We start from the raw sequence: 57,671 nt of genomic DNA, 5'->3' as shown, positions 1-57,671 counted from the left end.
ATGTTTTATAAAAAATCCGCCTGCTGGCGAAGCTGCATATATACTTGCATCGGGGTGATACCCGCAATTAAAAACATCCTCATTTTTAGAGAAATAAAAAAATAGCTATTGAGCAATTAAACAATAGCCATAAATTAAATTTTAGTTGAAAAACGGTTTCTTCGTCAAGTACTATAAAACGATTATACGCATAAAACAAAAACAAATAAATCATTTCATATTTTTGTATCGGTTAACACCCTGTAACATGACGCGCAATTTCTGTTTCAGAACCACTGCAGCTACTTCGTTCCTACCAACAATCTCCCCATCAGACTGGATTTTCACTGACCCTTCATTCTTCATTTTTATCATTTTACCGGAAAAAGAATCAACATTTTTAATGTTCAGGTGACCGCCCCATAAAACGGTGATGAAGACGGTCAATAATTTCAACAAAGGAATATCATGGACCGCAATCACGTTCAACCTGCCATCATCCAGCTTCGACATCGGTGAAATTTTCATCCCGCCGCCAAAATAGGACTGGTTCGCAATAACGATGAACCAAACCTTTTTCAATATATGCCGGTCTCCATCAATGATCAATTCCATGCAGCTGGGCTTATAAGTCACTATCTTTTTTATAAAAATGAACAGATAAATTAATTTACCCGCTCTGACAAAATTAAACCATTTTTTCAGAGCGGAACGCTCCGCTTCATCGGAAATTTCAGCATCAATGCCCATTCCCAGGCTGTTCACGAAATACCCCATCTTACCATTCGTCTCGAACTGTCCGATATCAATGGCACTAAAGGCATTTTCCTGAAATAAAGAAAGAGCTTCTTCCACACTCCCGGTTTTTTGAATGCCCCTTACATAATCATTGCCTGATCCAGCCGCAAGGGAGCCGATGATGGCGTGGGGGAAAACCAATGGCGCCATTTATCATTTCATTGATCGTGCCATCTCCCCCGACAGCGATCATCCGGGTATCATGCTTCGTCCCTGATAGGATCTCCTTCGTCAATCTTAGCGCATGACCCTTTTCCCGTGTAAAAAACACCTCATGGGGAACAGCTTTTGATTGCAGGATTTTCTCGGCTTTTTTCCAAACCTTCAAACTCTCTCCATTTCCTGCCATTGGATTGACAATGAAATATACCGTTTCTTTAAGGTGCGGCATGCTGATTTCCATCCGTTTGGTTACACTCCGCTTCCCATTCAGGTCGCAGGCTGGATGTAGTTTGGCAATATTCAAGCAAAGCCTGTGCCCCTTTTAACTGCTGTGCCTTGAGCGGAGACGATATGGCCCGCATCCTTTCGAACCATTCCGGGAAGGTCCGTTTATCCAATATCGTAATATCATAAGGGGCTTCGGGATAATCGACATATCCATTCCGGGATAAAATCACCTTTTTAATCGGCATGTTCACTCCATACAGCTCAAATAACTGGGAGACGATGTTCGTCATCCGATTTGCACCAAGCATAGGATTGAGCACCTTTTTATCAGGATGCTTATGATGCCTGCGGACCCAGAATCGTTCACTTGACCCAATGAAAGCAGCGTCTTCTTCCGCTTCCAGAAACGTGATGCACCAAGCATCAACAGGGGTCAATAAAATGACTTCGACCTCAACAGGCGCATTTTTCAAAAGAAAGATAGGTTTATATAATACGAGAAACGTATCCGGAAAACGCTGCAGAAAAAAGCGGAGCCTCTCATCCAAAAAGAATGATTGGTCCACAAATGACTTTTCACGAAGCGTCGAACTCCCCCATTTCATTTGAAAACGAAGCAATTGATTTAAAAAGTTTTGCTTTAATTCATCGAGACTGGCCGGCTGGAACGGAAATCTTAATGAAAAAACATTAGAATCTTCAATGTGGTTCGTAATCGGCAGTTCTTCCGACTCTGAATCCTGTTTACCTGTCCGGAGGAATATGCCTTTCACCTTTTTAAACAGGCGCTTCGAATCTTCCTGAGGAGGATCAAATTTGACCTGTGTTTCACTTTCAGTATGTTCACTGTACAACCGATCTAGCTCGCCCGCATTATAAGCAGCCTTCAATTTATCCCATTGCTGTTTTTTCAACCGCGCAAATTGTGTAGGATAACGATAAATATCCTGCTCATACCGGGAAATATAATCCTGCATCTTTATGAGCTGTGCCATTCGACCACCACCCAACTCTCTATTTTTGAAGTTTTATCGTGAAAATCTGCTCGTATGAAGGGGAAGCTCCAAGATGTGTTTGATATAACGCAACCTGATCTGCTTCAAAATGCTTATCCTGCACATTCGCCAGCTGGCGAACGCCCTCCAACGAAAAGGGATTATCCCCCTCGAATTTTCTTGCCAGTGTAATATGAGGCTTAAACGGCTTTTTATCAAGTTCAAAACCTGCTTCGATACAGGAATTATAGACTTTCCTTTGAATGGCAAAAAGCCTTTCTTGCTGCTTGACGCCTGCCCATAGGATCCTTGGACTATCACTCTTGCCAAAACCGCCGATATCGTCCAGTTCCAAACCGAATGAGGCCTCATTGGCAAGCTCACTTCCCACACGCCCCAAAGCATCTTCTTTCAATGTATCGGGAGCATTGCCCAAAAATGCCATCGTAATATGATAATCGGCTGGATGCAGCCATTTCTTAAATGGAAAGTCTGGCTTTAGTTGTTCCGTAACAGCATTTAAATAGGCCTTAATATCGTCAGGCAATACTAAAGCAAAGAAAAAATGAGTATTCATGTTCATTTCCATTCCTTCCTGTTTTCCCTTTAATTTTACCATAATTCCCATTGCCTATACCTTTTCCCGGGCTTCCTAATAATTACTCCCTCCACAGGAATATCCCTAATCTACCATCCTATGAATGAAGCCCCTGACGGATCATGCGCAGGTCCGGAATGTAGTTTTCAGGCTTGGTCGATTAACGAAAAAACAGCAAAAAAGGACCGAAAATCGGTCCTTGCCTGCCATTTCCATGTTAGCTGAACAGTGTTTCATAAAGCAGGAACAAGTTCAGTCCAATGATTAGTACAGCTATAAGCCAAGCGATGCTTGAGGTGATTTTATGGTTGACCAGGCTGCCCATGATTTTTTTATTGCTTGTAAACATGATCAATGGCACTAAGGCAAACGCAATGCCAAACGAGAGGACCACTTGGCTCATCACAAGTGCTTTGGATGGATTCACTCCCCATAATATTATGAGCAGGGGCGGGACGGTAGTAATGACCCTTCTTAAATAAATCGGAATATGTCTTTTAATGAATCCTTGCATGACAACATCACCTGTCATTACACCAACGGATGAGCTCGATAAACCGGCAAATAATAATCCTATTCCGAAGAACATCGCGACTGATGGTCCAAGCATGGCCCCGAATTGTTGATAGGCAACATCCAAGTCCTCCACTAGTGCTCCATTCTTATGAAATAGGGCAGCTGAAACTATGACCATGGCGGCATTGATTGCACCTGCAATTAACATGGCGATGACAATGTCAATTAGCTCAAAACGATAAATCCTTTTTCTTTCCAAATCGTTTACTCCGACTATCCTTCTTTGAGTCAAAGAGGAATGAAGGTATATCGCATGTGGCATAACGGTGGCTCCAAGCATACCGGCCGATAGTAAAATGCTGTCCACTCCCTCGAATTTTGGAGTGAAGAGTCCTAAAACAACGGCCGAAGTGTCAGGTTTTGCATAAAAAACTTGAGCGCCAAAAGCTATCACAACGACAAATATCATGACCGTGATCAGGGCTTCGAATGTCCGGTAACCCCTCCGCTGGATTTCCAGAATGGCAAAGGAACCAATCGCTGCAATGATTGCAGATGTGATTAACGGTAAGTCAAATAGTAAATAAATCCCTAGTGCGGCTCCTATGAATTCAGCCAGGTCGGTAGCCATTATAACCGCTTCAGCCTGAATCCATAATAAGAAAGATGTTTTTTTCGAAAATTTTTCCCTGCATAGCTCAGGAAGGTTCTTTCCAGTGGCTATCCCCAATTTAGCTGATAGTGATTGGATTAGCACAGCCATTAAATTGGAGGCGAAGATAACCCATAATAGTGTATAGCCATATTTTGATCCGGCTGTAATATTGGTCGCATAATTCCCTGGATCAATATAGGCCACAGCTGCTATGAAGGCAGGCCCTAGATAGGGAAGCAGTTTTTTTATTCCTCTCGAAGAAGATTGATGCAACACATCGGACATATCTATGTCAACTCCTTTTTATACGCAACTTAAATTGTTGCAACAGGTAAACTTTTTAGGTTATTAGCAAGTATATTCCTGGTTTTTGAAAATGTCAAAAGAGAGGATTGCAAATCGATGTAATGAACAGATCGGGGGATTCGGGGAAGGCAATCTCGCTTCCGGCTAATCAGATAAAAAAACCCCTTGCCATTAGTGGCAAAGGGGCGTTTCTCTATTTAATGGAACCGCATTGCTTCTCGATTTCCTCGGAAAACAGTTTCTGCAGTCTTTGGGTTATCGGACCGGGTTCCCCGGCTGCAATCGATTGGCCATCGATATTAATGATGGGTGTCACTTCGACGCTAGTGCTTGTATAAAGAACTTCATCGGCTGCCATCATGTCCTCGACCGTGAAGGCCTCTTCGACATAGGGAATTCCATGATCTGTGCAAAGTTTCAGCATCACCTGACGGGTAATTCCATTAAGGATCAAGTTTGTGGCCGGATGCGTTTTAAGTTGGCCATCCACCACAATTGAGACATTTGACGAACTTCCCTCCGTCACCGTACCATCACGATGCTGGATCGCTTCATCACAGCCGGCTTCCACCGCTTGCTGTTTAGCCATTATATTACCCAGTAGATTTAAACTCTTGATATTACAGCGCAGCCAGCGTATATCGTCGGTGGTAACAGCATTGACCCCTGGCTTAATTTTACCTGTATAAGGCATTTCCTTTGTATAGGCGACAAAGACCGGTTCCACCTCTGCAATTGGAAAAGAGTGTGTACGCGCAGATACTCCTCTTGTCAGCTGCATATAGACGATACCGTCCTTCAGTTGATTTTCAGCGATCAGCTCTTTCATGCGGGTTTTGATTTCCGCTATGGTAAAGGGAACTTTCATCTGAATCAACTTCGCACTGTCGATCAACCTGTTCAAATGCATGTCCCCCGCAAATAGTTCACCATTATAAACCCGGATGACTTCATAGACGCCATCACCGAATTGATATCCCCGGTCTTCAATATCTACCTTTACTTCGGACCTGCTTTTAAGGTCGCCGTTTAAAATGATTTTTCCCATGTCTTTCTCCCTCTTTGCCTCTTATTTAGCCAATTCATGAATGGCACGTGCATAAATGGACGTTGCCTTAAGCATATCCTCAATATCAATATATTCATCTTTCTGATGCGCAATGTCTTCGCTGCCTGGGAAAAGCGGGCCAAATGCAACGCCTTCTTTCAATGAACGGGCATATGTGCCGCCGCCAATCGAAAGAAGCTCGGCTTTATCACCTGTCTCCGCTTCGTACACTTCCTGCAACGTCTTGATCAAGAAGCTTTCACTGTCCACATAATGTGGAGTTGAATGCGAATTGGTCTTCACTTTCAAATTATATGCCGCAAGCTTTTCCTCCAGCGCCGCCTTTTGCTGTTCCCACTCAAACGTGACCGGATAACGCATGCTGAAACCGATCGAGCTGTCGCCTTGTTTAGAATAATTGAAAACGCCGGCATTGATCGTCAATTCCCCTGTTTGCTCATCCGAATAAGCTACACCTAAATTATTTCCGCGGGAATCTTCGAACAAACGATCCTTGATGAAAGTGAAGTAGGCTTTCGCATGCGGATCAAGAGTGAGATCAGCTAAAAATACGGCTAAATGCAGACCTGCATTTCTCCCGTTGTTCGGTTCCATCGCGTGTGCCGAGACACCATTCATTTCAAGCAGCACTTGATTTTTTTGCGGAACGGCTTGGCCCCCCAATGAATACTTTTGCAAATAATCTTGATAGTTTGCCGCCACTTCAGCAGGTTTGTCCGTTTCCACAATAGCCGTCGCAAAATCCGGTACCATATTCGTCCTTCGACCTGAAGAAAACTCGATGACATTCACGTCTGAGTTCGTGCCATTTCCTGCATCGGCAGGATGGATAACCGAGAAATCCCAGATTCCTTTTTCCGCACTGATGATCGGGAAGTCAGCATCTGGTGCGAAGCCGATCGAAGGCATTTCCTCCACTTCAAAGTACCGGTCAACGCAGCGCCAGTTCGATTCTTCATCGGTTCCAATGATCATCCTCACACGTTTGTTCAAAGGTTCTCCCAGCTCCCGGACCAGCTTCATCGCATGATAGGCAGCCATCGTCGGCCCTTTATCATCGATTGCCCCACGGGCATATATGCGGCCATTGCGGATTTCAGCGCCAAACGGATCCGAACTCCAGCCATCGCCCTCGGGTACCACGTCGACATGGCATAATATCCCGATTAACTCGTCGCCTTCCCCCATTTCGATATGACCAGCGACATTATCGACATTTTTCACAGTAAAACCATCTTTTTCTCCTAATTGAAGCATGAAATCAAGCGCTTCCTTCACCCCTTTACCGAATGGTGCCTCCTCTGTCGGGTGTTCTTCATCAAGTACACTTTTTATTTTCAATAAGTTTTGTGTGTCCAGCAATAAGTCCATTTTCCGTTTTTCAACTTCTTCTCGCCAATTCAATTCACTCAAAATATGACAACTCCTCTTTTATATATATATTTTTCATTTTATCACTATTCCTACCACATTCGCCAAGCCTTGCTACCTATTCTTCGTATTCCCGCATTATTGCTAACATCAAACTACCGATAAAATTCCTTAAAAAATAAAAAAACACCCTCTTTTTTTAAAAAGAGGATGATTTCATCAGACTATCGTCATTCATTAACACTGTTATTTTTCTGTTCAGTCTTGGGATATATAATGCTAAAAACAAAGAACGTCCTAAACTGAAAGCCAGGAATGCAAGCCATAAACCATGATTGCCATGATTGCTGACCGCTGCAAATTGGACTATTAGAAAAGCCATTAATGCCAGAAGCATCGAGTTCCTTACTGGAACGGCTTCAGTCGCACCGGTGAACACTCCATAAAAAACGAGGCCGATAAAGGCACTGAATGGGAATAGGACTATCCAAAGTCCATATTCATGGGCCAATTCGATGACGCCGGGAATATCCGTGAATAGGAGAATGACCTCATCGCTGAAAAGATAGTAAGATGCGGCAAGTATGAACGAGACATACAAGCCCCACCGCGCCGATAGTGAGAGTGTTTTTTTATAAAGGTTTATATCTCTCGAACCAATCGCCTTCCCGACCAGAAGACTTGACGCGTTCGCGAAGCCATCAAAGCAATAGGCCATCAGATAATGGATTTGAATGAGTACGGCATTGGCCGCCAGGGTCTCTGTCCCGAAAGTCGCTCCCTTGGCCGTAAAAAGATTGAAAACCGTGATCAGGCAAATGGTCCTGATGAATAAATCCCTGTTGACCACCATCATTTTTTTCAAGGAAGCCCGATCGAACCCCTCCCGGAATGAAAAAGAATCCGGTACGTTAACCGCTTTCCGGATGACCCACAAGCCCAGTAAAAAAGCGGATATCTCTGATATCAGTGTAGCGGCAGCAACCCCTGATACAGACCATGAAAAGCCATTAACGAAAACGAGGCATAAAATTATATTCATCACGTTCATGAAAACTTGAATGAACAAAGATGTTTTTATCCTCGATTTCCCCATTAACCAGCCTAAGATGACATAATTCAATAGAGCAAATGGTGCGCCCCATATCCTGATGCCGAAATAATCTGCGGCAAAGGCGGAAACGTCCGATTCCGGGCCGATTGCGCCTAACGATACATTCAAAATGGGCTTTTGGATCACGATAAAAAGCAGACCGATGATCGCTGCAATGAAAAAAGGCCGAATCAAGGCCATCAGGGTTTGCTTTTCATCCCTTGCCCCTACCGCTTGTGCAGCGAAGGCAGATGTACTGACCCGGAGAAAACCAAAAAGCCAATACATCGTATTAAAAATTATCGTTCCGACAGCCACCCCGCCAATATAAGCGGGATCACTCAACTTTCCAACCACAGCCGTATCGACCGCACCAAGCAAGGGCGTACTCATCGTCGAAATCGTAAGCGGGATGGCCAAGGAAAGATATGCTCTGTTATTCATAAAATGATGACCTCCTATGTACATGAAAGTTCTGAAAAGTTAAAATTGGAATGCCGTTATAAAACTTTGATTAAGTGTACAAAAAGATAGCAGTATTCAATTTTAATCACTAGAATTGTTCTTATGGTGCCCCCCCAGCGAGATGCCTCTACAAGATTACTTGTGGATCGTTTTAAATAGAACGGGTAAAAGCCATTAGATATGAATAATTTACGTTTCAAAATTTGAAGATTGAAAGATTGATATCGCTTTCAACCCGCAGGAGTTATGGCGATTCCACTTTTCCCCAGCAAGAAACAGGCATTCCCAAGCCGGAAAATAAAATGCTTGACGGATTCTTGAAGGAGTTAAACTATTGCTCGTTGATCATATAACTTTTGAACTTCAAAAGGTGCCGTCCAAGGCTGCCGCAACACGACATGGCCGCATGGGCGTCCGTGTCAATGCCGTATTCCCTGGTATCATCGAAACACCGATGACTCAAAAATCAGAAGAATCAAAAGAGTTAGTGAACCAAATGATCTAGGCCACTCCATTACAACGTTTGGGTCAGCCGGCGGATATTGCAAATGCCGTGCTTTATCTAGCATCCAATGAAGCTTCATACGTAACTGGTACCGAGCTTGTCATCGACGGCGGATACTCCTCTCAATAATTAAAGCGGAAATGGAAAATCCCGTTTCCAATACTCAGAAACGGGATTTTCTGATTCAATAAAAAAATTTGGTAAGTTGTAATGAGTTAAGTTAACACACCGATGAAATAGCCAAAAGTCGTAAATACCAAACACCAGCTGAATGCCCCTGCTCCTGCAAAGATAAAATACTTTCGTTTCCCCATTCCATTCATACCGGAAATGTAACTGGCGAAGTGACGGACTCCTGGAATGAAATAGGCGATGATAATCGTCCATGGACCGTATTTATTGAACCATTTCTCCAATTTTTCCAACCTCGCGGGGGTCATTTTGATCCACTTACCATGCTTCCTCAAAAAAGGCTTCCCCACCTTTTTTCCGATGAAATAACTGACAAGCATCCCGGATATCGAGCCAAGGAAACTGACAAGGAATGCTCCCTGGACATTCAAAACGGAAATGGATGATAAATAGCCGACAAAAGTCATCATGAACTCATCGGGTACCGGCAAGCCAATAATCCCAATCGCCAACAATCCATATATCGCAAAATAACCATAGTTTGATATTAAATCTTTTACTATATCCATCTAAAGTACTCCATCTCAGCACCCTTTATTAAAGTAATCCATTTTCTTATGCGGGCCTGGGTAACGTGATTACTTCTTTTTAATAGGATAACCTAATTTAACCCAGATGAGTTGATTTTCAAAAAAAAAAATAGAAAAAAAAAGAAGAATGGACACGTTTTTTGTTGAAATACCTGTATGACAGTTTCCTCATTAAGGATGAAAATCGGCAACAATAAAAGCGGACTCGATACCTGAGTCCGCTTCTTCTTATTTCACAATCTTTATTTCATTGATCGGCCAATACACTAGATTCGCCTTGCCCACGATTTCATCGACGGAAATCGTGCCAATTTCACGGCTATCCAAACTATTTTGGCGATTGTCCCCCATAAGGAACAACTGGTCTTCCGGCACTGTCATGCTGCCTGTAATATCTTCGAGCTTGAAGGATTCAGTCAGCGGCACTCCTGATGTCATCTGATTCTTATATTTGTCCAAGTATGGTTCTTCATAAGCTTTCCCATTAATATAAAGCGTATCGTCTTTATATTCAATATGGTCACCTGGCAGACCGATAACCCTTTTTATATAATCTTTATCTACCGTTGCATGAAAAACGACAATATCAAACCGGTCTATATTATCGATATCCGTTCCAAACTTGGTAAGAACAATTCTTTCGTGGTCTTGCAGAGTCGGCATCATTGACTCACCGTCCACGACAATCGGTGCAAAAATATACGTTCGAATTAAAAAAGCTAGAATGACTGCAATCAATATCGCTTTTATCCATGAAAAAACTTCTTTTCTTTTTTCCAATCGAAGTCCCTCTCTCTGTTTTTTATTCATGCCATTATAACATAATCCATTCATGATCACGTCATACAAACACCCACATTTTACACAATATCATTTACTTCCATTTTTCATACTGGATTTCGATGCTTTCCATCTCTATTTCCCTGCGCTGCATTTTGGTTGGACAAATCGCATTATATGTACGGACTTTCTCATTTATTTCACCCATTCGTTTCATTAATTCAGATTCAGTTCCATTCATTTTTTTCAATCGAACCAATTCGGCTAGCTCTTCGCGAATTTCTTTTTGCCATTTTATCCAAAGCGGAAGGAAGCCGGCATCCTTGGCCTTCGTCAAGAAGTTGTCATATATATTTCCCGACAGCGCCGACTGCGGAAGCGGTTTACCAAAGCCCGGATTATTCTTCAGCCCGCCTTCTCTTTCATATTCTTTAAAAATCTGATCCATCCAGTTCACATGCCCGTGTTCTTTGCCCATAAACAATCCCCCTTCAGATCACTATCATTACATGTTTTTACAATTATAACATTTTTATCAATACCCACTCCACCCTTGAGGGCACTTTCTACTATTATATATGCCTATCTTTCAGACAAACACATTCAGACATCAAAAAAAGGATTCCCCTATTCAGGGAATCCTTGTTGGCCTTCTATTTAACGGTGATTTTCCTTTTTACTTCCGCCTTGTTCTTCGATTTATCCGTAACTGTGTAAGTCAATGTATAGGTGCCTTTTTTCTTCGTATTCACAGTCCCTGTTATTTTGATCTTACTTGTTAAGCTTCCATCAAGATTATCTTTTGCGGATACACCTGATTTAGGATTGAATGTCGAGTTATAGGCAATGGTTTTGCTCTTGGCACCGGAAATGACCGGCTTTGTGCTGTCTACCGTGATCTTTCTTGTGACTGTTGCAGTATTTTTCGATGAATCGGTGATTGTATACTTTTGCGAACAAAAATAAAATTCAATTAGCGAACGGTTTTTGATGTTCGTTTAAGTGTAAAAGCACTATATGAACACCTTTAATTTAACACACGAATTTTACAAATGTTTTTAAGTAACCTATATAAACAATAAAACCTTTTATAAAAATAAGTTTTATCTATTATCTATAATGTAGAAAAAGTGCGTATTTATCGTCACTAAGAGTAAATGATAAAACTTTAATTTTTATAACGTAGTTTATCTGTTTACTCACAAATATAAAATACGTTAATTTTGTATTTTGATTTATTTTATCTTATTAAAAACATATAAACTTTAAATACTTCTGCATATTGCATTTAATTATCTTAGATATAATAATTTCTTAAAAGGGAAGTAGAGGATGGAGTGGTATATGAAGAAATAAAATACCTCATTTGTCTACACTTTATATAGATGATAAAAGTTAAATCATTCAATAAATAATTTGATATTTACTTATCGAAAATATTATTGCTATTTTAAAATTCAAATTATTTATTATAAAAAGACATACATAAAAAAACAAATATCTAAATGGAAAGATATTTGTTTTTTCATATTATCTTAATGTATATATCTAATTATTTATTAAGGAAATTTTCATTCTTTAAATATACAAAATCTCTACCTTTAGGGAAAACATAAACACTATTCTCCCATGCCAAAGAATTCCCTCCTACTATTAATAAAATTGGTTCCGGACAATTATAGGAACGTAAGTTGGAAATAGAGGTCATTTGTTTGATATCTTGATAGCTCAAGTTTGAAGAACTGTTTGGATGATAGTGCCACTCGCCAATATAAAATTGTTTTTTTTCTTTCCATAATGCATCTAGTTTCCGTTTAACACCATGAATGCCTCGAAAAAACCATGTAGGACCACTTTTCGAATCAGATGGTGCTCTTAATATTTTAGTAATAACTGCAAGGTTACAATCTTCTGTATAATACCCTACCAAGATACCACCGGTCTCATTAGGTAATGCGCCTTGACATACTTTATAGATTTCGTCCATTAACTTTTTATCTATAGAAGTTTTGTATATATTTTCTTTATCTTTAAAAATTATTTCACCCATCAAGTTTCACTTCTTCAACTAGCTTTAGACCTTCGAACGTCCCATAACTTACTTGCTGCTCATAGACACTAAAAACAGGAATATTTTGTTCTTGATAAATTCTTTCAAGCTTCTTTACAGCAGTTGCAGCCATTATCCAAACATCGTCAGTTCTGGCTGGAAACAATGGATGCCAGCACCCCAAGCCTTCTCTAGGAAATATATACCCTTCGTACTGATCTTGTTCTTTCATTAACCATGGACGAATCATTTTCTTAAAAATTTCATTTGGGAAATTTAAACCTATACTAGTAAAAAAGAATAAGCGTTTTCCTCCAAATCCTAAAGAAATAGAAACAAATCTTTTTGGACATGACCATTTATAACTTTCTAAATAATCTAGTACATCATCATCACCTGTACAGTCCAGAATCAAATTATATTTTTCCAACTCTTCACTATTATAGTGTAGATTATATTCTATGGAGCTGTTAAATGATGTTACTTTACTATGCAGTGAAGATTGATTAAGCCTATCTCCCAATGATTGTGCTTTATATTTGCCTATATCATTAAGTAAAAGAGTATGCCTAGTGACATTACCCATTTCTAACGAATCAAAATCAATAATTCCTAATTTTTCTACCCCACCTCTCGTTAACAGTTCTCCAACAGAAGATCCAAGGGCGCCCGCCCCAATTTGTAGAACTTTTGAGGAAGTTAAGGTTTTAGGAAACATTCCACGACTCATAATCGATTCTTTAGACCAATTAAATGAATGCATCCAGTTAATTTTTCTATGTTTATTTATGTAATTCGTTGATTTATTAGTTATAACTTTCTTTCCTTTTAATTGAGTTCTCTTAAGCACTGCTTTAAGATCAAATAAAATAGGTATCTCTATACCTTTCCAAAATATTTCTGAATTCTTATCATTTAATTTATTTCTTATAGGAAATCCAATTAATAATATATGTGCTATTTTATTGCGATAATTATATTTGTTTTTTAAGAAATTTAATCTTTTTAGTAAATCAATTCCTTGATTAGCACAAACAGTCTCTAGTTCTTCCCATGTTGATGGGGCCTGCCATGGTTTTAAAAACGGAACTTCGTTTAAAAGAAGCCACGAACCTAAAACTCTGTCATGACTTTTAAATTGTGAAGCATACTGTCCCCAAGTAACTTTTCTAAAACACTGACCATTAGGTTTTTTGAAATGTCTAATTAAAAATGTACCAGGTAAAATTAACGAAAATTCCGCAATACCAAATTTAATATCAGTAGAATTCCAGTATCTAAATGATTGGTGATTTTCTGAAAAACCTATTTTAAATCCTGATGATTCAGGGAAATCAATTAACTCAAAAGGCTCATTATCAATTGTAAGTTCATCTAATGAAGCAGCTATTAACCAATGTATAGCTCTTTCTACATACCAATTTAAACGTTTATCTTCTTCAAAAGGCTCATTGTTTGTAATAAAACGACCAAGTGTTCTAACATTTGTATCAAGACATAACATTCCAGATCTCCAAGGAAACTCTTTATTACCTTCGCCATTATACATTTGATGTGGAAAAGTTTGAGTAAAACTGTTGACCTTTGCAGGAAAAAATCTAATATTCCCCTTGGGATACTCATTATCAATTAATATATACCACTCCGTCTTTTTAGGTAAAATAGCTGCTTCTATTTTATCTGAAAAAAGAGAACAATGGAGAATCCATTGTTCTATGGATTCATTCCATTGTAGGTCATTTAACAAAGTTATTCCTTCTATAAATTCTGTTGCTCTGCGCCCTCTTAGTAGTGATTCAGTGGGGACTACATTATTTATCATCCAAATCTCCCACCTGATACAGAAGGTGTAGGTCCCGTCCTTTGAGTAAAAGCGCCATTTTGTGATTTTATTAATTCTGATGGTGGCTCTGGAAACTTAGATCCAAACAGTTCCCTCCATAAGCTTATAGATTCTACTTTATCTTCACAATCCAATGCTTGTCTTGCTAATGAGGCAGCACCTGACACTAAATCGTAGAACTCCTGGTATTCTTCCTCAGTAATACGTTTAAACACGTCATGCTCAGGTACTCCATGATCCTTTAATTCTGGTTTTGTAGGATAGTTCGATACTATATTTTCTAAAGTTAAGGTTACTCCTTCTGCAACAGATGATATATTATCAGGACAACAACTACCTATAAGATGTTCTAATGGATAACCCTTTGGATATTTTGGATCAGGATTTAGTTTCTTCCACCATTTCAATGCTTTAACTACGTTAACATAATGACTATTACAAGCAGTATTTTTTTCCCAAGTCCACTTAATCTGAGCTAAAGGATCTGTCGGCTCCCAATTACCCTTCTCACGGTCAGGGATTAAAAGTGGTTCACTTTTCCAAGAAGGTTCTTCTTTAGAATTTTCGTTAGCAGCAGTCCAAGATTTTGTAAGCGTCCAATGTGGTAGTTCTTCTAAGGAATTAGATATAGAAACACTTTCAGACTCTAAAAGTTCTTCTTGTATCTCTGATGGAGCTGATGTGATAACTAAATCTAGTTCAACATAACTAAGCTCAATTCCAATCGATCTTCCCTGCATTTCAAACTTGCCACTGTAGTGTTTTTCTAAAAATGGAACAAATAAATCTAAAGCTTCTTGGGGTGTATATTCTTCCGAGTTCAAGTTAGTAACAACAATTACATCTACATCAGATTTACTGTTGTTTTTTGGCCTTACAGCAGTTGACCTACGATAACTACCTTGCAAAAAGGTGTTTATTATAATAGGTGAAATATCTTCATCTTCTAACAACCTTTTTCTTAAAGTTGTATGACCTGTTTTTAAGTCATTTGTTTGATTCTGCGTTAATCTTATGTTTGATATAAAATCTGTGAAGTAAGATTTAACCTCCATATAATCAATACCTCCGTTTAATAATTTGTTAATAATTAACATTTAAATAAAAGAAAATAGGTAGGAAATATATCATATGAAAACCTTTATTCCAACGTAATTATCATAATATTATTTTACTAATTTTTTCTACATTTTACTATTTTTTTATCTTAAAAGCTTTATTCTATTTGGATTAATTAAAGTAAACTGTTAACTAAAACAACAACAAAAAATGATTAAAAAAAAGAAAAATCGATATTACTGAAAAAACATTGACCTTTTTTGACGTAAAACATATTATAAAAACAGATGTTTGGTTTAGGAACTGAATTATAGATCTTTATTCCTATCAACTTTTGCGTTTTCTATACAAAGTTCTTGATTAGATTTTAAGCTATTATGTTCTTCTTTTTTGTAGAATCACCCTAATGTCTCCATTGCTAAGTTCCCTTTTACATATGAAGAGTAAGTATGAAGTAAAAAATAAAGGATTTATTTATTTAGGTTCAGAAAATAACGTTGAATATTATTTATAAAATTAATCAAGCCTTTTCAAGGATATTATAATGGAGGTAGAAAATAATGGATGTAAAGAAGGCCGAATTATTTTCGATTATTGAAAATGAGAAAAATATAGCAGTAGTATTTGTTCATGGGCTAGATGGACACCCTTTTAATACATGGAAAAAAGATGACTTATCAAAATGCCTTCCTGAATTGCTTGGACTTGATCCGGCTCTTAAAGGATTTGACTTTTACACTTATGGATATAAAACAGGTTTAACAATGCCACAGTATGATTTTCCTGAAATAGCAGAATTACTTTATGCAGACATTCAAGCACAATTACCGGATCGAAATATAGTTTTTGTAGCTCACAGCATGGGTGGATTGGTTGTTCAGCAATATATTATCAATCTATATGAGAAATTTGATTCAGATAATTTGAAAAAGGTTAAAGGAGCCATTTATTTGTCTGTCCCTTTCCAAGGTGCTGGGTTAGCTTCTGCTCTTCCTAGAATGGTTATTAACAGGCAAATCCGTTCTTTACGAAAAGCAAACCCGTTAATTAAAAAATTAGAAGAAAATTGGTATAAGTATTTCTTACGTGGAGGAATTGAGGCTTTACCAGATAGTCTAAAGCACAAAATACCTCAGATTGCTTTCCATGGGGCACAGGACCGTATTGTCTCTAAAGTTTCAGCATCACCTCTTCATCTTGATGCAAAAATTTATAACGTGGATCAGAATCATAAAAGTATTTGTAAGGTTGATGAAAAAAGCACAGTATTTAAACATATCAAAAGCTTTTTAATTAGTATAGCAGAGCCAATAAAGGCTGATGCGATGATTCTTCATATTCATGGTTATGAAAAACAGGAATACCCTCTTCAACCAGACGTAGAATTAGATTGGACTAGCTTCTTTGATATATCAACTAGTCCTCGAGTTCTTCCACAGTTAGATACATGGACTGAAGAGCTAGTTCCTCAATTACAATTTGCTACAACTACATGGTCACAAGATTGGGTTAAAAAAGGTGGACGCGTACGTATATATTCTAAACTTTGTTTACCTGGAGGGCTTTTAGTTGGCAACCGTTTTAGTCGAACAAAAGGTGCGATTATCGAGGTAGAACACTATAAACAAATATGGTCTTCTGAAAAAGTAGATACAGATTTTAAAGCCATCTCTAAACGAGTACCTGGAAATCATTCAGAAAGTGGAAGAGCAGTTCTTGTGTTGAGCGTAACAAATAATATCCAAGCCGCAGTGAAACAACACATCGACAAAATTAATGCAGATTACCGTATGATGATTAATATTTTACCACCCTCTGGACCTGGTCAAGAAAGTATTCAAAACAATGAGCAAGCTGTAGCATACGCTAAAGATGTTAAAGATATAGCTGACAATTTAAAAAGACAAGGGATTGAAGAGTTTTACTTATTTTTAAATTGTCCATTCAGCGTTGCTTTATTTGTTGGGCATCATCTAACAGCATTATCCCCTATTCAAGTATTTGACTATGCCGTGCCAGGGTACACATTGTCATGTAAATTGTAGTAGTAAGCTAATAACTACAAGCTATACAAACAATAAATAATATACTTATAGTGCGACCACTACTTTAGGAGCTTCAAGTGTTTCTTTTCTTTGGTATTATAGTTCTTAAAGCTGATTCGAACAATTTATAAACAAATTTTGAGCAGACTTGACTTTTAGGTGAGTCTGTTTCTTTTTCAACCTTTTAAAATATACTTCTTCCACAAAAAAATGATCATACTTATTCAAAAAAGCCGGAAAGGTATACTTTAATGTATACGTACCTTTTTTCTTTGTATTCACCGTACCTGTCACCTTTATTTTACTTGTCATGTTGCCATCCAGGTTATCTTTCGCAGATACGCCCGATTTAGGGCTGAATGTCGAATAATAGCCAACGGTTTTACTATTGGCTCCCGAGATGACTGGCTTGGTGCCATCTATCGTGATCTTTCTTGTGACTGTCGCCACATTTTTCGATGAATCTGTGACCGTATACTTCAATATATAGGTCCCCTTTTTCTTCGTATTGACTGTACCCGTCACTTTGATTTTACTAGTCAAATTTCCATCGGCATTATCCTTTGCACTCACGTTTGTTTTTGGATTGAATGAAGAATTAAGTTTGATGGTTTTGTTCCCGGCACCTGAAATGACAGGCGTGACTTGATCATAAACGGTTATTTTCCTTGTGACCTTGGAAACATTCCCAGCTTTGTCAGCTACCGTATAAGTCAAATTATAGGTGCCCACTTTGTTGGTATCGACCTTACCTTCAACTCGGATGACATTCGTTAAGTCACCATCTTTATCATCCTTCGCCTTTACGCCGGTTTTAGGATTGAAAGTTGAGTTGATTGGAATTGCTTTACCGGCAGTCCCTGAAATCACAGGCTTATTCGTATCCTTGACAATCGATGGCCGATTGGAGATGTAAGCTGATGAAACATACCCCTTAATACTCTTGTCTTCCGTTTGTACGGGGTAAAAGACAAATTTATTTCCCTTAGATTCGTGATAGTCAAAATCCCCTGTGATGATCAAGCTTTTATTTGGCGGAACAGTTACTGCACCTGCCGTAGTGCTTATATCTTTCCTGATATTCGCGCTCGATGTCGTCACCACTTTGTCTCCTGCCCTGAACCAATAAACAGAGTCATGCGTTGGATCTGTCAGGGTGTATTCAAGATTTTTAAAGACGATATTTTCCGTGCTGTCCCGATCATATTGAAAGTCAGAAGTTTTGAATGGATATTTTGCCAGTTTCGTATCATTCAAATAACTTTGGTTCTCTATCTCAGCAAAAACTTCCTCTTGGTACGCATTCACATTCATTTTCCCGTTTTCCTGGTAAAGAGGACTGTTCACCGGTTTTGTCCCATTGTAAGCCATGACAGGGAAATACCAATTTTCGATGACCCTGCGCCCTGCACCTTTGATCTTGGGTAAATCCCTTCTTGAATACATGCCACTCAGGACCTCGACGCCAGCCCCGATATTGTAGACCATATCATTTTCCAGCTTTTTCTGGTCATACCCACTTTTATTGGTAAGCTGCATTAGACCGATGCCGCCATCGTCGGATATGATCGGTTTACCATCCTCATTAAATTGCCTCCAATCCCCGTTTTCCTGCGTAGCCACCGCTTTTACCACTTCAGGGGGGATTTCAGCCTCTATTGCCGCATTCGTCAGTAAGCAGTTGATCTGCTTATGGGAAGGATTTTCATTGGGTTGAATCTCACCGAATGATGAACACGCATTGGTTATTCCAGACTCCGCAAAAGCCTGTCCATTGAACAAACCGAGTGTTAAACAGGTCAGTGCCCCAATCTTCATTAAAGGTATCTTCATCGATCGAACTCCAGTCTATTTTTATTTAAATCTATAATAATAGTAACATGATAGACTGGTGATTTCAGGTATAATAAGGTATTTTCTCCTAAAATATCCCTACGGCATAAAAGGAGCTTACCCGCATTATCGGGAAAGCTCCTTTGTTTTCAATCACAAAACTATGTACGATGCCGGATCATTCGATCACTTCCACCGTTTCCCTCGGCTTCCTTACAAGGCACATGATACCCGGTATGATGAAGAAGATAAGCGGCCAAACATGAAAAATCGTCAGAATGCCCGTAATGATCAATAAGATTCCGGCTCCCTTCGCCTTGCCGCCCTTTAATAGAAAGATAGCGATCAAACCGCCTGCCAGGGCAATGAACAGCGATATGATCCCCACCCAAAGCATGCCCATGAATAACTTGATTGACATATCTACCTCAGACGAGGAAAACTCAGAATCTGTCATTAATGAGTAGTCCATCATTTCTTTCAAATCGATACTGTTGAGATAAACGGCCGCTATGATCGTCACGATTAAAAAAATCGCGGCGATACTCACGCCTATGATACTTAATGCGTATTCCCATGTCCGTTTCATTTACTTCGCCTCCCTGGAAAAGTCACATATATATAATACCCAATCTGTGAAGGAATAAAAGACTTTTATTCCTTACCCCTCAAAATTGAGTGTCCATTTGGTGAATTCGTCCAATTCCGTTTAATGCCCACCCCTGCCTCGCCTTCATTCATCCTTCTTTTTCAATCGTTCATGTAATTCATCTCATGTATTATCCAGGTTATTCATTTTTGTCATATGCTTTATAAAGAAACTGACCGCCTTCACAACCATAACGAATAACAGAACAAGGAGGGCAAGGTAGAAAAATTGCCATAAAATATCACCAATATTAAACATGAAGTCACCTCCTGCCTTTGAATGAATTCCGGCCAATAAAAGCAGTAAGTGAGGGCTTTTCATACTCCGTGATGTTCCGTAATTAAATGATAACACGATTGGCACTAACACTGAACGCCAACAATATTAATAGAAGGTGAATAACGAAGCCCTCCAAAGGAAATAGACTCTGTTTTTATCAGAGCCTAAAAAATATTCCTATTCACGATCAAATCCACCAATTGTTCGACAGACGGTTCTTTCGGCATCATATCAGATGTAAATCCATAGTCTTGAAGTCTATTGCCGGTACTTTCCCCGATCCCCCCGATGGAGGCTTGTTTTAGCAGCGCTTCAACATCCACGTTTGCCTTGTTCCCATATTGCATCAGCATATCGACTGAATGCCGATTTGAAAACAATACCGTTCCTACAGCTTTCCCATCAAGCATTCTCGGAAAGATTTCAAGGAATCTTTCATCGACAAATTTAGCGATTGTTTGAATATAGTCTCCGTCCCCGTGTGCAGGATCTCTAAATTCCCTGTCTCGATCCCCAACAACTAACAGTGTTCCGGCTTCCGGCATCCCGGATTTGAGCTCGGCCGTCAGACCCCGTTGCTGCAAAGCCTTTTTCGATTTCCTTGATAACACATATAGTTTAGAAGAAATCCGGCGGAAATCAATAGCTTGTTCAGTGAGTGAATCCAAGAATCCATGGACACTTTCAGGCGAAGTGAAGAGAATTCGATCATACGAAAGAAAAGCGAGCAGCTGACTTTCTTCTATTTTCACTTTTGCCGCATTCCATTTAGGAAACTCGATGACTTCGCCGCCAAGTTCATACAGGGCTTCCGCCAAAGCGCTTTTTGCCGTCCCCGTCCGGGCCACTAAAAACCGTTGTCCATAAAGCGGCTTCCTTTCGAACCATTGCAGTTTTCCCCTCAGTGAAATGATATCCCCGACCAAGGTGATTGCAGGATTGCCAAGCGACCTTCCACTTACCCGTTCGACGATATCATCCAAGGTCCCCTCGACACTTTCCTGTCTTCCATAAGTGCCCCATTGAATGACGAGTGCCGGTGTATTCCCTGGCTTTCCATGATTGATCAAATTTTCGCGGATAGACGGAAGGTTGGCTACACCCATATAAAAGGCAACCGCATCTATGCTCACAAGCCCATTCCAATCTATATCCTTCTTCGTTTGGTCATGGCCCGTCACCATCGCAAAAGAACGTCCGTAATCCCGATGTGTGACGGGGACTCCTGCGTACATGGATGCAGCAATGCTGGACGTAACCCCCGGAATGACTTCGAATGGGATTCCCTCATCTTTCAACGATTCCGCTTCCTCCCCGACTCTTCCAAAAACGGCAGGATCACCGCCTTTCAAACGGACGACCCGATGCCCTTCCAGTGCTTTGGAAACAAGCAGCTCATTGATTTCCCCTTGGCTGATGCCAGTAGTATAAGGTGTCTTGCCACAATATATCAATTCACAATCGAAGGCGGCAGCCTCCAACAGCTTGGGATTTAGCAATCTATCATATAAAATGACATCCGCTTTTTCAATCGCTTTTTGGCCTTTTACGGTAATCAGGCCTTCGTCACCCGGACCTGCACCAACAAAATAAACCTTGCCCTTGGTCATGCCGCACTCACCCCTATCTGCTTGCCATTCCCTGATAATATTTCACCAGCTCCACCATTGCACTGCCCATCCGTTGATCTTCAGGATATATGACCCGATCGATCCCTTCATCGATCACCACCTGCGCCGTTACCTTTCCGACCGCAAGAGCAATTACATCTGATGCAAACAGGCCGACTATCTTATCCTCCACGCCTTGTTCACGGACAAATCTCATTAAATTTCGCGGCTGGGGTGCACTCGTGAACACAACCGAATCGATTTTGCCTTCAAGGATTTCTTTGATCAGCTGCTGCATCGTTTCTTTTTCAGGCGCTATATGTTCATATGGCAGGATTTCTTTATGTTCCACTTTTTGTTCATCCAGCCAATTCATCAAAAGAGGCGCCGGATCGCCGTGAAGCTGCAAAGCGACCTTTACACCTCCAAGCAGATGGCCTTCCAGATTGCGAACAAGCCCTGCCGTACTGCCATCATCATCACGGATTAATGGCTGCAGGCCAAGCTTTTTCAGCATATTAACCGTTTTATAGCCCCTAGCTGCAATTTTCATAGACTGCAAAGCCTCTATGAAACGATCTCCCGCTTCCATCTTCACTGCCGTTTTATATAATAATTCCGTTCCCACTCCCGTAGTGAGAATGATCCAATCGAACTCCCCTGCCATCAACCGGGTGACATCCTCTTCCAAATGGGAATCATCAAGGAAAACCGTCCCCTGTGCCGGGCGAACAACCGGGACTCCCCCAAGATTTTGAACGATTTTACTAAGTTCTTCCGTCTTCCGCGCCCCCAATAAAGCAACGGTCCTGCCATTAAGCTTACTCATCCATGCCCCTCCTATATGTACATTCAATTAAATCCATCTCACCCATTATACAAATTTTCAGTCTTTGAAACTATAAAAAACGGATTCCATATCAAAAACAACGCTTTTTCTTTCTTTTATCTTATATGAATTCAGCGGAAAGATGGAAGAGCAGCATTTTGCTTTTCATAAGTCTCGCCCTCATGGGTTTGGAGCAAATAATCGTGAGTTTGGGGCTTTTACTCATGAGTTTGGAGCAAATAATCGTGAGTTTCGAGCTTTTACTCGTGAGTTTTGGGCCTTTACTCGTGAGTTTGGGGCTTTTACTCATGAGTTTGGAGCAAATAATCGTGAGTTTTAGGCTTTTACTCATGAGTTTGGAGCAAATAATCGTGAGTTTCGAGCTTTTACTCGTCAGTTTTCGGCTTTTACTTGTGAGTTTCGAGCTTTTACTCGTGAGTTTTGGGCTTTTACTCGTGAGTTTCGAACATATACTCGTGAGTTTCGAGCTTTTACTCGTCAATTTCGAGTAAATACTCGTGAGTTTCCAAAAAAGCAAAACATGGCCTGCTTCAATTCCCTCATCTATCTTTTCAGTCAATACAAAAAAGCTGCCTTCAGGACAGCGATTTTCAACGATTTAACTTTTTGTTAATTCTTATTTATCGCCCTTTGGGCAATATGCTCCTGTTCCTTTTTTACAAAAACATCATATTGAGTGGTTTCATGACGATTCTGGAAGTTTTCAGTGCCTAAATTCATAGGCGTTTTCGTTTTGTAGGGTATCCCTTCCCTTTCCAATTTCGCAACCGCCTTATAATAATTTTCATTCCCGAATGCTGTATAAATACATGTCCAATATTTATAGGAAATTAGTTTGGCAATTACTGCACATGCAATCACGAAGACTAGTATTCCAATCATTATATACATCTTTAACTCCCTTTCATTTCGGACTTTTTTTGGAAAAGCCATCCTGTACACTATATTCTTTGCCATACATGACATTTCCTTTTTAAGAAAGGCTGTTTTCACATACTTTGTTGCTATTTACCAAATAGTGAGGTGTGGTTGATTTCCCCTCCAGATGCTCGCTTTCCGCGGGGCGGGCGGTGAGCCTCCTCGGCGTAAACACCTGTGGATCTCACCTGTCCCGCTGCTCCCGCAGGAGTCTCGCACTTCCGCTCCAATCAACCTTAAATGGTTTCGTTTTAAAAACAACAATCTTTACGAAAAGAGCCTTAAGAAGAAAAAGGAGACCCCAGTTTGGGGCCTCCTTCTTCACCTTCTATTTTTCCTTTACGTTACAAGAACCGTCCGTACAAGCGTCGCCTGTTGCTGGATCATTCACGATCGTAAGCGGATTTTCCTCAGCCCATACTTTTTTTAGCGTATCGAGGAATGCTTCCGTTGGCTGGGCGCCGGAGATTCCATATTTCCGATTAATGACGAAGAATGGGACTCCTGTAATGCCAAGCAGGCTTCCTTCTTGCTCATTTCCCCTAACCTCTGCCGTGAATGCCGTTCCTGTCAGCATGGACTCCGTCTCGGACTTTTCAAGGCCAACCTCTTCAGCCAAACTTGCCAATGTAGCGTGATCGCCAATATGTTTGCCTTCCGTAAAGTAAGCTTTAAATAGGCGTTCATTCATTTCTTTCTCTTTACCTTTTGATGCAGCAAAGTGCATCAAGCGGTGGGCATCGAACGAATTCGTTAAGACCACTTTGTCCAAGTGATAATCGAGTCCCAATTCTTTAGCCTGTTGAGTCAGGTTTTGGCTGTTCGCTTCCACCTGTGCTTGAGACATACCGTATTTCTTGGCCAGCATTTCATTTTGAGTCATATTGATATCCCGCTCAGCCTCTGGGTTCAACTCAAAACTGCGAAAGGAGACCTCTACCTGATCTTTATTTTCAAACTGCCTTAAAGCCTCTTCGAACCGGCGCTTACCTATATAACAGAACGGACATTGATAATCCGACCAAATTTCCACTTTCATGTAAATACCTCCTCATTTCAAATGCAATCGCATTAAGCACATTATATAATCCTGGGTACCCTCTTGCAAGGATATTAGCCCAGACACTCATTTTCAAAATTGGTGAAATCGACTTTTTTCATGAATTCTTCCAATGTATAGCCCTTTAGCAGGCGCAATGTTTCCTTTTCGGCTTCGTTCATGATTTCCTCCAAAGCCGTATCCAGCTGTTTCCCGACCTCACCGCATTCGCTCGTTTCCATACAAACGAGACATTCGGGCCGTACCGCTTGATACACATCCGCCAAAGTAAGCTGAGAGGCAGGCACCTTCAGACTATAACCGCCTTCCCGTCCTTCCTTTGTTTCGACGATCCCCGCAGCTGCAAGCTGTGCCATCACCCTTCTTAAAAAAGTGGCGTGTGACTTCACCTTTAAGGCGATTGCCGAACTTGTCAGGAGCTTTTCGCTTTGTGCGAGCCAAACCAAAGAGTGAACGGCAATGGCAAACCGCGGCGGTCCAATTTGATTGTTTCGATTACTTGAAGACAAGATTATCCCCCCTTACACTCTTATCCATGGTAAGGCCATTATACTATGTTACGTGCTCCCGAACAAATGGCGCCGTTTCTCGATTTTCCGCCCGCAGCGCACGATTTTACGTACGTTTCCGGTTTCCACAAAATAAAATCCCCCTTTCGGCACCCAAACCCGGCAAAACATCCTTTTGCCGGGTTTTTCAATTCTACTGAATGATTTGTACATTTTCATATAAATAAGCTTCTTCCGGTGCCTTTATTTTCTTCGACTCTTTTAAATCGATCACCGGTACGGGTTCCCCTTTATAGCTACCTTTTTTCAATGTCCCTGTAATCGTATACCAATCATTCGTCTTCATTCCTTCCACGTTCCCGTTGACCATATACCCGTATAACGTCGCATCGACCACACAGCAGGACATGGAGAGGCGGGAGATGGCCATTTGTTTTTTCGTAAATGTATCCTCACGGTATATGAACCCCGAAATCTCTATTTCCTTCCCCTCGATCGTATCGAGGTTGTTCAGTAAATCATCCAGTACTTCAAAATAATTATCATCGGTTACGGAGATTTTCTCCCCATTCGCATGTTTCCCTGAATCATATGAACTTACCATCTGTGCCTGCTGCTTCGCCATCCCCCTTTTCGCCAGCACTTCCCCGCTCAATGTAAAATCGGTCAGGATGAAGCCCAGGAGAATCGGAAGGAAGAACAAACTATATTTCAGGACCGAAGACTCCCCATTCGATCCGCAATCACAATGTTGTTCACCCTGCTTTTGTTTTTTCATTCGGAGAAAGCTGATCACTAAAAAAGCGAAAAGTGCCGCCAATGCATATGGAACCATCTTGGGTGCAATCAATTTCGTTAAATATCCTGAAACATACAATTTAAAGATCATGAGGCCCAATCCCAGCAGCAGCAATCCTTCAAGTCTTTGGATAAAATAACGTTTCATCAGAAGACCCCCTTACTGATCAACTTGCCTGCAATCAGGCAGAGGCTGAAGACGACTGCGAAGATAAGCAGGACATACGTGACGACGAAGCTCCGTTTAAAACAGGACATCATGATCAAAACATTTTTCAGATCCAGCATGGGACCAAATACAAGGAATCCCAGTATGGAGCCTGGCAGAAAACTATGGGAAAAGGAGGCCGCAACGAATGCATCAGCTGATGAACAGAGTGAAAGCACAAACGCAATTCCCATCATCAACGCCGTGCCTTTTATTGGCGCCTGACCAATATCGGCCATTACCGACCGATCCAGGAATACCTGAAATACACTCGCAAACAAGGCCCCGATGATAAAGTATCGGCCGACCATAAAAAACTCCTGCGAAGTATGATCAATGAAGCTTGTCCATTTACTGGACTGAATATCATGTTCATGCCCTTGTACCAGTTCCAGCTTGTCCTCTTTCACCACATCTTTTGTGCTGAATATATGAATGAATAAACCTGCGATTATGGCCGTCAGGACACAAAGGATGATTCTTCCATATAGAATGGACGGATTATTTTGGAACGCATAATAAGTTGAGCCAAACACGATGACATTCAATATTGGGGCTGTTACGAGCAAGACCACACCTGCATGGACCGGGACACCCTTTTGAATCAATCTCCGGACGACCGGAATGATTGCACATTCGCAAACCGGAATGATCAGCGCCGCCGCAATCGCGGCAAAAATGGCCGTCAGGGGTCTTTTGGGTATCATCCGCTGAATGATTTCTTCACTGATGAACAACTGGATAAATGATGAAGCAATGGCCCCCAGGAACAGGAAAGGAATCGATTCTAAAAACAATCCCAAAAACACGACGAACACAGAGTGAAGCATCGGGTAGTCGGAGAAATCAATCGCTTTGGGAATGAACACATCGCCTAGAAAAAAGAATGCCAGCAGCAAAAACAGCAGAATCAATAACAGCAAATTTCCCGTGTAGCGTTTCAAAAGCATATTTAACCACCTCACAAATCATAATTATTACGATTTAAGTTTGGATTCGGTCTAGTATATGCTTTTGATAGGATTAACAGTACAGAAAAAAAAGAGAATGGAAGACATTCCCACCCTCATTTATTCCTTCGATATAGATCCCTGCTCTTGTAACCTTCTCCTAAAATCATTTTCATTTCCTGGCGCCGTTTCACTTGTGTCGCCTCTTGTTTTGCACTATACACATAACGGGCCCAATCCTTGCGATACCCTGGCGTAAGTGATTGATAGAACGCAAGCAAATCAGGGGAATCCTGCAAATCCTTCTCAATTTCAGAAATCATGCCGATATAATCATCTACTGATTGGCTTGCTTTGGTAGATGGACGGTTTCTATTTTTTGAATCTTCTTTCAGTCCGACTACCGTAAAGACATCATCCAACCCAACCATACGCGCAAACTTCAGGTCACTCGAGCCAACATACCCTTCATCATCCGCATCAAGGCCCTGCATCAGATCATCACGATGAATATATGAAGCATATTCTTTATTCCCCTTCTTCGGGTACGCCAAATAAATATAGCCATTTTTACTCAAATGATTCTTCGCGATCACCTTATCCACGATTCTCTTTAAGGAATCCATATCCAATACAAAGGCAAATATAAGATCATAGGCACTTTCATTAAGCTTTGTATCGTAATCCGGCAGCTCTGCTAAATAATCCGCCCCGGCAGGCTGATTCAGGACTGCCACCCGTTCATATTTATGTAAATTCAGTTTTTCAACTATTGTTTTAGCCATTGCATTCACCATCCAATCCTGGTTGATTTTTTTACCTTCAGTTTATAAGCTTCCCATTGCGTTAGCAACTTTTCTCTAGATAATATAAAAAGTCAAAAGTCCCTGTGGAAAACTTCCGTCTTTTTCTTATAATCATTTCTAGGAAAATATTAACTGTGCTATAATTTAGATATAATAAATTCCGATGCTCCGGCTTCCTTGGATTCTTTTCCCTTTGAATGCCAGCTTCATTTTTCGGTTCTTTAGCGGAGGCCCTTGGCGCAACATACTAAGCAGGCATAAACTCAACTTTTTTGCATAGGCATGATAGGGTATCAAAGCTCCGGATAAAATGTAGTCCCTGGAAATACAGAACTGACTTCAGCTCTGCATTTCTTCCTCAAAAACATGAATACCAATTAAGCATGCCTTTTCGTTGTACTATAAGAGGTATCTTTTTACACTCTTCATTAAATTGAAACCATGCTTTTAAAACATAGTGTCACACTCCTTCATTCATCATGAATCCACTTTAATTCAGGTGTTTTCTCCGTAGTTTTTATGCATTCTTTATGCAATCAGATATCCCTTTGGTTTTTCCTATTTCAAAAAATTCAGTGATGCTTTCATATGGGGTGTCACAAAAGGGGAGTTCTCATGAATTATATCGAGTATGATTTGCTATTTGAATCAAGAAAACAATTAATTGAGGAAATTACGGAATTGGATGAAAAAACGCTCCACCATAAGCCTGTGCCTGAAGTATGGAACATCGCCCAAATTTGCCATCATTTATATCTTACGGAACAGGTTTTTACAGAAGTTATAGCAAATGGCATTCGGGAAAGGGATTTTAATAATATCATTCAAAAAAACATATACTTCGTTACTGATAGAACAAGGAAATTCTCATCCCCTGAGGTCATTTCACCCTCTTCAACCCCATTTCAATTATCGAGCCTCGTGGATTTGCTGGCAGAATCAAGGGATCGATTATTACAGGTTCTTTATGATATGGATTCAGGTATCTTGTTAAATAGAAAGAAAGCCAAACATCCCCTGTTCGGGGACCTCTCATTGGATCAATGGATTGAGTTATTATCCTTACATGAACAAAGGCATATCAAACAGATTCAAGAAATAAAGTCCTCCCTTATATAAGCCTTCATGACAATGACACCAGACAGCCATTTTCAAACAAAATAAAGAGACCACGTCATTTTGTGGTCTTTTTTCATGCATGCTATGAAACGAACGTGACTGTCGGGGGCTGCACCAAGTTGATGGATTGGCAGAGTCCATATTCCCCTAGCCAGCATTTTTGTATCCAGATGATACTTTTAGTTTCCTTTTGATTTGTGTTGCTAAGATTTCAAGACAGATTGCGATGATCAGGATAAAATATGTTTTAGTTTCAAGCTAACATCTTCAATGTATCTTGTTGCCAAGTGAACGGACGTTAAGAAAGAGTAAATCTTTGTATGAAATTTGTTAAAGCCAGGCCTACACTATTCAAATTTCGTGCTTGAATCGTGGATTCGGAGCATTTACTCGTGAGTTTCGTACTTTTACTCGTGAATTCAGAGCATTTACTCGTGGGTTTCGTACTTTTACTCGTGAATTCAGAGCATTTACTAGTGAATTCGATCGATATCTGGAATGGAAGTTTTTATATAACATATGTAAAACAATCTCTCCGATAGATTATGACCGTGTGATCAAGGACTTGATTACTCCGCTTATCCCGGCATAATGATTCCACTTGCAAAAGTGGAATCAAACTTGAACACTGCAAAATATCCCGTTCGAAAAGAGTGGGGAAAAACACATTCAGCGTGCTCCTGCTGGATCCGAACTCTACAAAGCCACGCTGCCGATAATATTGAAACATGGTGGGTATATCCGGACCGTCCTTTTCTATTTCAGGAAATGTTGATTTTGCTACAAAAGATGTATGAAGAGCGATCGGGAAATCGTCGATTAACCTAAGCCTGACAATTTTAAAGACCTTTTTTTCCGCCAACAAAAATCCCCCTTTACATATGATTTCCTTGTTACTGTCAGTGTAATGAGTAAATATGAAGCTATCATGGTTTTCTTGTAAAAAAAAAGTCCTGGTCAATTACCAGAACGAAATGAAGTACTTATTTTTAGATCCTTTTACATACAATACCTTGCATGTTCATTCTCAAATTCATAACCCAGCATGTAAGGATGCCGCTTTCACAGCAAAGTTCCTGGTTTCATAGGTCTATATTTTTCAATACCACATCATTGATGGCCATGCTTTTTTTCCTTAATTTCAAAGCATTCACACATTCCGTTCCAGGGCTCATACTGCCAAGCCGAATCGGCTTTTTCCCATAATCCCCATGAAAATCGGAACCTCCTGTTTTAATGAGATTATATTGATCTGCATATGAAATCGCTATTTCCTCTTCTGCATGACCATGATGCGGGTGAAGAACTTCAATCCCTTCAAGCCCTGCTTTTACAAGATCAGGGATAATTTCGAAGCTCCCGTATTGTCCAGGGTGAGCAAGGACCGGGACGCCTCCGGCAGCACGAATCGCCTTCACAGCCATTATGGCATCCACATACTCCAAAGGAATAAAGGCAATGCCCGGCTCTTCCCCATTTTGGCCGCGGCTGAAGATTTTTCTATACAAACCTCCATAGATAGAATCCGTATACCCCGATTCCCGAAGCGCCAGCATAATATGCTGTTTATAAACACCGGTTCCTCCCCTGAATTTAGATACCTGTTCCCAAGTTATTCGATAACCTGCATGAACCAGCCGTTCCACCATTTTTTCAGAAGCTGCATTCCTCTTTTCAATCAATGGATTACATAAATCCTCAAGGGCCTTATGACCAGGCTCAACAAAATAGCCCAAAATATGTACACGCCTTCCTCTTGCAAAGTCATAACCGGATACTTCGATACCAGGGATGATTTCAATCCCTATCTCCTTACCCCGTTCCACCATCTCTTGCAATCTCATGGTTGTATCGTGATTCGTAATCGCTAAATGGCCAACGCTCTCCCTTTTTGCAACTTCCAATAGTTCTTCAAAAGAACTGGAACCATCTGAAACGTTCGTATGACAATGTAATTCAACCTTCATGCCAATCCCCCCATTCTTATTCGTTTCCCATTTTCATTTTAACTTAGTGCCATGCCGGTCAACGTTAAGATGATGTAAAAAAACGTAAAGGTGTAAAAGTCGTCCCGATTGGTGAAAATACTTAAGTATTTCAAGCTGTAGACAAAAAAATTCCAGTTGATTTCAGAAATGCGCTCCCATTCCGCCGACTGTCTGCCAGGCCGTATCAAAGTAAACGTCTCCGGGTTCTCGGCTAGCCCGTTATTCCGCAGGAGTGTCGCACATTTCTTCCATTCCATAAGGAGTACAGGAAAAAACATGAAGGGTAAACTGGTCTTAAACATGGTTCGGAATGTACCAGCCTGGTTTTTCTTTTAGAAAATTCCAGTTGATTGGAACGAAAGGCGCGAGACTCCTGCGGGAAAAGCGTGTCTAGGGGAGACCCCGCAGGCGCAAGGCGACGAGGAGGCTCCCCGACCGCCCGCGGAAAGCGAGTGCCTGGAGTGGAAATCAACGGTTCTATTTTACAATCCTACAAAAAACTATTGGCAAAAGGAGTTTTCCTAAACTTCAAACAAAGTTGATTGGAATGGGTGTTCGAGACTCCTGCGGGAAAAGCGTGGCATGGGAGACAACGCAGGCGTGCCGAGGAGGCTCCCGCCCGCGGAAAGCGAAAGCCTGAAGTGGAAATCAACGTTCCAAAGTAACATGTTCATTCATCCTTTTCAGCTCCCATTCTGTTATGGATTTTCCATCAAATTGAAATAAAATCAGAACAAAACCAATAAAAATTTTGACTTACTGTCAAAAATGATGTACATTACCTAATGGGCGAACAATTTTTATTAAAAAAGACAAAAATATTCGTATATAGAGGTGCATAACATGGAAAACGTGTTTGATTATGAAGATATTCAATTAATTCCTGCAAAATGTGTAGTAAATAGCCGTTCTGAGTGTGATACATCCGTTACTTTAGGTAAACATACATTCAAGTTGCCTGTAGTACCTGCCAATATGCAAACGATCATCGATGAAAAGATTGCCATTTACTTGGCTGAAAACGGTTACTTTTATGTAATGCATCGTTTTGAACCAGAAAAACGACTGGCTTTCATTAAAGACATGCATTCAAGAGAATTGATCGCTTCCATCAGTGTCGGCGTTAAAGAAGAAGAATACGGATTCATCGAACAATTATCGAATGACAACATTGTGCCTGAATACATTACGATAGATATTGCGCACGGACATTCCAATGCCGTGATAAGAATGATACAGCATATTAAAAAACATTTACCTGAAAGTTTTGTCATTGCAGGAAATGTGGGAACTCCTGAAGCGGTACGTGAATTGGAACATGCCGGTGCGGATGCTACAAAGGTGGGCATTGGACCAGGGAAAGTATGCATCACTAAAATCAAGACTGGATTTGGAACGGGCGGCTGGCAATTAGCTGCACTTCGCTGGTGTGCAAAAGCGGCAAGCAAGCCAATCATCGCTGACGGCGGCATTCGCACAAACGGTGATATTGCCAAATCAGTTAGATTCGGAGCTTCAATGGTCATGATCGGTTCACTATTTGCCGGACATGAAGAATCTCCAGGTCAAACGATCGAGAAAGATGGAAAGGCCTTTAAAGAATACTTTGGTTCAGCTTCTGAATTCCAAAAAGGTGAAAAGAAAAACGTTGAAGGCAAAAAGATGTTTGTCGAGCACAAAGGATCTTTGGAAGATACGTTGAAGGAAATGGAACAAGATCTTCAGTCATCCATTTCATATGCAGGCGGTACCAAGTTGGAAGCCATAAGGAATGTGGATTATGTGGTCGTTAAGAATTCAATCTTTAACGGTGACAAAGTTTATTAAGATGTAATCTAAAGAAACGGCCTAATCAATGGATTAGGCCGTTTTTTATCATTACCCCTTTTTAACAAATTGGGATTTTAATTTCATTGCACCAAAACCATCTATCTTACAATCAATATCATGATCTCCATCAACTAGACGGATGCTTTTGACTTTAGTGCCCATTTTTAAGACGGATGAGCTCCCTTTCACTTTAAGATCCTTGATTACCGTAACGGTATCACCATCGTTCAAGGCATTTCCATTAGCATCTTTGATGACCTTCTTTTGATCACCATTTTCCGTTTCCGCTTCCACCGTCCATTCATGGGCGCATTCCGGGCAAACAAAAAGACTGCCGTCTTCGTATGTATATTCTGAATCACATGCAGGGCAATTAGGAAAATCAGGCATAAATTCACTTCCTCCATTCATTATGCCAATTTTAATATAATAATGGTTTACACACAACCAGCAGGCTGTACCTCCCTTGTCCCTCCCTTCCTCTAGAACCTATAAAGGTTTTACTATATACTTTTAAGAAAAAGCTGGAAAGTGCGGTGAACCCATTGTTTAAACTATTATTGATAGAAGATGATACGACGTTATTCAATGAAATTAAAGATAGATTGGCGCAATGGTCTTATGATATTTACGGAATCAGCGATTTTAGTAAAGTGGTTCAGGAATTCACGGACATAAAACCTGATTTGGTCATCATTGATATACAGTTGCCGAAGTTTGACGGATTTCATTGGTGCAGAATGATCCGGGCCCATTCCAATGTTCCCATCATCTTTTTATCATCACGTGATCATCCTACGGACATGGTGATGTCCATGCAGCTTGGAGCTGATGATTTCATCCAGAAGCCTTTTCATTTCGATGTACTCATCGCGAAGATACAGGCCACCCTTCGCCGTGTCTATAATTACAATACGGAAAAGATCGAATTGAAAACGTGGTGCGGCGCCACCGTGGATTACGAGAAGAACACGGTTTCGGCCGAGACGGGCACAATCGAATTGACGAAAAATGAAATTTTCATCTTGAAAAAGCTCATTGAACAGAAAAACAAGATCGTAAGCCGCGAAGAATTGATCAACAGTTTATGGGATGACAAACGTTTCATAAGCGATAACACCCTTACAGTGAATGTGAACCGTTTACGAAAGAGGTTGGATGAACTAGGTCTAGGGCATTTTATCGAAACGAAAGTCGGACAGGGCTATATCGCCGTGGAAGAGGCAAATGCATGATCAGGAAATATCTCGTGGAAAGGTTCAGCTGGATCACATTCTACATACTTCTTCATCTATTCATTATCTTTGTCGCTTACCTTGATTCGGCCATTCCGTTAAAGCCAATACTGTATATTGTTTTTTTATCATTGCTCATGTTCAGTATGTTTTTGATTTTCCGCTATAAAAAGGAAACCTACTTTTATAAAAGTTTAGAAGCACGGGAAGACAACCTGGATATAACGAATATAGCCGAACCAGAGAGCCCTTTCGAAAAAATCATAGAAAACTGCATCATTAACCAAACCGAATTATTGAAGCGATCCGCAGCAACCGGTCAAATGACTTTAGAGCAGGAGAAGGATGAATTATTATCTTGGATTCATGAAGTGAAGACACCATTGACGGCGATGCATTTAATGATTGACCGCTTGGATGATGAATTGCTGAAATCACACTTGACCTATGAGTGGCTGCGCATTCATCTTCTTCTTGATCAGCAGCTCCATCAAAGGCGCATGCCTTTCATCGAAAATGATTTGTATATAGAGAAAACCGATTTGGAAACAATAATCTTTGATGAGATTAAAACGCTGCGGTCATGGTGCATGCAAAAAGGAATCGGCTTCGACATCCAATTGGATGTAACCGAAGTGCTTAGTGATGCCAAGTGGCTGGCCTTCATCATGAGGCAGCTCTTGACCAACTCCATTAAATACAGTGAAAATTCAGATATCATGATATATAGCCATGAGCAAGCCGGCCAAACGGTTCTGGAAGTGCAAGACTCTGGACGGGGCATTGACCCAAAGGATTTATCCCGCATATTTGACAAAGGATTTACATCCACGACAAATCACCGTGACAGTGCGGCAACCGGCATGGGTCTATATTTAACCAAGAATGCGGCCGAACCCCTGTTCATCTCCATTAATGTGAAATCAGAGGTTGGAACCGGGACGACCGTTACCTTGACCTTCCCAAAAAGAAATGATTTCGTGAATATCACAAGCATGTGACAAAAGTGTCACATGCTTTTATTCTTTGTTCGTCCAAACGAAGGAAAAGAAATACATGGCCTTTTATAATGAGGATATAGAAAAAAAGGAGTGTATCCAAATGAATATATTAGAAGCGAAAAAAATCCATAAAAGCTATGGTAATAAATTCAATAAACAAGAAGTATTAAAGGGTCTTGATATAAGCATACAAGAAGGTGAATTCGTAAGTATCATGGGTGCCTCCGGTTCAGGAAAAACAACTTTGCTGAATGTCCTTTCCTCGATCGATAAAATCAGCAACGGCACCATTACGATCGATGGTAAAGAGATATCAGGGATGAAAGAAAAGAATTTGGCCGAATTCCGTAAGAACCACTTGGGCTTCATTTTCCAGGAATATAACCTATTGGACACATTGACTGTCAAAGAAAATATCCTTTTGCCCTTATCCATTACAAAAACGCCCAATAATGAAGCGGCACAAAAGTTTGATAGCGTGGCGAAGGAACTGGGCATATATGAAGTGAAGGATAAATACCCAAATGAAATTTCCGGCGGTCAAAAACAGCGTACGTCTGCAGCACGGGCTTTCATCCATGATCCAAGCATCATTTTTGCGGATGAACCGACTGGGGCGCTTGACTCCAAATCAGCTTCCGATTTATTGAACAAACTGAGCGAAATGAATAAAAAGCACAAAGCTACCATCATCATGGTAACCCATGATCCCGTGGCCGCCAGTTATTGCAGCCGAGTCATTTTCATTAAAGACGGACAAATCTATACCCAATTGAATAAAGGTGAAGAATCAAGACAAACTTTCTTCAAGGACATCATGAAAACACAAGGTGTATTGGGAGGAGTTCAAAATGAGCATTAATCAACTCATCCTGCGAAATCTGAAGAAGAATCTGAAGAACTATTATCTGTATGTGTTTGCCTTGGTCTTCAGCGCTTCCCTTTACTTTGCTTTCGTCACCTTGCAATATGACCCAGCGCTGGATGAAGCGGAGGGTACGGTGAAAGGGGCTGCCTCCATCAAGGCAGCATCGATCCTGCTTGTTGCAATTGTTTCCATATTCCTTTTATATGCCAATAGCATTTTCATTAAAAGACGCAGTAAAGAAATTGGCCTATTCCAATTGATAGGCATGACGAAGAACAGGATATTCCGTATCCTGAGTGTGGAAAACCTGATCCTGTATTTCTGTTCCGTATTCCTGGGAATCTTTGTAGGGTTTGCCGCTTCAAAATTGATCATCATGATCCTATTTAAAATAATGGGTGTCGAGGCAATCGCGACGCTTAACTTTTCTTTTCAGCCGCTAGTGCAAACCTTGCTCGTTTTTAGCGCCATCTATCTTTTAATCATGTTGATGAATTATGCCTTCATTAAAAAGCAAACCATTCTATCATTATTTAGAGTGACTTCCATGACGGAAGGAAAAGTGAAAAAAGTTTCCATGGTCGAAATGATCACCGGGATATTCGGAATCATCCTGATCATTGCTGGCTATGTCATTTCATCCAAATTATTCGATGGAGCATTTACACAGATGACCGAGCTTTTCATGGTCATGATCGTCATTCTGGCAACCGTCATCATCGGTACCTACCTATTCTATAAAGGATCCGTAAGCTTCATCTTTAATATCGTCCGTAAAAAGAAAAATGGCTATTTGAACATCAATGAAGTATTGTCCCTTTCATCCATCATGTTCCGGATGAAATCGAATACGATATTATTGACGATCATCACGACCGTTTCCGCTCTGGCGATCGGGTTATTATCATTAAGCTATATCTCCTACTACTCAGCGGAGAAAATGGCACAAAGCAGTATCCCTACCGATTTTTCGATGACGGATATGGGAGATGCGGATACATTCAAAGAGGCTTTATCAAACAGTAAAATTGATTATGACGAAAAGGTCATAGATGTCATTCAGATAAATGTCAATGTAAAGGAAATAATGGAAACGAGCCTTGAAGGAATGAACTTCGATCCGGACATCATGACCGTTCCCGTCATCAGTGATGAATCCGTTAAAGGAATCAACCTCGCTGAAGATGAGACCCTTTTCAGCGGCTATAGTAATATGATGGAGCAGGTCATATCCTTGAAGGATTCCGGAAAGATTGAACTGAAAGGCAAGAATGAAGCGATTCCGCAAACATATATGGGATTGAAAGATGATACGTTCCTGCACTATTACTTCACGAATGGCGGATTGCCCGTTGCCATTGTAGACCAAACAATATTCGACCGTTTGAAAAAGGACATCGACCCGAAAATCCAAAAAGTATCATCCGTTAATATTGGCATTGATGTGAAGGATGAAGCTGAACTTGAAAAAGCGAATGATTTATTCAAAAAAATGAGTTTTAAAGAAGAACATGTGAATGATTCCCAATTGGAAATGTTCAATACCCAGAAGAAGAATATGGGTCTTATCATGTTCATCGTCGGCTTCTTGGGATTAACTTTCCTCATCACATCCGGCTGCATCCTGTATTTCAAGCAAATGGATGAAAGTGAAGGGGAAAAATCCAATTATACGATTTTAAGAAAACTGGGATTCACGCGTGGTGACTTACTAAGAGGAATCCAAGCGAAACAAGTTTTCAATTTCGGCATTCCATTAATCGTCGGTCTGCTTCACAGTTATTTCGCAGTCCAATCAGGATGGTTCTTTTTCGGGACCGAAGTTTGGGCACCGATGATCATCGTCATGGCATTATATACGGCATTGTATTCGATTTTCGGAATCCTATCCGTATTTCATTACAAGAAGGTCATCAAAGAATCTCTATAATTTCGAAGATACAAAAGCTCCAGGGCCAATGAGGCCCTGGAGCTTTTAAACTGTAGAAAAAATCGAATAAAAGTGATTTCCACTCCAGGCACTCGCTTTTCCCGCCTGAGTATCGAACACCCTCTCCAATCAACTGGAATGTTTTTTCAGAAAAAATGTAGGCAAACTGCAACGAACAGATTATACAAACCCTGAAAGAAGTTCCAGCTGCTTTCGGAAATCAGCTCCATTTCCATCCTGCCAAGCATCCAGCGAGTCTTTGGCTAGCCAGTTAATCGGCAGGAGTGTCGCCCCCCTTTTCACTCCAATGGGATTCCATACATAAAAAAGTAAACCATGGCGGAAATCATCATGGTTTTAGGGTGGGACAATTCGAACAGCTGTCAGTTTCCGTTTCCTTTTAAAGTACCCCAGCCGGTTTCATCATTTCCTTGATCAATTCCCTGTTGCGCTTTTTAAAGATTTCATTATGGGAAGAAACCATTCCGACTCCGTGAGCGTCAGGCTGGATATATTGCTTTGCCTTGTTTACGGCATTTGCAGCATCTTGAAAGGTGCCTGCTATCAGGTTCAATTTACCTTCATGTTTAAGGATATCACCGGCTGCGTATATTCCATCCATCGAGGATTCACTTGCAGGAGTACCTTCAATATAATAGTTATCGGCAATGGCAATGTCCACTTTACTATTTCGAAGCAGCGATGTATCACGCTCATAACCATGATTGATGATGACTTCATCGATCGGTAAGTAGGATACCTCTCCCGTTGCGTGATTCGTCAGTTCAACATGTTCAATTGATTCATGATCGTCGCAGGCGATCAATTTTGTAATCGTCGTATTCAAGAAACAAACAGCAGAGCTTTCCATCAATTGCCTTGCTTGTGATTCATGTCCTGCCAAACTATCTTTCCTGTATGTCAGGTACACCTTTTTGGCGATGGGCTCTAATTCATTTGCCCAGTCTATTGCAGAATTCCCGCCGCCTGAAATGATCACCGTCTTATCCTTGAAACGATTGAAAGACTTGACAGTATAGTTTAAATTGGAGACTTCAAACCGTTCTGCCCCGTCTATTTCCAACTTTTGCGGATTCAGGATTCCGCCGCCAACCGCGACAATGATCGTCTTGGAAAAGTGCACTTGACCTGAAGCCGTATGTAAAACGAAGATGCCTTCTTCATTACGTGTGATTGATTCCACTTTCTCATTCAAGACGACTGTTGGATTGAATGTTAAACCTTGCTCCACTAGCTGCTCGATTAATTTTTCCCCGGTAGTGGGTGTCAGCCCTCCTACATCCCAAATCATTTTCTCTGGATAGACATGAATTTTCCCGCCCAGCCGTGGCTGGTATTCAATCAGCTTAACTTTCATTTCTCTAAGTCCGCTATAAAAAGTGGAGTAAAGACCTGCTGGCCCTCCCCCAATAACCGTTACATCAAATAAATCCTGCTGTTCCATCTACGTCCACTCCCCGGTAATCAAGTGTGATTGATTATCATTCTCATTTAATCGTACACTCTTTTCTCACTTTTTACAATAAGCAGTCGAGTTAAATTTCAAAAAAAACGATGCATTCTGCACGTATGTATGAAGTTGAAAAAAGTGCAGCCATCCTTCATCCCTGCTCAAGGATGAAAGTTGCTGCACTTTCTTTGTGATGAATGTTAGTTTGAACGAGGTCTTTTCCCGTCCGCTATAAGAAGGTTAATATGATCTATGAGTTCAGGTAGTTCCTCCATCGTTTTTATGGTAAAGTCTGCCCCGTTTTCCAAAAAGATATGTGCCGTTTTAGAGATGAGATCTTGTTTATCTTTTTCTGGCAAACTTGTATACTCATCCAAACTCAATCCCATCTCAGAGCTTCCGACAATGACTCCGACCGACCATACTCCAGCATTCACCCCCTCTTTCATGTCGGAAGTGGTATCGCCTACCTTCACCACCTTCCATGATGCCGCTAATTTCAACTTTTCCATATTCCGATAGATCATGTAAGGATATGGCCTTCCAATCGAATGGGTTGCATCCGGGGTTACATGGAAATCCGGCCCATACCCTTTTTTCAAAGCATTTACTGTGACGACCTCCATCATTGTATCGGTATATCCCGTTGTCGACCCAATCTTCAGGCCGCGATTCCTTAATGCTTCCACCGTCTCGATAACCCCTGGAATGGGATCTGTATAATCCGCCAATGACATCATCAGCGCCGGTTCGAATTCAGCATATAGTCTTTCAACGTCTTCCTCATTGAATGGCCTTCCGTATTGCTCCTCCCATAACGAGGATATCCTTGGCATGGTCAGCATCGCACGAATATGGTCGATTTTCAGCATGCCCATCGGAGCTCTGGCTTCCTCCATCGTCACGTCCAGTCCAGCATTCTTAAAAATATCCACAAAAACATTCACTGGTGCAAAACATCCAAAATCCACTGCTGTTCCAGCCCAATCCAAAATGATTCCTTCTACCTTATTCATACTGTCACCACTTTCATATATTTTTCGACGATCCTGCCTAGTTCCTCGATATCTTCTTCATGGATTTCGCCAATATTGCCGATCCGGAATGTATCGATGTCAGTCAGCTTTCCGGGGTAAATTACGTAACCCCTCTCTTTGATGAAATTGTAGAAGTCCCCAAAATCAAAGGTTTCAGTTGGAAAAAGGAAAGTTGTAATGATAGGCGATTGTTTATCAGGTGAGATGTATGCATGGATGCCCAATTTCCCCATCAGCTCCCTCAGCCTATCATTATTATTTTTATAACGGGTGAATCTGGCTGGGATGCCGCCTTCTTCCGTTAATTCTTCCAGCGCTTTAGCAAACGAGGCCACTACATGTGTTGGAGATGTGAAACGCCATTTCCCATCCTTGTCCATTTCTTTCCACTGGTCATATAAATCCAGGGACAAACTGCGGGCATTGCCTTCACAAGCCAACAATTTCTCAAGCTTTGCAATGACAAAGCCAAAACCAGGGATTCCTTGAATGCATTTATTCGCACTGCTGATCAAATAATCAATTCCGAGTTCTGGCACATTCATCTCCACTCCGCCAAAGCTGCTCATCGCATCAATGATCAAGGATTTCCCTTGTTCGTTTGATATCCTCGAAACCATCTCTATCGGATTTAAAATCCCTGTCGTCGTTTCACAATGAACCATCGCTATATGTGTAATGTCACGATCAGCCAGTAAAATGTTCCGGATTTCAGCTTCCTTTGGATATTCATTGAACTCAACGCCATATTCAACATGATTCAGACCAATGCACTCCGCCATTTTTACAATCCGTTTTCCATATGCTCCATTCGTAATGATCAGCACTTTATCGGATTTTGAAAGTGCAGTCGTCAGTACGGATTCTACAACAAACGAGCCGCTTCCCTGCATAAGTACAGCTGTATATTCTCCGTTTGCAGCATATGCCAGTTCAAGAAGCTGGGATCTGATTTTTTGTGTGATTTCTTTATAATCATTTTCCCACGTGCAGCGGTCAACAAGCATTTCCTGTTTCACCGTACTTGTAGTGGTCAGCGGTCCAGGCGTCAATAGTTTATACGTATTCATTTTCCTTCACTCCTCACTGTATTCATCATTGTGCTGATTTAAAGAACTCTTGATGCTGTTTCAATAATTCAACCGTTAGGGGCTGCCTGTATTTCTTAGGGTGGGCCGGTTTGTTCTTTTCCGTTACCTTTTCACCTTCATAAAGTGCGACAGGGTAATGTTTCAGCAATTCTTCTCTAGCATCTTTACTGATCGTTTCTGCCATTTTCATCGCCAAGCTTGTTTTAGCTTCATTATCTTTATTCACGACAGCCACGGATTCCGTGTAGGAGAAATTCCCCTCAACCGGATCGACGAACTTGATCGGTAAGCCTGACTCTTTAGCCATCACAGCTTGGTAGCGTAAACCAAAACCGGCAGCCACTTCCCCTGCTTGAACTTTATTGATCGGGCCTGAACCTGAGCTCTCAAGATGCGGACCGCTATTCGCTATTAAGTCATGAAGAACCTTTTTGCCCTCTGCGTCACCATATTGACTGATTATTGCTTGAACTAACAGCCACCCTGTTGAAGAGTCCAGGATGTTAGGAATTGAAACGAACCCTTTATAATCCGGCTTTGTTAAATCCTTAATCGAGGCAGGCATCGGCAGGCCTTTTTGTTTAAGCACTTCTGTATTCACAAAAATGGAACCTGTATTTGCCAAAATCGGTGTGTAATAGGCTGGGTTTTTTTCCAATGCTTTCGTACTAAATGACAGGTCCTTGAACATGGAGTGCTGTTCCTGTGCGCTTTCAATGAAATAGGAACTCATCGTCACGACATCAGCCTCGATTTCATCTCCTTCTGCCAACAGTTTCCCGCCTAATTCGGAAGTGCCTAATGATTGAAGGACATATTTCCCTTCGTATCCGGCATCTTTCAGGGAAGTCTCCATTGCGGCAGTGGCTTCTTCATCGCCATTCGTATAAATGACCACCTTTTCCTCATCCGCTTTGCCGCTGTTACGGCCCACCAATACAAATACCAAACTTAAAGCAATTAAAGAAAGTAAGGCTATCTTCAACGTTTTAGACATAATATCCCCCTCATTAATGTTTGAATTGTCTTTTTTGATAATGATCACAAAGCAGCTTCACGATCAGGTTTGTAAAAAAGATAAGTAAAGACAGGATGAATATTTCATTGAATTTGGCAAAATGCTGAAGTTCTTTAATTTTGCTGGCCACTAATGTGGTTTGGGCCGTGACCAAAAAGATGATTCCGCTGATCGTCACCATACTATTGATGAAATAGTAGCTGAACATCTCGATCACCGTAGATGCCGAGTTAGGCAGAATGACACGATAGATTGTCCCGATCCAGCTATCCCCCAATAAATTCCCGGTGGTTTCCCAACCAGGGTTCATTTTGGATAAAGAGTTCTTTGCCATTAAATAGGGTGTCGTAAAGAAGTGGACCATGTTACATAGAATGATGATGGCAAAGGTCCCCTTCCAACTGCTGCCGTTGAACAGCAGCAAATACGATAAACCCAACACCATTCCCGGTACTGTATTCGTCAACATCGAAATGACATCCATTGATGATTTCCCTTTAAGGGGCGTCCTGACATTCAAGACCGCCGAGCTAAAGGCGACGAACGTTCCCAGTACGGCCGTCATCAAGGCAACGAATAAGGAGTTTTTATAAACTGCCGTTAAATCGCTCGATTGGAATGTGTCGATAAAATGCTTTAAGGTGAACGAGAGATCGTAAGGGAAACTAGTTAAAAATGGTGCAATGAACATGACTGCAAATACAGAAAACATTCCTATTAAGACCAGTAGCGAGATACTTCCAAAACAGATATCCCTCCCTTTGTGCTGCGTCAATTCAATATCGCTGAACTTGTCATAATGAAAATTAAGTTTTTCCAGATAGTTTAATAGGAAAACACTGAATACTACCGGAATGAGCATGAGAATGGCAATGACTGCCCCATTATTGAAATCAGGGATGGAACCCAGCATGACTTGATACAATTGCGTCGCAACGACGGAGTAGGTCCCGCCGACCGAAGCCGGTATCCCAAAGTCGGTGAAGCTCAAGATGAAGGAAAGGACAAAAGCTCCACCTAAAGTTCCCGCCAATGGCCGTATGATCGTATTCAAGAAACTTCTTATCGTTCCGTCACCCATCAATTTTGAAACGATGATGAACTTTTTATCCATGTATTTGAAGGAATTATTAATGAGAAGAAAAGCTGATGGCAATGTATAGATCACATAACCTATCAATAATCCATTAAATCCATATATATCGAATAGATTCCTTCCAAAAATCTTCGTCATGATTCCTTGATTGCCGAAAGAGTAGATGATCGCAAACCCGAATGTGATTGTCGGAAGCAGCATCGGAATAAGGATCCCGGTTTTAATTACACCTTTTAATGGCCTATAAACCTGTGTACAATGGATGGAATAGGCCAGGAAAAAGGCTAAAATGGTCGTAATGACGGCTGTGAGTCCCGAGATTTTCATGCTGTTTCCAAATGACTTCATCAGCTCTGCATTGGAAAGGACCGTTAGATAATTCGAGAGATTGATTCCATCAGCCGTTTCAAAAGAACGGACGAACAACATGCCAAGCGGCAAGAAAAGAAAAGCGGCAAATAGCAGTAAGATAGGTATATAAATGACTCTCATTGCCGGTTTTACATCAGGCATACTTTTCACCGAATAAGTTATAAATATTTTCTCTCTTGATCTCCAATTGTTTAAGAATGAATTCCTTAACAAAATCATTGGCTGGCTGATTGATGATTTCTTGCGGTGATCCAAATTGAGAAATATTCCCTTGATTAATGATCAAAATCTTATCCGACATCGTCAAAGCCTCTTCCGGGTCATGAGTCACTATGATGGTCGTCAGCTTAAATTCGCGGGCAATGGATTTGATGCGTTCCTTTATCGATTCCTTGATCACACCATCCAAAGCACTCAGCGGCTCATCAAGTAAGAGGATCTTCGGCTTCATTACAAGAGTCCTTGCGATAGAAACCCTTTGTTTCTGACCCCCTGACAATTCGCTTATCCTTTTTTTCAAATGCGGCGTTAATTCCAGGAAATCGATGTAATCCTGAAGCTCTTCCTTGGAAACGGATCCCTTCCTGTTCCTCAATCCATAAACGATATTTTCATAGGCATTCAAATGCGGGAAAAGAGCGTAATCCTGGAAAACGATATTAAATCCCCGGTCTTTCATGGGCACGTTACTCAAATCGGTATCATTGAAAATGATTTTTCCATGATTGATGCCCGTCAAGCCCAAAATTATATGTAATAAAGTAGTTTTACCGCTTCCACTTGGTCCTAATAGTGAAACGATCTCCCCCGTTTTAATTTCAAGATTTATATGATCCAAAACTGATTTTCCATCAAATTGCTTGCTAATATTTTGTAGTTTTAGCAAACCGTTCACCTCCTTTAATACACCCTTAGTATAAAAGCCCTTTGTAAACCGAAGTTGGGATATTTGTAAATACTCTGTAAATATTGAACATCTTTTTACTAAATCAATACTAACTTTTGACCAACTAGTGATACTTTTATCATCTATATGTTGAATATGTCCGCAGTAAACAGTACACTTAAACTGAATATCAGGAAGATAGATATGAAGAATAGGCGGGTGTAACTTATGCTTCCTCTTGAAAGGCAAAAGAAGATCATCGAGTTATTAACGATTAGAAAAGTGATGAAGATTGCCGAACTTACTGAAGAAATGCAAGTTTCCATCGAAACCATCAGAAGGGATATAAACCTTCTTACAAGGCAAGGAAAAATTGAAAAGATCTATGGCGGCGTTAAGCTGGTTCAATCGAAGTTTGGAGAATCGACGATAGATGAACGGATGTTCAGTCAATTAGAAGAAAAAGAGTCCATCGCCCAAAAATGCAGTGAGTATATCGCCGATGGGGATTGCATTTATATCGATAGTGGTTCGACAACCTATCAAATCGCTAAATATATAAAACAGAAAAAGAAACTGACCGTAATAACCAGTTCGATCCCCGTTGTAAATGAGCTCATTCATAGCGATATAGAGATATTGATCATAGGGGGGAAAGTCAGGAGAAATGAACAATCCATCGTTGCATTTGATTACTTATTCAACTTCAGTGAATTGAATATTTCAAAGGCATTCATTTGTGCGAGCGGCATAACCGTTGAAAAAGGGATATCCGACTATAATTTAGAAGAAGCGAACACACGAAAAAAAATCATTGATTTATCCCAAGAAGTCTATGTTGCCGCTGACAGCTCCAAGTTCGGGAAAGACGTGACCATCGGGATATCGTCACTGGATAAAATCGATTACATCATTACTGACGAACATCTGCCTAAAGATTTCATCTCTTCGTTTAAAGAGATCGGCACACATTTGATTCTTTCTTAAAAGCAAGAAAAAACGGGAACTATACAATCGTATAATTCCCGTTTTTCAGTTTGTAGACAAAAGGGGTTCGGCGAATGCCAAATCCCTTTGGCCGAAGGACACTTTACAAATTTACAGGGTTTATCTTTGTCGAGCGCCTTCGTGAAATCAATAACTGCCGGACTAATTGATTTTAAAGGCATTCCCTTAATACAACGTTGATTTCCACTCCAGGCACTCGCTTTCCGCGGGCGGTCCGGGAGCCTCCTCGGCGCTCTTTGCGCCTGTGGGGTCTCCCCTGGACTCGTTTTTCCCGCAGGAGTCTCGTACCTTACGTTCCAATCAACTGGAACGTGTTTTAAAAGATAGAAATCCTTTTTTCCACAGTTTTTTTTGAGGCGGTGTAAAATTTTGATTTCGACTCCAGGCACTCGCCTTTCCGCGGGCAGTCCGGGAAGCCTCCTCGGCGCTCCTTGCGCCTGTGAGGTCTCCCCTGGACTCGCTTTTCCCGAAGGAGTCTCGTACCTTACGTTCCAATCAACTGGGATTTTCTAAAAGAAAAATCAGGCTGGTACATTCCAAACCATGTTTAAGACTGGTTTATCCTTCATGTTTTTTTCCTGTACTCCTTAATGGATGGATGAAATTTGCGACACTCCTGCCGAATAACGGGCTTGCAGAGACCCCACAGACGCTTGCTTTGATGAGGCTTGGCAGACAGTCGGCGGAAGAGGAACGGATTTCTGAAACAACTGGAACTTTAAATAAAAAACTGTGTCCTCCATCAATGGAGAGTGGCTCGGTGATTCCCATAATGTTGAGCCTAAGTACCTCAATTAAAATTCCTTTCATGCTGAAGGAGCCATTCCTTTCTCCACAAGCCACCCGCATAACCAGTTAATTTCCCATTTGAACCTATTATTCGATGACATGGAATCACGATGCTTAACTTATTTCTTCCATTAGCGCTCCCTACTGCCCTAATGGCTTTTTCATTACCGATTGAAACGGCGATGTCTTTATAGGAACCCGTGTTGGCGTACAGGATTCCTGTTAATGCGTTCCACACGTTTTTTTGGAAGTTGGTCCCTTCAAGTATATAAGGAAATGTAAATTCCCTGCGTTCACCTTTGAAATACTCATCAAGCTGACTAAAGCACTCCGCCAAAACCTTGGGCGTTTGCTCTTGCATAATATTTATCTTTATCTTCCTTTCAGCGAACAGTATGGAACAGATGGCATCATTCGTTCCTGATATCTCGATAACTCCAATCGGCGATTCATAATCTAGTTTATATAATTCACTCATATAAGGACCCCCATTTCTGTATATGCGGCTTACATTCGATTCTTAAGATTCATGTTGCGATATTCACTGGGAGTACAATTTTTCAAACGGCGAAATACTTTATAAAAGTTTGAAGGGCTTTGAAAGCCCACTTCAAGGCAAATCTCAAGATTCGTTAGACTTGTGCTTGTTAGAAGGTATGAAGCTTTATCCACTCTTATTTTTTCCAAGTACGAACGGGGAGTTTCTAATGTTTCCTTTTTGAACAGCCGCTCCAGATAATAGGAACTTACGCCGACATGATTGGCAATATCCTTTAATTCAACTTTTTGATTATACTGATTGACCAAGAAAGCGATGATATCCCTTACAAGTCCCAACTGAGGGGAATCATCAACTTCCGGTTGGCATCGTTTGCAAGCACGGAAACCGGCCTTTTCAACTTCATCAATGTCATGATAGAATTTCACATTTATTTTTTTCGGCTTCCTTGACCTGCAGGAAGGGCGGCAGTATATTTTAGTTGTCTTTACTGCGGTAAAGAATAATCCGTCATATTTAGGGTCGCAAGCAATGATTTTCGCCCACATTTCTTCAAAAGAAAGATTTATAGCAACAGCCATTATACTCCTCATCCTTTCAGGTTTTAGTTCCCATATAAATGTGAGGTGTCACTTAGCTCTACTATTCGTGCTGTATCTCGTTCTATCAATGCAATGGCTTTATCGAACAGGGCATTCCCGAAACTGATGCGTTTTACGCCTAATTCTTCAAGCTCCTTACCATTCGTCAATCCAGGCAAAGATAATACATTAAGGGGAGCACCTATATTCAAAGTGATTTCCTTTATTTCATCATGGTTCGTTAATCCAGGGATGAATATTCCACTGGCACCACTCTCCACATACGCTTTTGCCCGCTCTGCCGTTTCCGGGAAAGGATTATCTTTTTGAAAATAAGTATCTGTTCTGGCATTGATGTAAAAACCTTCATACCCATTATAATCCAAAGCTTCCCTTATTTTTAATAGCAGGCTGCAGTGTTGATATATATCTCTTAGCCCTTTTTGTTTTTTGAGGGAATCCTCAATATTGATCCCGGCTACACCGGCGTCTGCCGTCCTTAACACATTATCGACAACCTTTTCTGCGGTTTCACCATAGCCTGCTTCAATGTCCGCGGTGACGGGAATTTTTACATTATCCGCAATTAGTTTAATGATACTTAAATGTCTTTCAAAATCAATCACTTCGCCATCAGAATAACCCAGGGAGTTGGCAATTCCCCAGCTTGTCGTTCCAATCGCCTTAAATCCTGATTTCTCGAGAATCAAGGCCGACAATAGATCCCAGGCGTTCCCCAATATCAACAGGTCCTTCGAAAAGTGTAATTCATTGAATTCGTTAATCTTGGTCATTATAGATGCTCCTTAAATTCATTTGTCCTTATTCTAACAATCAGCCCAGCTCCAAATCGTCCTCATTCTTGCTCTTATGGTCCATTCAAACAATGATTGTGCTGGATACCCGTTTAACGGTTGCGGACAAATAAAAAAATGCCCTTTCATTCCGGGGCATTTCAGTTTATATACAAAAGGGTCCTATCTAAGGTTATTACAGAGTATTGTTTGAAACGGAAGGTACCGAGACGCCTGTGGGAAAAGCGTGTCTAAGGCAGACCCCGCAGTCGCCGAGGGCGGACCACCCGCGGAAAGCGAGTGCCCTACGTTCCAATCAACGTTCAAATTGTACAAACCCCTAAAAAAAATGTAGACAAATTCGATTTTCATCGAGTTTGTCTACATTCTTAAATGCCCTTTCATTCCGGGCATTTTCATGATCCAATTGATTAATTTACGAAAAGATATAACTTCCTATGATATTCCTCAAATGCCTGCTGGTCTTTTTCCGTGTAGTCCATCCACTTCACTTTCTTGCATCTTTCCTCTAATCTCTCATTCAGTTCATCTTCTATTTCATTCATGAAACGGATGATTTCCCCATAGGGCATATTGAAATGACGGGCTGCAAGCCTGGGCGGAGAATGCTTTACCAGCAATCTCATGAATTGATCGACCGTGTCCGCCTTCGATGCAAGATAATCTTCTTCGTTCACGATGAATTCATACACTTGTTTTTTGGCGCCAGAAAGTCTGGTTACTTCGTCGCGCAATAAAAACTCCATTAATCTATCGTTCATATGGCTCTACCTCGAATTGGTTTATATTTAAGTCCTCTTGGATATGTATGAAAAGTCTATACTGCCCGATACCTCATTATGACATCGTAACGGTTAGCCATCAAGCAATTCCTCCACTAACACATAAAGCGTAATAATTACGATTTAAGGACTGTTTTAAGTAAAATAACATGCATATGCTTTAAATGTCAACGTTTGTATTGTGTGCATAGTAAGCATTCTTTATTGGCAAAATAGGAGCATGAACAAATGGAACAACCCTTTATTAATTTTGTATAGGCAATGAGAATAATTTTGTTAAAATTTGATATAATAAATGTAATATTTAGTCAATTAGTATCTTTTCCTAGAATTTGCTTTTGCAAAGGGGTAGAATGAAGCTAATGACATCTTATTTTTTCTAATGTTTCCGAGGAGTTATAGGGTGGGTATAGCAAGTACATAGTGACAGCTGGAATGCTGTCCGACATATCGGTTGTTTTCATTTGTTCAAAATAACAATGAAAAGAATAAGGAGTGATTTTTTGAAACCTTCAACAAATCGCATGTTAACCCGTATTAAATCCGTTTATATGTTCATTAGCAATAACGGTACGGTTTCTACTCAAGAGCTTGTAGAAGAATTTGGCATCACTCCTCGAACTGTGCAGCGCGATTTAAATGTCTTAGCATACAATGACCTTGTTCAAAGCCCAAGCCGAGGCCTTTGGACGACAACAAGTAAAAAGGTGAAGATGTCATCGTAAAAAGAACGACCACCCGAACAAGATCGATATGTAAAATACTTTGAGGCGGGCAATATTATCCGCCTCATTTTTTGTGTCCAGCTATCATTCAGCCGGTTGGCCCGCCTTTAACTGTTCAAGCTCCTCCGCCGTCAACTCACGGTATTCACCAAGCTCGAGTTCCTCATCAAGCTGTAAACTCCCCATGGAAAGACGCTTTAGGTAGACGACACGTTTGCCAACGGCCTCAAACATCCGCTTCACCTGATGGAACTTCCCTTCCATGATCGTTAGCTCGATATCCGATGTCAGGCCTGATTTTAAAATGTTCAATTCTCCTGGTTTTGTTTCGTATCCATCATCCAAGGTCACTCCGTTGCGGAATGCCTCGATATCCCGTTCCGTCACTTCGCCATCAATGACCGCAAAATATGTTTTAGGGACATGTTTCTTTGGGGAAAGCAGTTGGTGGGCAAGCTTTCCGTCATTCGTGATCAGCAATAAACCTTCTGTGTCCTTATCAAGACGGCCTACAGGAAATGGCTCAAATACCGAATCTTCCGGCTCCAAGATGTCGATGACCGTTTCTTGGTAGTTATCTTCCGTTGCGGACAATACGCCCGGCGGTTTATTCATCATTAAATAAATGAATTCCCTGTATTCAACCCGTTCACCATGAACCGTCACGTTTTCCGTATCAGGGTCCACTTGTTCCTTCGGATCCTTAATCAGCCTTTCATTAACCTTGACGGCACCGGATTTCAGGAGCTTTTTCACTTCTTTCCTGCTGCCATAACCAATATTGGATAAAATCTTATCTATTCTCATCGTTTCCTCCTAAAGCCTTTTTCAGTAAAAAGCCTTGCCCACTTTAATGACAGGCAAGGCCAATATATTTTAATCGGGGATTCACCATTCAATACCCTTTTTTTTACACATCAAACTTCCAGCTTACAATCCTAATTTAGCTTTTAACCGATCGATCCGGGCACCGAACAAACGATGGGCAAGTTTGCTTTTCAAGGAAAGAGCCGCATAAACGAGCGCTCCAAAAATTGCACAAACGGCCACGATCAAAATCGCCTGGAAGCGCCCTTCCGTTGTAAGCCATAGCGATAGTAAACAGTTCATGCCCCAGGCAGCCAGTCCCATTATTATTGAAAAAACTGATATTAAAACAGATCTCCTGATGGTAAGGCTGTAACGATATCCAGTAAAGTAGGTAATGACATACAAATTCAGCAGCACTGCAGCCAAGTAACCGAATGCCGTAGCGTAAACGGATCCTTCCGTTTCAAACAACTTGATCAATGGGATATTCAAGCTCAATTTGATTAAAAAGCCCACAAGCAGGCTGAGCACTGTATATTTTTGCTGATTGATCCCTTGTAATACAGCTGCCGAAACGGAAAAAAGCGCAAACAAGATGGAAACGGGCGCATATGCCTTCAGGACACTGATTCCAAGTGGATCATGGCTGTAAAAGGCACTATAGATTGGATCGGCTAGTACAGACATGCCAACGACTGCCGGAATTGTAATGAACAACAAAATTTGAAAGGCTTGGTTCAGCTGGCGGTTGAATTCGTTTGAATCCTCGCTTACATATGCCTTCGTCACTGAAGGAAGAAGCGCCATCGAAAACCCGGTTGCAAGCGTCATCGGAATCAAGACAAGCTTCTGGGCATACACATTCAACACCCCTAGTGCATCCTCAGCAACATGCTGCAGCCCGATCGACGACATCGCCTTGTTGAAAGACAATAAGTCAGCCAACTGAAACATTGGCATCGCGATTCCGACGAATATGAAAGGAATCGACGAAAGGAATATTTCTTTATAAATCTCCTTCAGGGAAATTTCCATCGTTCCCCTGTCTTTCTTCATCAAGCTGTCCAAATATGGTTTTTGTTTTTTCCAATACCAAAATAACACCACTAACCCCCCGACAGCCCCGACCGTTGCCGCGAAGGTAGCTATTTGGATGGCTCTCACTAACTCTCCGTCAAGGACATTCAAAACAACATACACACCGGCCAAAAGGAACACGATGCGGACAATTTGTTCGACAACCTGGGAGATGGCCGTTGGTTCCATCGCTTCATGTCCTTGAAAGAAGCCGCGGATGATGCTCATGAACGGTACAAAAATCAAGGCGAAGCTGACTGCCCGAATGATCTCCGTGACATCCGCAGCATCTTCCGGATTGACCCCAAAGACTCCAGTAAACAGCGGGGCCATCGTATAGAGAATCAAAAAAGCGAGAAAACCGGTGATAACCATTAATTTCAGGCTCGATTTAAATAACTTCTCACCGACTGCGTATTCCTCGAGCGCATTGTACTTCGAGATGAATTTAGATACTGCAAGCGGCATGCCTGCCGTTGCAAAGCTAATGAAAATGGTATATGGAACGTACCCATATTGATAGAGGGTAGCCCCTTTATTCCCAACCATATGTTCAAATGGGATGACATAAAATAAACCAAGAACCTTGGAAATGATCGCTCCCAGCGTTAATATAAAAGCCCCTTTTAAAAACTTAGATGACATCTAATCCCTTCCTGCCTCTGTCAGTTACGTTTCACACGCTCTTTATCTTATCATATTAAAGTATTTTTTCTATAGAAAACTACATTCAAGTTTATCGTTTTCGAAGATAATACACAAACAAATAATTCCTTTTTTTCTACATTCGCAATCTGACGGGCTCTTGCTATATAATGAAGGGACTGAAAATGATAAAGTGGTGATCAATTTGAAATATGATGTAGTGGTAATTGGCGGCGGTCCTTCCGGATTGATGGCAGCAATAGCAGCCGGGGAAAAAGGTGCCCATGTATTGTTAGTGGATAAAGGAGAGAAGCTTGGAAGGAAACTTGCAATCTCGGGCGGGGGACGCTGCAACGTGACGAACAGGCTCTCAATCGATGAAATCATTCAGCATATCCCTGGAAACGGGCGATTTCTATACAGTGCTTTCTCAGAGTTCAATAATGAGGACATTATTCAATTCTTTGAAAAGTTGGGTGTCGCTCTAAAAGAAGAGGACCATGGCCGGATGTTTCCTGTCAATGATAAAGCGCAAAGCGTCGTGGATGCCCTTCTGACGCGCCTGTCGAATTTAAAAGTAACGATCTACAAGAACTCTCCCGTTGCGGAAGTTCTCTATGAACATGGAAAAACCAGCGGTGTCCGGTTAAAAGATGGCCAGACCATTGACACGGATGCAGTCGTGATTGCAGTCGGCGGGAAATCGGTTCCCCACACCGGTTCAACCGGAGACGGCTACGCATGGGCTAAAAAAGCGGGGCATACGATTACCGAATTGTTCCCGACTGAAGTTCCCGTACTTAGCCATGAAACATTCATTAAAGATCGAACACTTCAAGGTCTCGCACTTCGCGATGTTTCATTGAGTGTCCTTAACCCAAAGGGCAAGGCCCTGATCACACATAGAATGGATATGCTCTTCACCCATTTTGGCGTCTCCGGTCCAGCTGTTCTAAGGTGCAGCCAATTCGTCGTGAAAGCGATGAAGAAATGGAACCTGTCGGAAGTGACCATGAAACTCGATGCCCTGCCGGACCGAAACAAGGAAGAGGTTTTTCAAGACATCATGAAGGAAATAAAAGCCGAACCGAAAAAAGCCATTAAAAACACCTTAAAAGGTTTAGTTCCTGAACGATACCTTCACTTCCTGCTTGAGCGAAGCGGCATCGACCTTCAAGAGCAAGGGGCGACGATATCAAATGAAAAAATCCGCCGCTTTGCAGAATTATGCAAGGACTTCCAATTCGGGGTGCACGGCACCCAGCCGCTAGAAAAAGCCTTCGTAACGGGCGGCGGCGTATCCGTCAAAGAAATACATCCAAAAGAAATGGCATCCAAACTAATGGACGGACTGTATTTCTGCGGTGAAATTCTGGATATACACGGATACACAGGCGGTTACAATATCACATCGGCATTAGTAACCGGCAGGCTCGCCGGCATGAATGCTGCCATGTCTGCCCGTTCATGATCCGTAAAAGAGGCTGATCCGCTTGGATCAGCCTCTTTTACTTCGATTTCGTAAGCCTATACATCCATTCGGTGTTCGTTAGGCTTTGATTCTGGTGTAAGTGCTGTTGTTTGGGCCTTCACTGTACTTTTTCGGCCGAACCCGCTCCCTCCACTACTAGTCCGGCTATGCGTTTAAAATATTTCTGGATGATAACGATATGCTTCGAGGTCAATGGTATTCCGTCCCGTGAATGTGATGCCTTCACTCTCGAGCATCGCCTTCTGGTGTTCTGCAGCGCCCTCCGCTTTTATGCCGATTTCACCTTTGGCATTGATCACCCGGTGCCAAGGAAGGTCATGTTTTTTACTGCTAGAATGAAGGATCCTTACGACCTGCCTTGCACCGCGCGGACTTCCGGCGAGCTGTCCTATTTGACCATATGTCATCACTTTACCGGAGGGGATTCGTTGTATGATATGAATGACCCGTTCAGTAAAACTTTCCAAATACCTCGCCCCTTTATTCTATCCGTTTGCTAAAATCGTGATTATTTCATCGGTAATCAGGATTCCATGATGCTTGATCAAGTTTGTTTTAAGCTCGGCAGGCACTCTGCAGTCATCGTATGCACATACCGAAATCAATCCTCTTTCCTGGATCAATTTGTCGATCCCTTTTTCATATTCGCCTATCGCAAAGCTGACTTGATCGTCATGGCCCCATTCAACATGGCCCCAAGTCCGAATGTGCTGATTGCGTTTGGTGTATGCATCGATATTTTCTAAGAAATAATTAACCATCGTCGAAGGTTGGAAGTCTCCATGAAAACAATAAAAATCAAAATTATTCATAAGATGCACTTGCTCCAATTGCTCCTCATTTAAATGAAGCTGCAATTTCTTGTACACGAAAGGAAAGATACGGTCGTTTTCGACGACCAGGATATGGTCTCCCTGTTGAACACCGGTAATGATGAAAGTTGCCTCATTTTCAATGTAGGCTTCCAATTCATTAAAACAGTATAAAATATGGCCACCATCCGATTGCTGTATATTTTCTATTAGTTGTTTCATTTTATTATCCAAAATGGATCTCTCCTTTAAATACACCTGTCCGCACTATGTATTATGTATAACTTTACCCATTATCTCCGTGTTTGTAAAATTCATAGAAGAATATAATCAGTTTTCCCTACTGTCATGTTAAGATCTGGAATTTAGTTGAGTCGAATTGTGGCTGCTTTTAGCCCACTCGTAGAAAGACCAAGGCAGCCCAATCCGGCTCCGTACTTCATGCATTGTCCCTTTGGATGTTCACTCTTAAATCACGGGATAGTACGGCACATAGCGCGGGTTATAATAATATGGCGGTCTTGGTCCAATAAGCGGCAATTCAAAGGTATTTGGGTTGGAGTCATATAACAACTCCACCTTTTCATCCGATTGTTCGACCAATAACCACTTCACTTCTTCGCTAAAATAATATGGCATATAGAGGCCTCCAAAAACTTTTTTCTCCCCTTCAGCATATTCGAGCCGCACGGCAACGAGCCCGTCCCGATACATGTTCTTCATGCACGGCATATGCCTGATCATCATAAAGTAATCCGACTAAATTCTTTATTAGGAGGACCCCTCATGGCAGAAGATAATAAAAAGAAATCATCCGGTAAAAGCTATCCCGTGCACCCGAATTATGGGAAGGTCACCCGTTATCAAGACGTACCCATCACGGTTCCGGAGCAACGTCAATTTCGCCAACCCGGTGTGGAAAAATTAATGGTGCCCAGGCCCATCATCGAAAACCCCAATTATAGGGGCAGCGGGAAATTAACAGGTAAAGTCGCATTGATAACTGGCGGAGACAGTGGGAATGGCGCTGCGGCTGCCATCGCTTTCGCTAAAGAAGGGGCAGATGTTTCCATCGCTTATTTGGATGAACATGAGGATGCCAATCGGACTAAAACGAGAATTGAAGAGCTTGGGCAACGTTGCTTACTGTTGCCTGGGGACTTAAGGGATAAGCAGCAATGCATCGATATCGTGGAAGACACCATCGAAACATTCGGAAAGCTCGATATTCTTTGTAACCACGTGGGCATTCAATTTCAGCAAGTAAGCTTGCTTGATATTACGGATGAGCAATTCGATGATACCTTTAAAGTGAATATCTATTCCCACTTCTATACGACGCGTGCTGCCCTTCCCCATTTAAAAGCTGGGGCCTCCATCATTAATACATCTTCTGTCGTGACGTTCAATGGAAATAAGCAATTAATTGATTATACGGCGACTAAAGGGGCCAACATTGGTTTTACCCGTGCCTTGGCAAACAGTCTTGTCGATCAAGGCATCCGGGTGAACGCCATTGCGCCCGGAAGGTTTTGGACACCCCTCATCCCGGCAAGTTTCTCGGCAGACGAAGTGACACAAGTCGATAATCCGATGGAGCGTCAAGGCCAGCCATTTGAACTGGCTCCCACCTTTGTCTATCTCGCCTCTGATGATTCCCGTTTTGTGACAGGGCAAACACTTCATGTCAATGGCGGGGAAGCGACATCGTCCTAATTTCCACAACGAACATGCCCCCTTCGGAGGATGTCAAGACGGAAAAAAGACTACCTTTGATTGCCCGTCAGCAAGCAATAGGTAGTCCATTATTGATTATCGGGCCAGCCCGGCCTTTATTTTTTTTTATAGATGATCATCGCACTGAAACAGTAGATCTGTTCCTCTTCCTCTTCACCTGTAGTGGCGACATTGTATTTGATATCGACGATTTGATTATCACGAATGTCTTCCAGGAAAAAGTTCATTTCATCCTCTAGATCCTTTTCATGCTCATAATCAAATAATTTCACTTGTATCATCGGCTCTCCCCGCCCTTTTACTATAATGATAGTTATTGTGCAGGATGCCCTTTTCACTTGATTTTTATACTTGATTTGTTTGTAAAGCGGATAATATTTTAACCACTTCATCGCCTACTTCCTCTGTAGAAGCTGCCCCGCCCATATCAGGAGTCAGCACCTTTTTATCGACCATCGCCTGTTCAATCACGTCCAACACTTTCGCACCCCAAACCTCATGTCCAAAGAAATCGAGAATCTGACTGGCAGACCATATGGCCGCAAGTGGATTGGCGATGCCTTGATGTGCTATATCCGGGGCTGAACCATGAATCGGTTCGAACATCGAAGGATAAATCCGTTCCGGGTTTAAATTGGCACCGGCCGCCAGTCCCATCCCGCCTGCAATGGCAGCACCTAAATCCGTTATGATGTCACCGAACAAATTGGAGGTGACAACGATTTGAAACCGTTCGGGCTGTTTGACAAAATACATGCTTGCCGCATCGACCAGATAGGAATTCGTTTCTACTTCCGGATACTCCTGTCCAATTTCTTCAAAAACCTGATCCCAAAAAACCATCGAATAATTCAATGCGTTCGCCTTGCTTATGCTCGTTAACGTCCTTCCCGTCTTGCGCGCCAGTTCATAAGCATAACGGATGATCCTCTCGGTTCCCTTTCGTGAAAAGACCCCCGTCTGCAGGACGACTTCTTCCGGCTTTCCTTTAAAAAGCCAATCACCGGCACCGGAATATTCCCCTTCACTGTTTTCACGGATGACAACCATATCGATTTGGTCACGAGTCACGTCTTTTAATGGACAGGGTGCACCTTGAAGCAATTTAACGGGTCGAACATTCACATATTGGTCAAATCCCTTTCTGATCTTCAGCAGAAGTTCACGTAAGGAAATATGGTCCGGGACACCAGGATAACCGACAGCCCCCAGATATACGGCGTCAAACTTCATCAGTTGTTCCAGTCC

The 57,671-nt window shown here is 41.3% G+C and carries 59 protein-coding genes and 1 pseudogene (1 of these 60 running past the window's edge); 13 read left to right on the top strand and 47 right to left on the bottom strand.

Annotated features, from left to right (window positions below; translation table 11 throughout):
• Positions 1-210: 210 nt before the first annotated feature.
• The 8 genes from J7I90_RS09610 to J7I90_RS09575 all read right to left on the bottom strand — a co-directional run bounded on the left by J7I90_RS09610 (position 211) and on the right by J7I90_RS09575 (position 8,214).
• A complete protein-coding gene (locus J7I90_RS09610) occupies positions 211-927 on the bottom strand; it encodes a diacylglycerol/lipid kinase family protein (RefSeq protein WP_214770931.1) in 717 nt (238 codons plus the stop codon).
• Positions 866-1,180 carry an acylglycerol kinase family protein gene (locus J7I90_RS09605; protein WP_214770928.1) on the bottom strand — a complete coding sequence of 105 codons (315 nt, stop codon included), beginning with the start codon at positions 1,178-1,180 and terminating at the stop codon, positions 866-868. The genes J7I90_RS09610 and J7I90_RS09605 overlap by 62 nt, the downstream gene beginning before the upstream one ends.
• A complete protein-coding gene (locus tag J7I90_RS09600) occupies positions 1,155-2,162 on the bottom strand; it encodes an NERD domain-containing protein (RefSeq protein WP_214770926.1) in 1,008 nt (335 codons plus the stop codon). The genes J7I90_RS09605 and J7I90_RS09600 overlap by 26 nt, the downstream gene beginning before the upstream one ends.
• A 19-nt stretch (positions 2,163-2,181) precedes the next feature.
• Entirely contained in the window at positions 2,182-2,745 is a 564-nt protein-coding gene (thpR, locus tag J7I90_RS09595) for an RNA 2',3'-cyclic phosphodiesterase (protein WP_214770924.1), read from the bottom strand.
• Positions 2,746-2,977: 232 nt separating this feature from the next.
• Positions 2,978-4,216 carry an Nramp family divalent metal transporter gene (locus J7I90_RS09590; protein ID WP_214770922.1) on the bottom strand — a complete coding sequence of 413 codons (1,239 nt, stop codon included), beginning with the start codon at positions 4,214-4,216 and terminating at the stop codon, positions 2,978-2,980.
• A 214-nt stretch (positions 4,217-4,430) separates the two neighbouring features.
• A complete protein-coding gene (gene dat, locus J7I90_RS09585; RefSeq protein ID WP_214770920.1) occupies positions 4,431-5,285 on the bottom strand; it encodes a D-amino-acid transaminase in 855 nt (284 codons plus the stop codon).
• A 21-nt stretch (positions 5,286-5,306) separates the two neighbouring features.
• On the bottom strand, positions 5,307-6,719 hold the full coding sequence (pepV, locus tag J7I90_RS09580; protein ID WP_214770919.1) for a dipeptidase PepV: 1,413 nt from the start codon (positions 6,717-6,719) through the stop codon (positions 5,307-5,309).
• Between the two features lie 157 nt (positions 6,720-6,876).
• Positions 6,877-8,214, bottom strand: coding sequence for an MATE family efflux transporter (locus tag J7I90_RS09575; RefSeq protein WP_214770918.1), 1,338 nt, complete (start codon positions 8,212-8,214; stop codon positions 6,877-6,879).
• A 397-nt stretch (positions 8,215-8,611) separates the two neighbouring features.
• Between J7I90_RS09575 and J7I90_RS09570 the strand changes: the two are divergent.
• Positions 8,612-8,869 (top strand): annotated as a pseudogene (locus J7I90_RS09570) (SDR family NAD(P)-dependent oxidoreductase); the annotation flags it as partial.
• An 86-nt stretch (positions 8,870-8,955) separates the two neighbouring features.
• On the opposite strand, the gene J7I90_RS09565 reads toward J7I90_RS09570, so the two are convergent.
• The 7 genes from J7I90_RS09565 to J7I90_RS09535 all read right to left on the bottom strand — a co-directional run bounded on the left by J7I90_RS09565 (position 8,956) and on the right by J7I90_RS09535 (position 15,232).
• Positions 8,956-9,441, bottom strand: coding sequence for a DedA family protein (locus J7I90_RS09565; protein WP_034309313.1), 486 nt, complete (start codon positions 9,439-9,441; stop codon positions 8,956-8,958).
• A 249-nt stretch (positions 9,442-9,690) separates the two neighbouring features.
• Positions 9,691-10,272: a signal peptidase I gene (lepB, locus tag J7I90_RS09560; protein WP_214770915.1), complete on the bottom strand. Its 582-nt coding sequence runs from the start codon at positions 10,270-10,272 to the stop codon at positions 9,691-9,693.
• A gap of 64 nt (positions 10,273-10,336) precedes the next feature.
• Positions 10,337-10,720: a DnaJ family domain-containing protein gene (locus J7I90_RS09555; protein ID WP_214770912.1), complete on the bottom strand. Its 384-nt coding sequence runs from the start codon at positions 10,718-10,720 to the stop codon at positions 10,337-10,339.
• Between the two features lie 175 nt (positions 10,721-10,895).
• Positions 10,896-11,114: an immunoglobulin-like domain-containing protein gene (locus J7I90_RS27325; RefSeq protein WP_311380997.1), complete on the bottom strand. Its 219-nt coding sequence runs from the start codon at positions 11,112-11,114 to the stop codon at positions 10,896-10,898.
• 680 nt (positions 11,115-11,794) lie between these two features.
• The gene (locus J7I90_RS09545; RefSeq protein WP_214770909.1) at positions 11,795-12,292 is read right to left on the bottom strand and encodes a Mov34/MPN/PAD-1 family protein; all 498 of its coding nucleotides are present in this window, start codon (positions 12,290-12,292) and stop codon (positions 11,795-11,797) included.
• Positions 12,285-14,114, bottom strand: a complete 1,830-nt coding sequence (locus tag J7I90_RS09540; protein ID WP_214770905.1) for a HesA/MoeB/ThiF family protein — start codon at positions 14,112-14,114, stop codon at positions 12,285-12,287. Before J7I90_RS09540 ends, J7I90_RS09545 begins: the two co-directional genes overlap by 8 nt.
• A complete protein-coding gene (locus J7I90_RS09535) occupies positions 14,111-15,232 on the bottom strand; it encodes an SMODS domain-containing nucleotidyltransferase (protein WP_251025192.1) in 1,122 nt (373 codons plus the stop codon). The genes J7I90_RS09540 and J7I90_RS09535 overlap by 4 nt, the downstream gene beginning before the upstream one ends.
• A gap of 522 nt (positions 15,233-15,754) precedes the next feature.
• Here J7I90_RS09535 and J7I90_RS09530 point away from each other — a divergent pair.
• Entirely contained in the window at positions 15,755-17,239 is a 1,485-nt protein-coding gene (locus J7I90_RS09530) for an alpha/beta fold hydrolase (RefSeq protein WP_214770902.1), read from the top strand.
• 105 nt (positions 17,240-17,344) lie between these two features.
• On the opposite strand, the gene J7I90_RS09525 is transcribed toward J7I90_RS09530, so the two are convergent.
• The 5 genes from J7I90_RS09525 to J7I90_RS09510 form a co-directional block, all read right to left on the bottom strand.
• Entirely contained in the window at positions 17,345-19,072 is a 1,728-nt protein-coding gene (locus J7I90_RS09525; RefSeq protein ID WP_214770900.1) for an immunoglobulin-like domain-containing protein, read from the bottom strand.
• Positions 19,073-19,250: 178 nt separating this feature from the next.
• Positions 19,251-19,661: a DUF4064 domain-containing protein gene (locus tag J7I90_RS09520; RefSeq protein WP_214770898.1), complete on the bottom strand. Its 411-nt coding sequence runs from the start codon at positions 19,659-19,661 to the stop codon at positions 19,251-19,253.
• A 183-nt stretch (positions 19,662-19,844) separates the two neighbouring features.
• Positions 19,845-19,979: a hypothetical protein gene (locus J7I90_RS27755; RefSeq protein WP_285289424.1), complete on the bottom strand. Its 135-nt coding sequence runs from the start codon at positions 19,977-19,979 to the stop codon at positions 19,845-19,847.
• Between the two features lie 185 nt (positions 19,980-20,164).
• Entirely contained in the window at positions 20,165-21,610 is a 1,446-nt protein-coding gene (cobA, locus tag J7I90_RS09515) for a uroporphyrinogen-III C-methyltransferase (RefSeq protein ID WP_214770896.1), read from the bottom strand.
• Between the two features lie 13 nt (positions 21,611-21,623).
• Positions 21,624-22,439, bottom strand: coding sequence for a uroporphyrinogen-III synthase (locus J7I90_RS09510; protein ID WP_214770894.1), 816 nt, complete (start codon positions 22,437-22,439; stop codon positions 21,624-21,626).
• A 142-nt stretch (positions 22,440-22,581) separates the two neighbouring features.
• On the opposite strand from J7I90_RS09510, the gene J7I90_RS09505 reads away from it, so the two are divergent.
• Positions 22,582-22,779, top strand: coding sequence for a hypothetical protein (locus J7I90_RS09505; protein WP_214770892.1), 198 nt, complete (start codon positions 22,582-22,584; stop codon positions 22,777-22,779).
• Between the two features lie 290 nt (positions 22,780-23,069).
• On the opposite strand, the gene J7I90_RS09500 is transcribed toward J7I90_RS09505, so the two are convergent.
• From J7I90_RS09500 to J7I90_RS09475, 6 genes are all read right to left on the bottom strand, one after another.
• On the bottom strand, positions 23,070-23,417 hold the full coding sequence (locus J7I90_RS09500) for a hypothetical protein (protein ID WP_214770890.1): 348 nt from the start codon (positions 23,415-23,417) through the stop codon (positions 23,070-23,072).
• 289 nt (positions 23,418-23,706) lie between these two features.
• Positions 23,707-24,417 (bottom strand): DsbA family oxidoreductase, encoded by a 711-nt coding sequence (locus J7I90_RS09495; protein WP_214770886.1) that lies wholly within the window; start codon positions 24,415-24,417, stop codon positions 23,707-23,709.
• A 74-nt stretch (positions 24,418-24,491) separates the two neighbouring features.
• A complete protein-coding gene (locus J7I90_RS09490; protein ID WP_048685569.1) occupies positions 24,492-24,947 on the bottom strand; it encodes an RrF2 family transcriptional regulator in 456 nt (151 codons plus the stop codon).
• Positions 24,948-25,140: 193 nt separating this feature from the next.
• Positions 25,141-25,893 carry a TIGR03943 family putative permease subunit gene (locus tag J7I90_RS09485; RefSeq protein WP_214770884.1) on the bottom strand — a complete coding sequence of 251 codons (753 nt, stop codon included), beginning with the start codon at positions 25,891-25,893 and terminating at the stop codon, positions 25,141-25,143.
• Positions 25,893-26,903 carry a permease gene (locus tag J7I90_RS09480; RefSeq protein ID WP_214770882.1) on the bottom strand — a complete coding sequence of 337 codons (1,011 nt, stop codon included), beginning with the start codon at positions 26,901-26,903 and terminating at the stop codon, positions 25,893-25,895. Before J7I90_RS09480 ends, J7I90_RS09485 begins: the two co-directional genes overlap by 1 nt.
• 116 nt (positions 26,904-27,019) lie before the next feature.
• Positions 27,020-27,688: a YdeI/OmpD-associated family protein gene (locus J7I90_RS09475; RefSeq protein WP_214770880.1), complete on the bottom strand. Its 669-nt coding sequence runs from the start codon at positions 27,686-27,688 to the stop codon at positions 27,020-27,022.
• Between the two features lie 636 nt (positions 27,689-28,324).
• Here J7I90_RS09475 and J7I90_RS09470 point away from each other — a divergent pair.
• A complete protein-coding gene (locus tag J7I90_RS09470) occupies positions 28,325-28,828 on the top strand; it encodes a DinB family protein (RefSeq protein ID WP_214770878.1) in 504 nt (167 codons plus the stop codon).
• A 508-nt stretch (positions 28,829-29,336) separates the two neighbouring features.
• Here the strand turns inward: J7I90_RS09470 and J7I90_RS09465 are convergent.
• Together J7I90_RS09465 and J7I90_RS09460 are read right to left on the bottom strand one after the other, a co-directional pair.
• The gene (locus J7I90_RS09465; protein ID WP_214770876.1) at positions 29,337-29,690 is read right to left on the bottom strand and encodes a UTRA domain-containing protein; all 354 of its coding nucleotides are present in this window, start codon (positions 29,688-29,690) and stop codon (positions 29,337-29,339) included.
• A 220-nt stretch (positions 29,691-29,910) separates the two neighbouring features.
• Complete coding sequence (locus tag J7I90_RS09460; RefSeq protein WP_214770873.1) at positions 29,911-30,795, bottom strand: PHP domain-containing protein; 885 nt, start codon at positions 30,793-30,795, stop codon at positions 29,911-29,913.
• An 864-nt stretch (positions 30,796-31,659) separates the two neighbouring features.
• Between J7I90_RS09460 and guaC the strand changes: the two genes are divergently transcribed.
• The gene (gene guaC / locus J7I90_RS09455) at positions 31,660-32,643 is read left to right on the top strand and encodes a GMP reductase (protein WP_214770870.1); all 984 of its coding nucleotides are present in this window, start codon (positions 31,660-31,662) and stop codon (positions 32,641-32,643) included.
• A gap of 51 nt (positions 32,644-32,694) precedes the next feature.
• On the opposite strand, the gene J7I90_RS09450 is transcribed toward guaC, so the two are convergent.
• Positions 32,695-33,036, bottom strand: a complete 342-nt coding sequence (locus tag J7I90_RS09450) for a zinc ribbon domain-containing protein YjdM (RefSeq protein ID WP_214770868.1) — start codon at positions 33,034-33,036, stop codon at positions 32,695-32,697.
• 155 nt (positions 33,037-33,191) lie between these two features.
• Here J7I90_RS09450 and J7I90_RS09445 point away from each other — a divergent pair, with 155 nt between their 5' ends.
• From J7I90_RS09445 to J7I90_RS09430, 4 genes are all read left to right on the top strand, one after another.
• Positions 33,192-33,881, top strand: coding sequence for a response regulator transcription factor (locus J7I90_RS09445; protein ID WP_214771334.1), 690 nt, complete (start codon positions 33,192-33,194; stop codon positions 33,879-33,881).
• Positions 33,878-34,882, top strand: coding sequence for a sensor histidine kinase (locus tag J7I90_RS09440; RefSeq protein ID WP_214770866.1), 1,005 nt, complete (start codon positions 33,878-33,880; stop codon positions 34,880-34,882). The genes J7I90_RS09445 and J7I90_RS09440 overlap by 4 nt, the downstream gene beginning before the upstream one ends.
• Before the next feature lie 100 nt (positions 34,883-34,982).
• Positions 34,983-35,744: an ABC transporter ATP-binding protein gene (locus J7I90_RS09435; RefSeq protein ID WP_048689374.1), complete on the top strand. Its 762-nt coding sequence runs from the start codon at positions 34,983-34,985 to the stop codon at positions 35,742-35,744.
• Entirely contained in the window at positions 35,734-37,680 is a 1,947-nt protein-coding gene (locus tag J7I90_RS09430; RefSeq protein WP_214770864.1) for an FtsX-like permease family protein, read from the top strand. Before J7I90_RS09435 ends, J7I90_RS09430 begins: the two co-directional genes overlap by 11 nt.
• A 180-nt stretch (positions 37,681-37,860) precedes the next feature.
• Here J7I90_RS09430 and J7I90_RS27750 read toward each other — a convergent pair whose 3' ends face one another.
• From J7I90_RS27750 to J7I90_RS09400, 7 genes are all read right to left on the bottom strand, one after another.
• The gene (locus J7I90_RS27750) at positions 37,861-37,983 is read right to left on the bottom strand and encodes a hypothetical protein (RefSeq protein WP_285289423.1); all 123 of its coding nucleotides are present in this window, start codon (positions 37,981-37,983) and stop codon (positions 37,861-37,863) included.
• Positions 37,984-38,080: 97 nt separating this feature from the next.
• A complete protein-coding gene (locus J7I90_RS09425; RefSeq protein WP_053535980.1) occupies positions 38,081-39,145 on the bottom strand; it encodes an NAD(P)/FAD-dependent oxidoreductase in 1,065 nt (354 codons plus the stop codon).
• A 206-nt stretch (positions 39,146-39,351) separates the two neighbouring features.
• Positions 39,352-40,167 carry a phosphonoacetaldehyde hydrolase gene (gene phnX, locus J7I90_RS09420; RefSeq protein ID WP_214770862.1) on the bottom strand — a complete coding sequence of 272 codons (816 nt, stop codon included), beginning with the start codon at positions 40,165-40,167 and terminating at the stop codon, positions 39,352-39,354.
• Entirely contained in the window at positions 40,164-41,258 is a 1,095-nt protein-coding gene (phnW, locus tag J7I90_RS09415; RefSeq protein WP_214770860.1) for a 2-aminoethylphosphonate--pyruvate transaminase, read from the bottom strand. Before phnW ends, phnX begins: the two co-directional genes overlap by 4 nt.
• A 25-nt stretch (positions 41,259-41,283) precedes the next feature.
• Positions 41,284-42,276, bottom strand: a complete 993-nt coding sequence (locus J7I90_RS09410; RefSeq protein WP_214770859.1) for an extracellular solute-binding protein — start codon at positions 42,274-42,276, stop codon at positions 41,284-41,286.
• Positions 42,277-42,289: 13 nt separating this feature from the next.
• Positions 42,290-43,906 carry an ABC transporter permease subunit gene (locus J7I90_RS09405; protein ID WP_214770857.1) on the bottom strand — a complete coding sequence of 539 codons (1,617 nt, stop codon included), beginning with the start codon at positions 43,904-43,906 and terminating at the stop codon, positions 42,290-42,292.
• A complete protein-coding gene (locus J7I90_RS09400; protein WP_095392822.1) occupies positions 43,899-44,651 on the bottom strand; it encodes an ABC transporter ATP-binding protein in 753 nt (250 codons plus the stop codon). The genes J7I90_RS09405 and J7I90_RS09400 overlap by 8 nt, the downstream gene beginning before the upstream one ends.
• Positions 44,652-44,879: 228 nt before the next feature.
• Between J7I90_RS09400 and J7I90_RS09395 the strand changes: the two genes are divergently transcribed.
• Positions 44,880-45,638, top strand: coding sequence for a DeoR/GlpR family DNA-binding transcription regulator (locus tag J7I90_RS09395; RefSeq protein ID WP_214770854.1), 759 nt, complete (start codon positions 44,880-44,882; stop codon positions 45,636-45,638).
• Positions 45,639-46,449: 811 nt separating this feature from the next.
• Here J7I90_RS09395 and J7I90_RS09390 read toward each other — a convergent pair.
• The 4 genes from J7I90_RS09390 to J7I90_RS09375 form a co-directional block, all read right to left on the bottom strand.
• A complete protein-coding gene (locus tag J7I90_RS09390) occupies positions 46,450-46,926 on the bottom strand; it encodes a methylated-DNA--[protein]-cysteine S-methyltransferase (protein WP_214770851.1) in 477 nt (158 codons plus the stop codon).
• Positions 46,927-46,955: 29 nt separating this feature from the next.
• Entirely contained in the window at positions 46,956-47,528 is a 573-nt protein-coding gene (locus J7I90_RS09385; RefSeq protein WP_214770849.1) for a bifunctional transcriptional activator/DNA repair enzyme AdaA, read from the bottom strand.
• Between the two features lie 23 nt (positions 47,529-47,551).
• Entirely contained in the window at positions 47,552-48,322 is a 771-nt protein-coding gene (locus J7I90_RS09380) for an isocitrate lyase/PEP mutase family protein (protein WP_214770847.1), read from the bottom strand.
• 431 nt (positions 48,323-48,753) lie between these two features.
• Entirely contained in the window at positions 48,754-49,104 is a 351-nt protein-coding gene (locus J7I90_RS09375; protein ID WP_095394273.1) for a hypothetical protein, read from the bottom strand.
• Between the two features lie 524 nt (positions 49,105-49,628).
• Between J7I90_RS09375 and J7I90_RS09370 the strand changes: the two genes are divergently transcribed.
• Positions 49,629-49,850, top strand: a complete 222-nt coding sequence (locus tag J7I90_RS09370; protein WP_034309346.1) for a DeoR family transcriptional regulator — start codon at positions 49,629-49,631, stop codon at positions 49,848-49,850.
• A gap of 84 nt (positions 49,851-49,934) precedes the next feature.
• Here the strand turns inward: J7I90_RS09370 and J7I90_RS09365 are convergent, their stop codons facing one another.
• Both J7I90_RS09365 and J7I90_RS09360 read right to left on the bottom strand, forming a co-directional pair.
• The gene (locus J7I90_RS09365) at positions 49,935-50,657 is read right to left on the bottom strand and encodes a pseudouridine synthase (RefSeq protein ID WP_034309348.1); all 723 of its coding nucleotides are present in this window, start codon (positions 50,655-50,657) and stop codon (positions 49,935-49,937) included.
• A 123-nt stretch (positions 50,658-50,780) separates the two neighbouring features.
• Positions 50,781-52,382 carry a putative polysaccharide biosynthesis protein gene (locus J7I90_RS09360; protein WP_214770845.1) on the bottom strand — a complete coding sequence of 534 codons (1,602 nt, stop codon included), beginning with the start codon at positions 52,380-52,382 and terminating at the stop codon, positions 50,781-50,783.
• A 205-nt stretch (positions 52,383-52,587) separates the two neighbouring features.
• Here J7I90_RS09360 and J7I90_RS09355 point away from each other — a divergent pair, with 205 nt between their 5' ends.
• The gene (locus tag J7I90_RS09355; RefSeq protein WP_034309353.1) at positions 52,588-53,853 is read left to right on the top strand and encodes a BaiN/RdsA family NAD(P)/FAD-dependent oxidoreductase; all 1,266 of its coding nucleotides are present in this window, start codon (positions 52,588-52,590) and stop codon (positions 53,851-53,853) included.
• A 173-nt stretch (positions 53,854-54,026) separates the two neighbouring features.
• Here the strand turns inward: J7I90_RS09355 and J7I90_RS09350 are convergent, their stop codons facing one another.
• From J7I90_RS09350 to J7I90_RS09340, 3 genes are all read right to left on the bottom strand, one after another.
• Positions 54,027-54,281: an MGMT family protein gene (locus J7I90_RS09350; protein WP_053537337.1), complete on the bottom strand. Its 255-nt coding sequence runs from the start codon at positions 54,279-54,281 to the stop codon at positions 54,027-54,029.
• Positions 54,282-54,359: 78 nt separating this feature from the next.
• The gene (locus J7I90_RS09345; RefSeq protein ID WP_214770843.1) at positions 54,360-54,920 is read right to left on the bottom strand and encodes an MEDS domain-containing protein; all 561 of its coding nucleotides are present in this window, start codon (positions 54,918-54,920) and stop codon (positions 54,360-54,362) included.
• Positions 54,921-55,154: 234 nt separating this feature from the next.
• Positions 55,155-55,409 (bottom strand): hypothetical protein, encoded by a 255-nt coding sequence (locus J7I90_RS09340; protein WP_214771369.1) that lies wholly within the window; start codon positions 55,407-55,409, stop codon positions 55,155-55,157.
• A gap of 63 nt (positions 55,410-55,472) precedes the next feature.
• On the opposite strand from J7I90_RS09340, the gene J7I90_RS09335 reads away from it, so the two are divergent.
• Positions 55,473-56,402: an SDR family oxidoreductase gene (locus J7I90_RS09335; RefSeq protein WP_214770841.1), complete on the top strand. Its 930-nt coding sequence runs from the start codon at positions 55,473-55,475 to the stop codon at positions 56,400-56,402.
• Between the two features lie 116 nt (positions 56,403-56,518).
• Here the strand turns inward: J7I90_RS09335 and J7I90_RS09330 are convergent, their stop codons facing one another.
• Entirely contained in the window at positions 56,519-56,704 is a 186-nt protein-coding gene (locus tag J7I90_RS09330; protein ID WP_048682016.1) for a sporulation protein Cse60, read from the bottom strand.
• A 64-nt stretch (positions 56,705-56,768) separates the two neighbouring features.
• Positions 56,769-57,671: the 3' portion of a tartrate dehydrogenase gene (locus J7I90_RS09325; protein ID WP_214770839.1), read on the bottom strand. 180 nt of this gene lie beyond the right edge of the window; only the last 903 of its 1,083 coding nucleotides appear in the window; the start codon falls outside the window, past its right edge; the stop codon is at positions 56,769-56,771.

It is taken from the genome of Bacillus sp. ISL-57 (assembly GCF_018613135.1).
GTDB lineage: Bacteria > Bacillota > Bacilli > Bacillales > DSM-1321 > Peribacillus > Peribacillus frigoritolerans.
The sequence above is the reverse complement of the archived record's forward strand: the minus strand, read 5'-3'. Positions and strand labels throughout refer to the sequence as shown.

What these genes read in the sequence shown, in the direction of transcription:
- J7I90_RS09610 (WP_214770931.1), bottom strand. Translation starts at nt 927, where the DNA reads ATGGCGCCATTGGTTTTCCCCCACGCCATCATCGGCTCCCTTGCGGCT.
- J7I90_RS09605 (WP_214770928.1), bottom strand. Translation starts at nt 1,180, where the DNA reads ATGGAAATCAGCATGCCGCACCTTAAAGAAACGGTATATTTCATTGTC.
- J7I90_RS09600 (WP_214770926.1), bottom strand. Translation starts at nt 2,162, where the DNA reads ATGGCACAGCTCATAAAGATGCAGGATTATATTTCCCGGTATGAGCAG.
- thpR (WP_214770924.1), bottom strand. Translation starts at nt 2,745, where the DNA reads ATGAACATGAATACTCATTTTTTCTTTGCTTTAGTATTGCCTGACGAT.
- J7I90_RS09590 (WP_214770922.1), bottom strand. Translation starts at nt 4,216, where the DNA reads ATGTCCGATGTGTTGCATCAATCTTCTTCGAGAGGAATAAAAAAACTG.
- dat (WP_214770920.1), bottom strand. Translation starts at nt 5,285, where the DNA reads ATGGGAAAAATCATTTTAAACGGCGACCTTAAAAGCAGGTCCGAAGTA.
- J7I90_RS09575 (WP_214770918.1), bottom strand. Translation starts at nt 8,214, where the DNA reads ATGAATAACAGAGCATATCTTTCCTTGGCCATCCCGCTTACGATTTCG.
- J7I90_RS09565 (WP_034309313.1), bottom strand. Translation starts at nt 9,441, where the DNA reads ATGGATATAGTAAAAGATTTAATATCAAACTATGGTTATTTTGCGATA.
- lepB (WP_214770915.1), bottom strand. Translation starts at nt 10,272, where the DNA reads ATGAATAAAAAACAGAGAGAGGGACTTCGATTGGAAAAAAGAAAAGAA.
- J7I90_RS09555 (WP_214770912.1), bottom strand. Translation starts at nt 10,720, where the DNA reads ATGGGCAAAGAACACGGGCATGTGAACTGGATGGATCAGATTTTTAAA.
- J7I90_RS09545 (WP_214770909.1), bottom strand. Translation starts at nt 12,292, where the DNA reads ATGGGTGAAATAATTTTTAAAGATAAAGAAAATATATACAAAACTTCT.
- J7I90_RS09540 (WP_214770905.1), bottom strand. Translation starts at nt 14,114, where the DNA reads ATGATAAATAATGTAGTCCCCACTGAATCACTACTAAGAGGGCGCAGA.
- J7I90_RS09535 (WP_251025192.1), bottom strand. Translation starts at nt 15,232, where the DNA reads ATGTTAATTATTAACAAATTATTAAACGGAGGTATTGATTATATGGAG.
- J7I90_RS09530 (WP_214770902.1), top strand. Translation starts at nt 15,755, where the DNA reads ATGGATGTAAAGAAGGCCGAATTATTTTCGATTATTGAAAATGAGAAA.
- J7I90_RS09525 (WP_214770900.1), bottom strand. Translation starts at nt 19,072, where the DNA reads ATGAAGATACCTTTAATGAAGATTGGGGCACTGACCTGTTTAACACTC.
- J7I90_RS09520 (WP_214770898.1), bottom strand. Translation starts at nt 19,661, where the DNA reads ATGAAACGGACATGGGAATACGCATTAAGTATCATAGGCGTGAGTATC.
- J7I90_RS27755 (WP_285289424.1), bottom strand. Translation starts at nt 19,979, where the DNA reads ATGTTTAATATTGGTGATATTTTATGGCAATTTTTCTACCTTGCCCTC.
- cobA (WP_214770896.1), bottom strand. Translation starts at nt 21,610, where the DNA reads ATGACCAAGGGCAAGGTTTATTTTGTTGGTGCAGGTCCGGGTGACGAA.
- J7I90_RS09510 (WP_214770894.1), bottom strand. Translation starts at nt 22,439, where the DNA reads ATGAGTAAGCTTAATGGCAGGACCGTTGCTTTATTGGGGGCGCGGAAG.
- J7I90_RS09505 (WP_214770892.1), top strand. Translation starts at nt 22,582, where the DNA reads ATGGAAGAGCAGCATTTTGCTTTTCATAAGTCTCGCCCTCATGGGTTT.
- J7I90_RS09500 (WP_214770890.1), bottom strand. Translation starts at nt 23,417, where the DNA reads ATGGCAAAGAATATAGTGTACAGGATGGCTTTTCCAAAAAAAGTCCGA.
- J7I90_RS09495 (WP_214770886.1), bottom strand. Translation starts at nt 24,417, where the DNA reads ATGAAAGTGGAAATTTGGTCGGATTATCAATGTCCGTTCTGTTATATA.
- J7I90_RS09485 (WP_214770884.1), bottom strand. Translation starts at nt 25,893, where the DNA reads ATGAAACGTTATTTTATCCAAAGACTTGAAGGATTGCTGCTGCTGGGA.
- J7I90_RS09480 (WP_214770882.1), bottom strand. Translation starts at nt 26,903, where the DNA reads ATGCTTTTGAAACGCTACACGGGAAATTTGCTGTTATTGATTCTGCTG.
- J7I90_RS09475 (WP_214770880.1), bottom strand. Translation starts at nt 27,688, where the DNA reads ATGGCTAAAACAATAGTTGAAAAACTGAATTTACATAAATATGAACGG.
- J7I90_RS09470 (WP_214770878.1), top strand. Translation starts at nt 28,325, where the DNA reads ATGAATTATATCGAGTATGATTTGCTATTTGAATCAAGAAAACAATTA.
- J7I90_RS09460 (WP_214770873.1), bottom strand. Translation starts at nt 30,795, where the DNA reads ATGAAGGTTGAATTACATTGTCATACGAACGTTTCAGATGGTTCCAGT.
- guaC (WP_214770870.1), top strand. Translation starts at nt 31,660, where the DNA reads ATGGAAAACGTGTTTGATTATGAAGATATTCAATTAATTCCTGCAAAA.
- J7I90_RS09450 (WP_214770868.1), bottom strand. Translation starts at nt 33,036, where the DNA reads ATGCCTGATTTTCCTAATTGCCCTGCATGTGATTCAGAATATACATAC.
- J7I90_RS09440 (WP_214770866.1), top strand. Translation starts at nt 33,878, where the DNA reads ATGATCAGGAAATATCTCGTGGAAAGGTTCAGCTGGATCACATTCTAC.
- J7I90_RS09435 (WP_048689374.1), top strand. Translation starts at nt 34,983, where the DNA reads ATGAATATATTAGAAGCGAAAAAAATCCATAAAAGCTATGGTAATAAA.
- J7I90_RS09430 (WP_214770864.1), top strand. Translation starts at nt 35,734, where the DNA reads ATGAGCATTAATCAACTCATCCTGCGAAATCTGAAGAAGAATCTGAAG.
- J7I90_RS09425 (WP_053535980.1), bottom strand. Translation starts at nt 39,145, where the DNA reads ATGGAACAGCAGGATTTATTTGATGTAACGGTTATTGGGGGAGGGCCA.
- phnX (WP_214770862.1), bottom strand. Translation starts at nt 40,167, where the DNA reads ATGAATAAGGTAGAAGGAATCATTTTGGATTGGGCTGGAACAGCAGTG.
- phnW (WP_214770860.1), bottom strand. Translation starts at nt 41,258, where the DNA reads ATGAATACGTATAAACTATTGACGCCTGGACCGCTGACCACTACAAGT.
- J7I90_RS09410 (WP_214770859.1), bottom strand. Translation starts at nt 42,276, where the DNA reads ATGTCTAAAACGTTGAAGATAGCCTTACTTTCTTTAATTGCTTTAAGT.
- J7I90_RS09405 (WP_214770857.1), bottom strand. Translation starts at nt 43,906, where the DNA reads ATGCCTGATGTAAAACCGGCAATGAGAGTCATTTATATACCTATCTTA.
- J7I90_RS09395 (WP_214770854.1), top strand. Translation starts at nt 44,880, where the DNA reads ATGCTTCCTCTTGAAAGGCAAAAGAAGATCATCGAGTTATTAACGATT.
- J7I90_RS09390 (WP_214770851.1), bottom strand. Translation starts at nt 46,926, where the DNA reads ATGAGTGAATTATATAAACTAGATTATGAATCGCCGATTGGAGTTATC.
- J7I90_RS09385 (WP_214770849.1), bottom strand. Translation starts at nt 47,528, where the DNA reads ATGGCTGTTGCTATAAATCTTTCTTTTGAAGAAATGTGGGCGAAAATC.
- J7I90_RS09380 (WP_214770847.1), bottom strand. Translation starts at nt 48,322, where the DNA reads ATGACCAAGATTAACGAATTCAATGAATTACACTTTTCGAAGGACCTG.
- J7I90_RS09375 (WP_095394273.1), bottom strand. Translation starts at nt 49,104, where the DNA reads ATGAACGATAGATTAATGGAGTTTTTATTGCGCGACGAAGTAACCAGA.
- J7I90_RS09365 (WP_034309348.1), bottom strand. Translation starts at nt 50,657, where the DNA reads ATGAGAATAGATAAGATTTTATCCAATATTGGTTATGGCAGCAGGAAA.
- J7I90_RS09360 (WP_214770845.1), bottom strand. Translation starts at nt 52,382, where the DNA reads ATGTCATCTAAGTTTTTAAAAGGGGCTTTTATATTAACGCTGGGAGCG.
- J7I90_RS09350 (WP_053537337.1), bottom strand. Translation starts at nt 54,281, where the DNA reads ATGACATATGGTCAAATAGGACAGCTCGCCGGAAGTCCGCGCGGTGCA.
- J7I90_RS09340 (WP_214771369.1), bottom strand. Translation starts at nt 55,409, where the DNA reads ATGAAGAACATGTATCGGGACGGGCTCGTTGCCGTGCGGCTCGAATAT.
- J7I90_RS09335 (WP_214770841.1), top strand. Translation starts at nt 55,473, where the DNA reads ATGGCAGAAGATAATAAAAAGAAATCATCCGGTAAAAGCTATCCCGTG.
- J7I90_RS09330 (WP_048682016.1), bottom strand. Translation starts at nt 56,704, where the DNA reads ATGATACAAGTGAAATTATTTGATTATGAGCATGAAAAGGATCTAGAG.